The organism is Roseibium denhamense, from assembly GCF_009711415.1.
Taxonomy (GTDB): domain Bacteria; phylum Pseudomonadota; class Alphaproteobacteria; order Rhizobiales; family Stappiaceae; genus Roseibium; species Roseibium denhamense.
This window is the reverse complement of record NZ_SMLZ01000094.1, coordinates 1-48,808: the sequence shown is the minus strand read 5'-3', so window position 1 is coordinate 48,808 and position 48,808 is coordinate 1. Positions and strand designations below refer to the sequence as shown.

Below are 48,808 nucleotides of genomic sequence, written 5' to 3'. Positions count from 1 at the left end.
CAGGCATTTGGTCAGCGCCATGTCGCTGACAGCAGTATTGTTTCGCGAAGGGAAGACCAGCTCGGTGACTTCCAAGTCTGCGTCCTGCCGCAGTCTTTCGAATAGTTCGATCAGATAAGGAGAAAGTGGCACCCGATGCGCGACCTTTGCTTTCATGCGCTGGGCCGGCAGGGTCCAGATGCCTTTTTCCAGATCCAGCTCCGACCATTCCATCAGTCTGACCTCACCGGAGCGGGCCGCCGTCAGGATCAGAATTTCAAGCATGAGCTTGGAGCGTGTCTTTAGGCCAGTGCGCAGGACACCCTTTACGAAAGCCGGCACATCCCGCCAAGGGACAGCGGGCTGGTTGGCAACCCGTTCGCGCTTGCCGGGCTGCTTTGGCAGCAGCTGGCTGACGACACCAACGGGGCTCGCCATGATGTATCCATGTGCGGCGCACCAGTTCATCACGGCATCGCACCGCTGTTTGACACGTGAGGCCGTTTCCGGCTTTTCCAGCCAGATCGGTTTCAGCGCGCCGGCAAAATCCGCGGGCGACAGGTTGGATACCTGGATGCTGCCGATCGACGGAAACACATATTGTTCCAGCGTGTTGATCCACTGGTTGGAGTGTTTTTTATTTCGAAACCCTGCCTTCAGGTCATCGTGAACTTTGCGCGCTGCCTCTGCAAATGTCGGCAAAGACATCTTGCGCTGCTCGGTTTCCAAAAGCCTATCTCGTTCATTCAGTGGGTCCTTGCCGTTCTCCAACAGCCGCCGCGCCTGGATGCCTTTGTCTCGAGCTTCCTTCAGGGGGACGGCCGGATAGCTCCCAAGCCCCATGTCGCGACGCTTGCCGGTTTCAGGCGACACAAACCGGAATACCCACTTTGCCTTGCCGACTGACTTTCCGGGAAAGAGATAGAGCCCTTGAACAGTCCCATCCGAAACCGGCTTTTCGCCGGGTTTGGTTTTCCTGGCTTTAGCATCTGTCAGCAATCGCCTGTCTCCCAGCGCGTCGTGGCCGAAACAATTTAGCCGATCATCCAGACCATCACACGGCGCGATATTTGCTGCCTCATGATGATAGAGATAGAAACGAAAAGGAAACGCGGAAGGTCAATTAGTTGTTGAATTATAATGCTATAACCATAGTGCGTGAAATCGATTGATCGAGATTGAGACTCAAATATAGGCGGACTTCCTTTCCGCCACTTTCCCCTTCAGAAAATCTCAAGAACCGAGCGAAACGGCGGTTTTTTGCCGCGCGGTGGCATGGCCACTGCAAGGGTGGCGCGGACGGCTTGCCACGCCGATCTCCCTTGCAGCTGCTTACCGACATAGAGCGCTGCATGCCGGGCCTTGCCGCGCTGGCTGTCTATCCGGTTTGGCTTTTGTCCCGCTTTTGAAGCGTGAACGTGCGCAGCGTTAGTCTTTTGAGCAGGGCTGCCTTGCGGGCCGGTGCGCGCCGTTCTCTCAGGTGCCCGAATAGGATGGCGTGCGGCGGTCGATCCAGGCGGAAAGTCCTTCATGAATGTCCTGCGTTGCGGCCATGCGCCCGAATTGCTCGCTCTCGATTTCCAGCCCCTCCGCAATTGTCGCATTCAGGCCTCGGGTCACGGCCGTGATGATCCGCGCCGCGGCCAAAGGGGAATGCCGCAAAATGCGCTCCGCAAGGTCGAAGGCGGCGGGCATGAGGTCATCATGCGGCACAACCTTGTTCACAAGCCCCAATTCATAAGCGCGCTTCGGGCCGAATACGTCGCCTGTCAGCAGAAGCTCCAAAGCGCGCTTGCGGCCCGCAAGGCGCGGCAAGCGTTGGGTGCCGCCGAAAGTCGGCGGGATGCCGATGTTGATCTCAGGCTTTGAGAAGGTCGCCTTGTCTGACGCAACAGCAAGGTGCACGGCCTCGGTAATCTCACATCCGCCGCCAAATGCGATCCCATTGACGGCAGCGATGATGGGTTTGGTGTAGGATTCCAGCCTCCGTGTCATGCGCTGACCCCGGCGCACGAACGCCTTCATGGCGGCATCTGGGCCTGCCTTCACGCTTTCGGCGAACTCATGAATATCGCCGCCCGCCGAAAAGGCCCGCTCTCCCGTCCCTGTCAGCACCACGGCACGGAGGGTGTCGTCGTCCTCTATGACATCCAGGAGTTCCATCAGCCGGTCGTTCGCCGCGTAGTTTAGCGCGTTGAGTTTTTCGGGCCGGTTGAGGGTTAGAACCGCAATTGAACCCTGCTTAGTCATCAAAACTGTATCGGTCATGTCTGTACCCTCCGTCATTTCGTTGACGGAAGCCTAGGGTGTCCCTCATAATGATGTAAACTAACTGGTCGGTATACATGACAAAGCAAAACCCGATATCTACCCGTGACAGGATCCTCGATGCTGCAAACAGCCTTTTCTACGGTGAAGGCATCCGTGCGGTCAGTGTCGATGCCATTGCCGAAAAAGCCGGGCTGACGAAACGGACGCTCTACTACCACTTCAAGAGCAAGGACGATCTGATCGAGGCATATTTGGTATCGCGGGACCAGCCAAACCTGGCGGCGTTTCAATGCTGGTTCGAAGAGGCTGAGGGAAGTGCCGCCGACAAAACATTCGCGATTTTCAACCGGGTCGCTGAAAATGCGCGGCACCCCAAATGGAAAGGCTGCGGCTTTCTTCGCACTGTGGCTGAGCTGGCCAATATGCCAGGCCACCCCGCGGTCGCTGTCGGAGCTGCGCACAAGAAGAAGTTTGAAGACTGGCTATCCGACAGATTTGCGGAGGCAGGAATTGAAGAAGCCGTTGATCTTGCCAGACACACGGCTTTGCTCATGGACGGAGCTTTTTCTGCCATGTTGACCCATCGTGATCCAGAATATGCTGAGGCTGCGGGCGAGGCTGCGCATCGCCTCATAACTGACCGCCTCAAGGTCTCTTAAACAGTCTCCGAAAGATCCGGACTGTCTCCCCGCAGATCTTCATAGAGTTCTCAACGCGTTTTTCTAGGCGCGAAGCGGTCCCTTTGCGGGCCCGGCGGCGGTTTGGACCGCCGCCGGAGAAAAGCTTACTCGGCGGCCTGACCGGGCGTGTCGTGGTCGGAAGCGTCGTGGCGTTCCGCCAGCTGCTCGCTTTCCTCGCCCCAGACCTTGTTGACCCGGCGCCCGCGGGCGACGGCCGGGCGGGCGTCGATCTTCTCGGCCCAGGCGACAACGTGCTTGTAGTCTTGAACGGAGAGGAACTCCGCAGCGTCATAAAGCCGTCCCAGGACAAGGCCGCCGTACCAGGGGAAAATCGCCATATCGGCAATAGTGTATTCGCTTCCGGCGATGAAGGGACGTTCCGCCAGGGTCTTGTCCAGAACATCAAGCTGGCGTTTTGTTTCCATGGCAAAGCGGTCAATCGGATACTGGAATTTCTCCGGCGCGTAGGCATAGAAGTGGCCGAAGCCTCCGCCCAGATAGGGAGCAGACCCCATCTGCCAGAACAGCCAGTTGAGCGTTTCAGTCCGGGCCGGGCCTTCTTCTGGCAGGAATACGTCGAATTTTTCCGCCAGATACATGAGGATCGACGCGGATTCAAAGACGCGGGTCGGTGTTTGCGTGCTGTGATCGACCAGCGCGGGGATCTTGGAATTCGGGTTGGCGCCGACGAAGCCGCTGCCGAACTGATCGCCGTCACCGATTTTGATCAGCCAGGCATCATATTCCGCGCCCTGGTGGCCCTGGGCAAGGAGCTCCTCCAGCATGATAGTGACCTTGACGCCATTCGGGGTCGCCAGGGAGTAGAGCTGCAACGGATGCTTTCCGACCGGCAATTCTTTTTCATGGGTCGCGCCGGAGACCGGGCGGTTGATGCTCGCGAACTGGCCGCCGCTCGGCTGTTCCCAGGTCCAGACTTTCGGCGGGGTGTAAGACGTATCACTCATGGAAAAATGCGCTCCAGGCGGTTTGAAATCAAATCATGATCCACAATTACTTGGGAGCCGGGCGGCGCCGAAGTCATCGTAATCTTACGATCAAATAGGATGTGACACCGGACTTGCCTAGGGGTAGAGTACAGGTTTGCGCGCGCAGCTGAACGTCTGAACGCAATTTCCGGTCTTTCGATCAAGCATAGGACGCCCATGTCGGGTTCGAACCAAAACCGTCGCGCAACCAAGCAGCTGTTGCGGGCGGAAAGGCATAGTGATTGCGCATTGCTAGAGCGTTTCTCGATAATATTGAAGCGTTTGACCGCGGCGATTTTACCCTGTGGCTAGGCGGATTGCCCGCCTTGGTGCGGCCCACCACAAGGGGAGGCCAACGATGCCATGGGGCAAAATCGCCTGGCCCATTTCAGCATGAATTTCCAATGCATTCACCCTCTCGGGGGTGAGGAATTGCGGCCCATCGGCGGCGTTGCGCCGCTTGCACGATACACCGCATCGTGCGGCACGACGCGTCTAGCCGAGTGAGCCGGAATTCCTCATCAAATGATCCAATATTATCGAGAACCGCTCTAGCTGTATTAGTCCCTCATCCCGGCATCACCAAAGGAAAAGCCGCCCCCTCGGGAGCGGCTTCGTTTCTACTGATCTAGCGCGTGTCGCATTAATTCGTATTCATCATGTGTCGTCTTTTGCGTTGAAATCATTGATTTCAGAAAGTGAAAGACGACACCGATTAAATGCGATTTGCACTAAACCGATGCGGAGTGAACCGATCAGTCCCGCACCACATAAACGGAACATTTGGAGTGACGGACGACCCGGGCAGCGTTCGGCCCTAGCAGATATTCGCTCAAATGGGGCTGATGCGCGCCGATCACGATGAGATCGGAACCGGCCTTTTTGGCCCCCTCGAGGATCTCCTCGTAGATCGATCCCGTCGCAACCACATGCCGGATTTCGCTGTTGCGGTCCTCGCCCAAGACAGAGGCAACTTTGTCAACCAGCTTTTTCTGGGTTTCCGCGACCAGCTCTCCTTGAAAGTTCTCGTCGAAGTAGGACGCCACCAACGTGATGCCGGCACTTGGAATGACGGTCATCACATCAAGCTGCGCATTGTCCAGCTGCGCAAGTTTGTTGGCAGTTTCCAGCACCTTCTTGTCATGGTCCTGGCTCACATCGACAGCACACAATACCGAACTGGTCATGCCGGAACTCCTTCTTCCTGGCGGGCACTCCGGCCGGCACGGCCGCGTTGAAGAGCATAGATCAGACCCAGCAGCAGGAAGCCCGGGAGGAACATCAGTTCCTTCGGCAGCTGATCCGCCTCGAGTTGAGCCGTCTCGATCACGACCGGCTCATCGGCATAGAAGTCGAAGTTGCTGAGCTGTTCGAAGAACGGCGTGCCGGGGAAGGGTTCGTCGAGCTTCAGGACGCCGCCTTCATCGATTGTTGTCAGGCCTAGCGCGGACAGGCGCTCTTCGCCGCCGCTTTCATCGCCTGTTGTTATCAGGATCGTTGTCTCGGTCGTGTTGCCGGTATCGAAATCCGGGCCTTTCAGATTGACCTTGATCTCGCTTCCAGGGGCAGCGTCGCCGATTGCCGAGACGAAGCCGGCAGGCTGGACAAATTCATAAGGCGGTTGCACCTGGTTCATGAAGAAGTCCGGCCGGAACAGGATGAAGGACACCAGGATGAGCGCAATGCTCTCATAGATGCGGTTATGGGTGATGAAGTACCCCATGGTTCCGGCGGTGAACACAAGGATCGCGATTGTCGAGACAATGAACACCATGATGCCCTGGGCCCAAGTGACGTCGATCAGGAGAAGGTCGGTGTTGAAGATGAACACGAAGGGCAGGGCAATCGTACGCAGGGAATAAAAGAAGGCGGTAAAGCCCGTCTTGATCGCATTGCCGCCCGACACCGCCGCCGCGGCGAAGGACGCAAGTCCCACAGGAGGCGTCACATCCGCCATGATCCCGAAATAGAAGACAAACAGATGGACTGCGATCAGCGGCACGATCAGCCCGGACTGCGCGCCAAGTTCGACAACCACGCCAGCCATCAGCGACGAGACCACAATGTAGTTGGCTGTGGTGGGCAGGCCCATGCCGAGAACCAGTGACAGGATCCCGACGAAGATCAGCATGAACACGAGATTGCCACCGGAGACGAACTCGACGAGATCGGCCATGACCTGACCGATGCCGGTGAGCGTAACCGTGCCCACGATGATGCCAGCGGTTGCAGTCGCAAGGCCGATCCCGATCATGTTGCGGGCGCCGTCAATCATGCCATGTGCAAGATCGTTTACGCCGGCCTTGATTGCCGCCACGGTCTCGCTCTCACCGCGGAAGATTGCTTTCAGCGGCCGCTGAGTCAAAAGGATCGCGATGAGGAGCGCGGTTGCCCAGAAGGCCGACAGGCCCGGCGACTTCTGCTCGATCATCAGGAAGTAGACCAGCACCACTATCGGCAGGAGGTAGTACAGGCCGGACTTGTAGATCTCCGCAATTTCCGGAAGCTGTACGTCTTTGGCGTTCGGATCATCGGGGTGCAGATCGTCTACACTTGCTGCCAGTTTCAAAAGTACAACATAAGCAAGGAAAACCAGCGCCGCGAGGACCCAGCTGGCGCCTTCCGGAACCAAGGCGACAACCCAGCTGATCGGATACTGGATGCCATAACAAAGGGCGGCAAAGCCTGCGAAGAAGAAGAACATCCCCAGGACCGTCCGCAAGGTGGAAACGGTCTTGTGGCCGATGACCGGCATGTTGCGTTTCACGGCTTCCAGGTGAACGATGTAAACCAGCGCGATATAGGAAATCAGGGCCGGCAGGAAGGCGTGTGTAATCACCGCCACATAGGAGATGCCGACATATTCCACCATCAGGAAGGCGGCCGCGCCCATGACGGGGGGCATGATCTGACCGTTTACCGATGAGGCCACCTCGACCGAACCGGCTTGTTCGGAGGTGAAGCCAACCCGCTTCATGAGCGGAATAGTGAAGGTACCGGTGGTGACCACGTTGGCAATGGAGGATCCGGAGATCAGGCCTGTTGCGGCAGACCCCACAACAGCCGCCTTCGCCGGACCGCCCTTGAGGTGGCCAAGCGCGCCGAACGCCATCTTGATGAAGTAGTTGCCGGCACCCGCCTTGTCCAGCAAGGCGCCAAAGAGAACGAAGAGGAAGACGAACTTGGTGGAGACGCCGAGTGCGATACCGAAGACACCCTCAGAGGTAATCCACATATGGCTCATCGCCTTTTGCAGCGACGCGCCTTTCCAGCGGATGACTTCCGGGACCCAGGGGGAGGAACCGAAGAAGACATAGAGCAGGAACACGGTCGCAACGATTGCCATTGCCGGACCGAGGGCGCGCCGGGCTGCCTCGAAAAGCACGATGATCCCGGCAAGCGCAAACCACTTGTCCATATTGTCTGCCAGACCGCCATTGTTGACGATTTTGTCGTAGAAGAAAAAACCGTAAAGGGCGACGAATGCCCCGAAAATAGCAAGTGCCCAATCTTGCAGGGGCACCCGGTGGCGGGGACTGCTGCTAAGAGCAGGGTATGCCATGAACGCGAGGAACATGGCGAAGGCCAAGTGGACTTGGCGGCTGTTATTTATGATGTCGGAAGGCAAGACATAATAGACGACCGGGGAGGCGAGTAGTACCTGGAATGCAGACCAAATCAGAGCTGTGGCCGCGATCAGGAGGCCAACCGATCCGGGAGGGTTCCTCGATCCCGAATCTGACGAGGCGACGAGTTCCTGGAGTTCTGCCTCGCTCAAGCCGCGCCTATCCTGGCGTCCGCCTGCCGGCTGCATTTGATCTGACATAATTTCCCCCTGCGGTCTCTTCCCCGGAATACGGGTTGTCCGCTTCTTTCCCAACAGTCCCGGAATTTTCGGCCACTCCGGAGCCGTCTTACAAGCATTTCAATCGCGCCATCGTCTGCCCAATCATGGCGGTCATGGAGAAAGGACCCGGCTGATCCAGCCGGGCCCTTGAACAGTCAGGTCTTAGTTGATCCAGCCCTGTTCCTTGTAGTACTTCGCAGCGCCGTCATGGAGCGGAGCGGACAGACCGTCTGCAACCATTTCTTCCGGCTGCAGGTTGGCAAATGCCGGGTGCAACTTCTTGAAGGCATCGAAGTTTTCGAAGACGGACTTCACCAGCACGTAGACAGTGTCTTCGGAAACGTCTGCGGAGGTTACGAAGGTCGCGCCGACACCGAAGGTTTGGGTGTCGTTGTCGTTGCCGCGGTACATGCCGCCCGGAATGGTCGCGGTGCGGTAGTAGCTGTTGTCATTGACAAGCGTGTCGACAGCTTCGCCGTCAACGGTCACCAGAACGGAGGAGCAAGCGGTCGTTGCTTCCTGGATGGAGCCGGACGGGTGTCCAACCGTGTAGACCATGGCATCGATCTGGTTGTCGCAAAGCGCTGCGGACTGCTCGGCCGCTTTCAGCTCGGTTGCCTGAGCGAAATCATCCGTGGTCAGGCCTTTGGCTTCCATGAGAACTTCCATGGTGCCGCGCTGACCCGATCCCGGGTTGCCAATGTTCACGCGCTTGCCCTTCAGGTCATCAAAAGATGTGATGCCGGCATCGGCGCGGGCAACAACGGTGAACGGCTCCGGGTGAACGGAGAACACGGCGCGCAGGTTCTCGAACGGACCTTGTTCTTCGAACTTCGAAGTGCCGTTATAGGCGTGATACTGCCAGTCGGACTGGGCAACACCGAATTCCAGTTCGCCGGCGCGAACGGTGTTGATGTTGTAGACGGATCCGCCTGTGGACTCGACCGAGCAACGGATGCCGTGGTCTTTACGTCCCTTGTTCACCAGACGGCAAATCGCACCGCCGGTCGGGTAGTAAACACCAGTCACACCACCGGTGCCGATGGTGATGAATTCCTCGGCGCTGGCTGCGCCGGTGAATGCGATGCTGGTGGCGACAACGGCACCGGCAAGGTTCAGTTTCATCATCATTTGACTTGGCTTCCCTTTATAACGTTTTGCGCCAGACGCTCTTCGGCATCCTAAACGCTTTCAATTTCGTCGAGCAGACGGTTGTGCCTGTCGACATCTTGAATCCGGGCATCCGCCTCGGATCCGGCTCGCGCGACCAACATTCCAGTGATGATTTCAATCAAGACCAATGTGGCCGCATAAGAGGAGAAAAAGTGAGGACTTTCAGTGCGTTGTATGAAATGAAAGTCCGCTGAACGCAAGCCCGGAAATGCGTGGCTGTCAGTAAGGGCAACCACTTTTGCCCCCTTTGCTGCCGCAAGATCCGCTGCCTGAACGGAGCGGTGCGCGTACGGGTGCTTTGAGATGATCAGGACCGTGTCAGCTGACGTTAATCCGGCCAGCGTGCTTCCAAGGGTGGTTCCGTTGCGCCCCGCAACCGTCCATCGGTCGTCGAACCAATTTGCAAGATAGGAGAAATAGTCGGCAAAACCGGCGGATGCCAAAGCGCCAACAAGGACGATCTTCCGGGACTTGGCCAATCTGTCGACAACCGCCTCTAGCATGTGCGGATCGATATCATCTTGAAGGCTTTTGATGTTGTCGATGCAGGCGGACACCTGGCGGGGCAGCAACGGATGATCGGCATCATTGCGAAGGCGCCTGGCCTTGCCTTGAAAATCGCTGGTTTCCTTCCGGCCCAGCTCGGTCCGCGCCTGCTCGCGCAGTTCTTCATAGTCAGAATAGCCGATTGCTCTTGCAAGGCGCGTGTAGCTCGCCGGAGAAACGCCGCTTGTCGATGCGATCGAACGCAGGCTGCGCGTCGCAATTTCCAATGGATTTTCAGCGACAAAGTCTGCGGCCATACGCAAGGTTTCGCTTAAATCAGCGTAGTTGGCCGAGATGGCAGACCGGATCTGGACAGGCGGCTTGATCTCCATGCCGGTACTGTTTCATTCGTTTTTTACATTGTCAATTTCTGAAACAATTGTTTCTCGCTGCCGGGCGCATTTTTCCGAAAGGGAGCAGCAAAGCGCAATCAGATGCGCCGTTTTCGAAAGGACCCCGGCGCCATCGCCACCTGCAATTTGCGGCGGTCACCCCGTGCTCTGGTTCAGCACGCTTTCGCAATAGGTCCTTGCGCTTTGAATGTCGCCGCTGTCGGTCTGGACTTCGACCCGAAGGATCTTGCCGTCGGCTTCGGTCAGGATTGCGAGATTGCACTCCTGGGTCAAAGGTTCGGGATGCTTCTTGGAAGTCATTGTGGTCTTGTTGATGGAAGACCAGTAATAGACCAGTTCTTTCGGATCGCCCTGTGGATAGTTGAGTGGATCCGCGCCCTTGGGGATCGCCTGATAGGCAATGACCTGGTCAGGTGGGCCGTACTTGTTGAAAAAATCGGCTGACGGTTTTCCATCGAAATCGGTGCGGATCCTGGGATTGCCGCCGGACACGCAGGCCGCGGCCAAGGCGGCTGTGCAGGTCACAAGCAATGTCCGGCGGAAACCAATCATCCCAGTCTCAATGCCCTTCGGGCGAATAGTCACGCCCCATCCCGGCGCAGTGGTCAGTTGATCTGCAACTCGAGGGCAGGGTGAAGCCGCTGCAGATTGCGGAGCGATTTAGACTGCCACGGGATTGACTTGGATCCCAGCACCTTTACGCCGATATCAGGCTGTTTTCGAATTTCGATGGTAAACTTTGCCAGCAGATTGATGCCGGAGCTGTTGAGGAACTCAAGGCCTGTCAGATCAAGGATGATCTCCGCCGGTTTGGTCGCCAGAACGTTGTTCATCAACTCAAGGATGGGCGCGTAAGCTTCCGTGCCGGACAGCCGCATTGTGCCTTCGTAATGGATCCTCGCGCCCTCAGACCAAACACGATAATCGTTCGTGCTGATTTCCATGCTTATTTTTCCCCTAGGAATGAGACTGCGGTCAAGCGAATGTCAGAGCTGCGACCGTATGAAGGTGTACTGTTCCATTGGCATGATCGGAGCGAAAACTCCAGCCCAAGCGCGCATCATAATCGTTCATCAACGTCAAAAGCCCGAGGCCCGAACCACCGGAACCTGCATCCGACGCATTGGCTTCGATCCGCTCCAGAAGCAGTTCACCGGGATCCCGGGACAACAACTCCTGCAAGAGCGCCTGAAACTTTTCGGCGGTCTGCGGATCGACCATGTTCGAGATGGTCGATTCAAAGACATTGCGCTCCATCGAGCAGCGTATTTCCACGTTGCCCTTGTGCCGGAACTTGACGGCATTTTCCAAAATCTCGTTGAGGAGGTAGCCTATGCTGTGCCGGGCGTCGACCTGATCCACGCCTTTTTCACAACATTTTGCAAAATATTCGCCAAGAAAATCAGACGTGGTTCCGCAGTGCTGCCAACTCAGTTCCAAAGGCTCAGCGCCCAGATTGATATGCAGTGTTTTTGCCGCTTCACCATTCGACAGGTCTGCGTTTCCGAATGTTTCTGTCATCGGTTACCTATGCTTCATTACGACAAGGGTAATGTCGTCAAACATTTTTTGAGTATCGATGTGCTCTTTCACGTCGCGGATAATAGCTTCGGCAATACCTTTGGCAGGTTTGTCGATATTGGCCTTAGCGCAATCACACATGCGGTCAAATCCATAAAGCTCACCGCCAGGCGTTTCGGCTTCCGTCACCCCGTCCGTGTGAAGGATGAGGATGTCGTTCTTCGAAAATCCGAGATCCAGCGTTTGAACGAATGGGGTGATGTCTGCTTCCAAGCCGACAGGGAACCCGAGATCCACGGTGTCGATCCGCTCCACATCGCCATTTGCCCGTATGATCAGCACTTCCTCATGCTGTCCGGACAAGGTGACCTTGCCGTCTTCGTAATCGACGAAGGCCAGTGTCATGTGCTTGTCGGAGTTGGTCCGCTCGATGTTTTTGTAAAGGGCCCGGTTCAGAACCCCCAGGAACGCGATCGGATCCCGGTCGCCCTTTTCCTGCAAAGCTCGGGCAACGGACTGCACCATGAGCATGAGCACACCGGATTCCAGACCGTGCCCAGTCACGTCACCGATGCCGACCTTGATGCGCCCGCCGTCATGAAGGACATCATAATAGTCCCCGCCAACCTCGTCGGCCGGCTCCATGTAGGCCGCGATTTCGACTTGAGAAATGCCTTCGAGTTCGCTGCGGCGCGGAAGAACCATCTCCTGAATGCGCTTGGCAACATCAAGTTCGGCGCCAAGCCGCAGATTCTCGTCCTTCAGCCGTTGGTTTAGAGCGACAATCTCCTTGTTGGCGGACTCCAGTTTCGCGGTCCGCTCGTCCACCAGCTTCTCGAGATTTTCCGTATGGTAGCTGATCTCTGCGGCCATCCTGTTGAAGGCAAGGCCCACGGCGCCGACTTCATCGCGCGAGGGGATCGCAACACGGACCGAGTAGTCCTTGTTCTCAAGTGCCTGGGCGGCATTCGCCAGCTTGCTGAGACCTGCCGTGATGCGGCCGGAAACGGCGTAAACGGCGATGAAGACGATCACCAGCGCAACCATCAATGCCGCAATCTGCCAATAGACGATCCGTTCGGTCGCTTCGGAGATTTCATTCTGAATCGTTGTCAGCAGGGCGTAGACTTCGTCTTCCGACACCATGAAACCCAGGGTCAGGCGTTCGGATTGAATACCCGTGCCATTCCACAGGTTCATCGGCTCGAGCTGCTTCAAGATAACAAGAAAGCTCTCTTTCCTGTCGCCGTCTTCGATCGTGATGCGGTCGATGATGGTGTCAGTATTCACAGGCATCGCCAGATTGGCGATTGATGAATACTTACTATCCGAGAGGTAGCGATTCACGCCTGTGACGCCTTGACCGGTGGCGTCTTCGGCGACCAGACCGAGTTCTTGTGCCCCGATTTCGCTGGTCGCAATCACATTGCCGCCCGACGAAGTCAGAAATCCGAAGCCGGTATCCGCGATCTGGACGTTTTCGACCAGACTTGCAAACTGGTCGAGTGTGACATCGACCGCAACCATGCCGGCAACATCAGACCGGTCCTCGGTCCATAGGGGCTCAAAGAAACTTACGATAAGCGCACCGGTAATGGCATCGACATAAGGTTCGGTGCCTACAATGTTGCGGTTGACCGGGCGGTTGGAGGGATCCGCAATCCAGGACTGCCAGCCTTCATAAACGCCAGGGAAAAAGAAGTCCCAGAAGTTTGCTTCGTTGTGCCCCGGGTAAAGCTTGTCGAATGTCTGAGCCTGTTCCGTATGCGGCGTTGTCCGCATGATCGGTTTGTCTTTCGGGCCGACGTAATACATCTGCAGCTTGGGCGACCCGGACGTCATCAAGCCAGGTGCGACCAGATTGAAGGTCGAGCTGTTCTCGATTTGCTCCTGGACGTCCGGAAGCGGGTTTCCTTCGTCATCCAGAAGATAACCCCAAATGCTGACGACGCTCGGGCCGGACGGGTTTTGGGACCAGTTGCCATCCGGATTGTACAGCAGGTTATCGCCGAGGTCCTGGTCCTCCTCGACGACGCGCCCGATCTTGCGCTCGGTTTCCGGGTGATCAATCAGCGTCTGCATGGAGGCGCCAAGCGCTTCAACTTCCGAGAAGGTCTGGTCAAGCAACAAGTTGGTGCGTAATGCGGTCGTCTCAATATAGGTTCGCAGGTAGTCTTCCATCGTGCTGGTCAGGCCGGCACTGACTTGTCGCGTGGCATCTTTCGATAGCCTTTGCACGTTCCAGATCGCGATCCCGCCGCCCATCATGAGGTCGAAAACCACTGCCGCGCCAACAACGAGCATGAATTTTGCCCGGAAACTGTGGCGGGAAAACTTGTTGACCGTGGTCTCTTTGCCCTCGGATGTCACAGGGGCAGGCGCTGTTTGATCCATTATTTCGGCTTCCGTGCTGAGGCGACCCAGATTGGCCAGCCAGCATACCCTTTCGGGTGCTTGGCTGCGAAAATATGGTCCTGAAATCCTTGCCGGAAGCGGGCGATGAACTCGGGATTATCCCCGCGCTCGACGGCCATCTGACCGGCATAGACGTTTTCCCATGACTGGATGATATCCGCAAAGTCTTGCGGGTTTCCATCCAGGTTCGTCACCATGAAGCTTTCCATCTTGATGTCGTCGAAACCGGCATCTTGAAGGTAGCGGCGGCTCTTGGGGCCGAACTCGATATCCATGTCGAAATGGGCCCAGAGTTTCGCGACCTCGTTATAGGTCCACTGGATGGTTTCCGAGCGGGGTTCTCCAAGGCAATGGGAGTTTTTCTCGTTCGTGATGTAGACGCGGCCGCCGGGCTTGCAGATCCTAAAAAGCTCTTGAAGGATGTGCTCCGGGTGGTTGAAGACCTGGAGGGAGTGGCGGCAGGTCACGAAATCGAACTGGTTGCTCTCCAGCAGCATTTCCGAGGCATCGCCGAAGACGTATTCGATCCCGCGGACGCCGAATTCGTCGGCAACCTTGCGGGCATAGTCCAGGCTGGATTTGGAGTGGTCCAGGGCCACCAGGCGGCCGGGCTCGAATTCCTTTTGAACAAGCACGGCAAAGTCGCCGATTCCGCAGCAAATATCCGCCATTTGAAGGCCTGGTTGCATACCATGGCGCCGCAGGATCTCGCGCTCGTGATGCCAGGTCAGCTTGGTCTGAGTTCTGAGGATCGGAATGAAGCCGCCTTCTTCGAGGAACGTCTGTCCCGGATAGAACTCGCTGTCATATTCGCTGACGGAGATGTTCTCGTTCGTCGCCTGAAGGGCGGCAAACTTGCGGGTGGACCAGCCGACAACACTCGATGTTGTAATCTGAATGTTGAGGTCCGGGCGGTTCGTGCAGGTATCCGCCAGTTTCTGCGCGATCGCCTGGAAGGCGACATTGTTCATGCGCACCAGACGGCGGACATTCAGATAAAAGCGGCCCTTCACGGTCGATACGGCGTTTTCGAGCGCCGTCATGCAGCCGGTCAGATCGTCAACCCGCTGCGGGCGCAGTGACCCCTGCAGCGAGAATTCCTGGTCGTTCTCGTTGAATTGCCAGGCAAAGGTCTGTGCATTGTCGGACGATATCAAGGTTTCGGTTCCTCAAGAACGAGTTCAGCGGCAAGGCAGAGGCGCTGGGCTTGGTCATCACGGGTCAGGCTCAGGTCCGCCCCGTAGTCGACGCTCAGCTCGAGCAGGCTCAAAGCCATGTCCGGCACATCAGAAGAGAAGAGTTTGTCGAGATAGACGGTTTGTGCGTCCGGCCCGCGGGCAAGGTCCACGGCCCCTTGATAGAAGGACAGCACCCCGTCATCGCTCGGCATGTCGATTTCAATCCGGTCGACGTCGCCCGTCCGGCGGAAGCGGCACACCAGCTGTCCCGTCCGGCCATGCACCCGGAAAGCGGTTTCAAGAAGCTCGTTGAGCGCGGATGAATAGAGATTTGCAAAGAGCAGCGAGTCAGTCCGGTTGTGGCAGACCATGCGGGAGACGTAGCTCGACATCGAATCGCAGTTGGACCAGTCCGACGCAAAGTCTTGCACATCCAGGTCGAGTTCAATCATGTTCCCTGCCGGGTTTGGCGAACTCGGGCTGTATGACGCTTCGGGCATGATTGGCACCTTCGGTTTGGGAGCTTCCGACTTAAAACTCTCTAAGCATAGTTTTCGTAGACGCGCTACATATAGCCCGATGAATTATTATGAATTTCCTGATGCGATCATATATGTCGGTGTACTATAGCGAAATCACGTTGTCATGAATGCCAAAAGCATTGTTATTACAACTGATATTCGGGTCGGTGGCACGTTGGAAATATTGTGTCTCCATGTTTCTGGGGGCTGCGAATGCAGTGCGGCACCCGCCAACTTTGAGGAAATGTTGGAAATGACTGTGCCAACGTCATCAGTTGCCAAGGGCATGGCAGAAGACGCCGGAGCCTTGCAGAACGAGCGCGATCAGCTGAAAGCTGAGCTCGACGCGCTCAAGGCAGAACATGCGGATCTGCAATTGCTTTATGAGGCAACGATTGAACATGGCGAGGCCGTCGAAGATCAGCTTGCGGAAAACAACATCCTCCTGCAACAGACGCAGGAGCGCCTGGAAGCTGAACTCAAGGATGCGGGCAGCTACGTAATGTCGATCCTACCGGCTCCGCGAGCGCAGGGACCGCGTGCGGATTGGCTCCTGGTTCCATCGACGGAACTTGGCGGGGACTCCTTTGGCTACCACGATCTGGATTCCGACCACTTTGCAATCTACCTGATCGACGTCTGCGGTCACGGCGTCGGCGCGGCTCTTTTGTCGGTGTCCATCATCAATGTGCTGAGATCCTGCGCGTTGCCGGACACTGATTTCTCCAATCCGTCCGAAGTCCTGTTCAAGCTGAACAACGCCTTCCCGATGGAACGGCAGAACAACATGTTCTTCACGATCTGGTACGGGGTCTACAAGCGCTCCACCGGCATGTTGGCATATGCCTCAGGCGGACACCCTGCGGCTGTTCTCTTGCGCAAGGGCGAAGACGGCAATGTCCAGACATCCTTCATCGGATCGGACGAGGGTATGGTGATTGGGGCAATAGGCGACATGGTCTTTGAACAGGACGAAGTTCGGATGCAGTCCGGAGACCGGCTTCTGGTCTTGAGCGACGGCACCTATGAAGTTGAGGGTGTCGACAGCGCGGTTCTGACGCTGGAAGGCTTGGCGGAAGAGGCAAGGGCGGCTTCCGGGCCGGTGGCCGGGCACATTTACGATTGGCTGAAGCGGCTCTCCGGGCAGGCGGAACTGCCGGACGACTACACGATGATCGAACTCGCGTTCTAAGCCCCGGCGGACTGCTGATTGCCTTTCTAGGCTGCGCTGTCAGGACCGCTCGATGTCGAGCTCAATTGTGATGGAATTCCCGTTTTCAGTCCGCTCGTGGCGGATGTCGCGGGAAATTTGATGGACGAGGAAAAGACCCAGTCCGCCAACTTTCATGTCGTCAATGTTATCGTTTGTCAGATCCAGGACGGGCGCTTCGCTGATGTCGAAGGTTTGGGCGTTGTCCAGCAGGTGGATCGTAACGCCATCGCGTGCACATTCGATGGTGATCCGGATCTCATCTTTCGTGCGAGATGGGTACCCGTAGGAAACTGTGTTTGAGAACAATTCCTCGATCACCAGGGCAATCGACCGGCGCGTATCGTCAGGCAGGTCACAGGTTTCGGCAGTCTGGTCGATAAACTCGTATATCCGGGAAAGTTCCGACAAGTCATTGGCGACCAGGAGATGTAGCTGCGCCTCCGGCATGGCTGATGCGTCCCGTCAGTCTGTCACTCTGATCATGATCATCCAGCCTTCTGGGGATCTTGCGACACAAGCTCAAGAGCGGCTTCCCGGCTGTCTGCGACGGTCAGGATTTTCAAGAAGCCAGAGATCCGCAGAACTTCGTGCACGGACGGGTTGACGCCGAAAAGGATAAGCTTTCGTCCGCCCGGAGCGATCTGCTTGGTGATGATCAACAGTGACCGCAGCCCGAAGCTGGTCACATAATCAACGCCTGTCATGTCGATCAGAAGGCTGTTGCTGTCGGCACCGGCCGCCTCACGCAAATGGGCCTCGAAGGCTTTCGCGGTCAGGGTCTCCAGTTTTCCGGCGGGGCGGATGATTCGGAAACCGTCCTGGAATTCGTCCTCAATTGTCAGGTGAGGGGTGTCAGCCATCAATTATGCGTCCTTTCAGGCACGTAAATGTATGGTTGCCGCAAGCATTATCCGGACGGGCAAGCGCATGTGGTGCATCTGAGCCGGATGCGGTTTGTGTGCGGAAATACTAGAAACAAAGCGACATATTTCCTGTGAAGTGAGAGTCATTGTAATCTCGGAGACTTGTTGCTGCGATTAGATTCGCATTTCTATACATGTCTCCTTAGTCAAACTCTCCGAATCCGTAGGGCATTTCATATGGCGGAAGACTTACAAATTCCTGAACTCACGGACCCGCGCGCCGAGGCCGGCCGTCACGCGATTGCCGATGGAGACGGACAGGAAGCCTTTCGCGACACGCCTGAGTTCGAGGAACTTGAAGCCGAATTCCGCAAAATGGAAATCGATGGGCCATCCGCAGTCAATTGGAAAATGCTCAATGACGAGACGGTCAAGGTCATTCAGGAAAAGTCGAAAGATCTGGTTCTGGCAACGCGGCTTGTCTACGGGCTGTTTCTGGAGGAGGGGTATCAGGGCCTCGCCATCGGGATCAAAATCCTGGAGGACATGAGCAAGGAGCACTGGGAAACACTGGTACCGCCGGTGCGCCGGGAGCGTGGCCGGGCCGGCGCTTTCGACTGGTGTGCGGAAAAGCTGGGCCCACTGGTGGAGGCCAAGAAGCCCGAAGGGGCGGAGGGGCTTGCCGCTCTTCAAGCGCACGATTACCTGCTGGAACTTGATACGGCGCTGGAACAGAAATTCACGAAATCGTCCGCTGCACTGGGGCCGCTGATCCGGGCCTTGCGTCCGCTTGCCAAGGACGCGCGTGCCGCTCTTGAAGAAGAAGCGCGGAAGAAAGCGGAGGCGGAAGCCGCGGCTTCGGCACCCGATGCTGCGCCGGCGCAAAGCGAACCGGAACCGTCCGCAAATGCACCAGCTTCTTCGGCCCCTGCGCCAGAACCCGCTCAAGCAGCACCAGCGCCGACGCCAACACCGGCAGCCCCGGCCGCACCGGTCGACATTCCTGAGGTGGCGACTGACGGTGATTTGAATTCCGGTTTTCTGTCACTCTTCAACGCAGCCAGCAAACTGGCGACGACCGCCCGGCAAAATGCGCCCGCGGACCCGCGCGGTTATTATTGTGCGCGGTTTGCACTTTGGGGCCGTGTTCTGGCGGCCCCGCCAGCCAATAGTGGCAAGACAAGCCTCCCGGCTCCGCAGAAAAACAGAATTGCGGAACTGCAGGCGCTCAAGGGCGCTGGAAACATGGAGGGCCTGGCAAAGGCCGCTGAGTCCGCCTTCATCTCGTCGCCCTTCTGGCTCGACACCCAGCACATGGTCGCCGAGGCGCTCAAGGGGCTCGGCGATGACTATGCGGCGGCTGCCGCGCTGGTGGAGGGCGAGTTGTCAGGCTTCATCCGGCGCGTGCCAGAGGTGCTCGACCTTGCGTTTAGCGACGGAACGCCGTTCGCGAGCGCGGAGACCAAAGCCTGGATATCGGAAAACCTGTCCGGAAGCGGCGGCGGAGGCGGAGGAGGCAGCGATGCGCTCTTGGGCATTGCCTCGGAAGCAGCCGGTCTGGCCCAGTCCGGTAAGATCGTGGAGGGCTTGCGCGTCCTGAAGACCTATTGCGACACATGCCCGTCTGAGCGGGAGTGGTTCCGGGCGCAGTTGAAACTTGCGGAGCTGTGTCTCCGCTTCGATGTGCTGCACCCGTTGGTCGCGCAATTGTCGAAGTTGCGGTCGATTGCCGAAACGCGCCAGCTCTCCTCGTGGGAACCGGAACTTGTCGTGGAGCTGGCGCGGCTGTCGTGGCAAAGCCTCAATCACAAGAACATCCGTCAGCTTGTTTCTGACGCGGATTTGGTGCCTCTGAAGGCATCAGTAATGGAAACTCTGTCTATTCTCGATCTGACGGCAGCTGCCGAGTTGACGGGCAAGCGTTGAGAGCGCAAGCTGAATCTGCCGTAAAACGCCCGTTATTTTGGTATTTGTGGGCATTTTTTTAATACCTGAGTAGACAGAAATGACATGAAGCGGACTTAAGACCAAAACCGGAGGTCTTGGGGCCAGGACGATGAAGCCGCTGCGGCAAGCGCTGGGGGCGGCAGGCCAAATGAGGAAAAACCATGTCGAAAGAGTCTTCAGTCGCTCCCAAGGAGCGGGTCAATATCAAATACAAGCCTGCGACCGGGGATGCTAAGGAAGAAGTCGAACTTCCGCTGAAGCTGGTCATGCTGGGCGATTACACCATGCGCCCGGATGACACACCTGTCGAAGACCGCGAACTGATCAGCATTAACAAGGACAACTTCAACGAGGTGATGAAAGGTCATGACCTGAAGCTGGACTTGTCTACTGAGAACAAGCTGGTGGACCCGGTTGAAGGCGAAGAAGATCCGAAGCTGGCCGTGTCGCTGAAATTCGATAGCCTTGCCGACTTTTCCCCCGAGGCTGTCGTGCGCCAGACACCGGAGCTCAACAAGCTCCTTGAGCTGCGTGAAGCGCTGGTTGCGCTTAAAGGGCCGCTGGGCAATGTGCCGGCCTTCCGCAAGGCGATCCAGAACGTTCTGGGCGATGACGCTGCGCGGGAAAAGCTGCTGGCCGAACTCACCAACGCAAGCGACAAGCCGGCCGACGGCGAGTAATCGCTGCTGACGGGGACCGCGCGAGCGCGTTCCTCTGCTCGCACCTTTACCGACCACGACAGACTTAGAGACCGCAAACATGGCTGATACTGAAAACCAGCAACAAGGCGCTGCTGCGCAGACCGAAGAGTTGGATGCATCCCTACTGGATCAGATTCTTCAAGAGACAAAGCTCGCGCCGAGCGATGACGGATACGATGTCGCCAAAAAGGGCGTAGCCGCCTTTATCTCCGAACTGCTGAAGCCGACAGACGGCCAAAGCCAGGTCTCCGGCGCCGCCGTTGACATGATGATCACCGAGATTGACCGCAAGCTCTCCGCGCAGGTTGACCAGATCCTTCACCACAAGGACTTCCAGACGCTGGAGTCCGCCTGGAAAAGCCTGAAGTTTACTGTCGATCGCACGGACTTCCGCCAGAACATAAAGTTCGAAATGATGAGCGTTTCGAAAGATGAGCTGCTGGAAGATTTCGAAGACAGCCCTGAAGTGGTCAAGTCGGGCCTCTACAAGCATATCTACACGGCCGAGTACGGCCAGTTCGGTGGTCAGCCGGTTGGTGCCGTTGTCACCAACTATGATTTCGGCCCGGGCCAGCAGGACATCAAACTCGCGCAATATTGTGCAAGCGTTGGCGCCATGTCCCATGCGCCGTTCATTGCGGCGGCTGCGCCGAGCATGTTCGGTGTCGACAGTTTCGAAGAGATCCCGAACCTGAAGGACATGGAGTCCATCTTCGAAGGTCCGAAATACGCCAAGTGGAACTCCTTCCGCGAGTCGGAAGATTCCCGTTATTTCGCCTTGGCCATGCCGCGCTTCATGCTGCGCACCCCATATGGCCCCGAGACAGTTCCGGTCAAAGCCTTCAACTATGAAGAGGAAGCCGGCGGCAAGAGCGACAATTACCTGTGGGGCAATGCCTCCTTCGCATTGGCCACCAAGCTGACCGACAGCTTTGCGAAGTTCCGCTGGTGCCCGAACATCATTGGTCCGCAGTCCGGCGGTGCCGTTGAGGATCTGCCGGTCCATAATTTTGAATCGATGGGTCAGCTTCAGAGCAAGATCCCGACCGAGGTTCTGGTTTCCGACCGCAAGGAATACGAACTGGCCGAACAGGGCTTCATTTCGCTGACCATGCGCAAAGGCTCGGACAATGCGGCCTTCTTCTCCGCAAACTCTGTCCAGAAGCCGAAGTTCTTCGGCAACACGCCGGAAGGCAAAGACGCGGAGCTGAACTACAAGCTCGGCACGCAACTGCCATACATGATGATCATCAACCGCCTAGCACACTACATCAAAGTGCTTCAGCGGGAGAACATCGGCAGCTGGAAGAATCGCGGCGAGCTGGAATCAGAGCTGAACAACTGGATCCGTCAGTACGTTTCCGATCAGGACAATCCGTCTGCAGACGTCAGGTCGCGCCGTCCGCTGCGCAAGGCATCGATCACCGTATCGGATGTCGAGGGCGAACCAGGCTGGTACAGCGTCGGCATGGCGGTGCAGCCGCACTTCAAGTACATGGGCGCAGACTTTACCCTGTCCCTGAAGGGCAAGCTGGACAAAGCCTGATTGAGCTGAACCCCGGCGTTTTGCGCATGCGTTGCGCCGGGTGCCATGATCTGGATAGGGTGCCATTGGTTGGCACCCTGTTCTGTTTCGGAAGGAGGCCGGGTTGGCGATATCGCTTTTGCAGCGCCTTGAGCAAGATGTGACCGAGGGCCAGTACACGTCGCTGGATCAGTTCGAAGCCGCGCTTATGGACAGCATCCTCGAAGATCTCCGCATCCTGCTCAATTCAATGTCGGGATGTTGCGAAACGCGGCCAGACTTCGGTCTTGCCGATTTCAACTCAGTCAATCAAAGTCACAAGGATACGGCTGCCGAGCTGTGCCGCGACATTGAACGGCAGATCCAGATGTTTGAGCCCCGGCTCAGAAATCCCGTTGTCCGTTCCATCGAAGACCCGGATAAACCGTTAGAATTTGTGTTCAACGTCGAAGCAGACCTCGAATATGGCGGCAGGTCTGTCAGAATTCGCTTCGATTCTGTTTTGGACAGCACCGGAAAGGTGCGGCTAACCGCATAACGCTCAGGAGACGCTTCAGGAATGTCCGTCAACTCTTACTATCAGGACGAGTTAAACTACCTGAAGGAGCTTGGAGGGGCTTTTGCCAAGGCGAATCCGCGCCTGTCCAAATACCTGGACGATGATCCCAGCGACCCGGATGTCGAACGGCTCATGGAGGGCTTTGCCTTTCTTGTCGGCCGGTTGCGCCAGCGTCTCGATTCCGAGATGCCCGAAGTCGCGCATTCTCTTCTGAAACTGATCTGGCCGCACTATCTGCGCCCGGTTCCGCCAATCACCACGATCAAGTTCCGGCACGCACCGGATGTGAGCGATCTGTCTATTCACGTTCCCAAGGGGACAACGGTCAAGACAGCTCCGATTGATGGCGAAGCCGTGCCGTTCCGCACCAGCTACGATCTTCACGTCCTGCCGCTCGAGGTTCAGGACGTCGCATTTGAAACGCGCAAGGAAAGCGCGCAGCTGACGGTGTCGATCACCAAGAGTGCAGGCGCCGGTCTGGCGGCCCTGTCTGCCGCGCCGCTCAGTCTTTATCTCGGCGGGCAGGGAGATCCGACAACCGGCCGCCAGCTGTTCTTCTATCTCATGGAACGCCTGCGCTCGGTTCGCCTTCATGTCAAGGGACAGGATCCCATTGTGGCGGACGTGCAGCTTGAGCCGATGGGCTTTGACCGCAGGGAAGCAACCCTGCCATATCCGGAAGGCTCTTTTGACGGCTTCCGGATCATGCAGGAGTATTTCGCCTGCCCTGAGAAGTTCATGTACATCCGGATCCGCGGGCTTGAAAAATATGCAAGGCTGAACGCTGACGGCTTCAAACTGGAGTTCAACTTCAACCGCGGTTTTGCCAACTTGAGCCGCGTGCTTCCGCATCAGATCCAGCTGAACACGACCCCAGCCGTGAACCTTTTCGAGGCGGAAGGCCAAGCGCTTTTGGTATCCCATAACCGGAGCGAATACCCCGTCCGGCCGGTTGGCGGCACGGATTTGCGCAGCGTTCATGAAGTGCTGTCGGTGACGGGTTGGGTCCAGGGCTCGAACCGCCGCATCAACTACCAGCCGTTCGAGAGCTTTGCGCATGACACTTCCGGCGGCGATCAGGAAGGCAAGCTCTATTACCGGTCAACCATCAAGCCCTCTGTTCTCGGGGAGGGGATCGACCACTATGTTTCTTTCGTAACCCGGCTGAATCAGGCGGGCTTGCCGGAAACCGAAACGATTTCGCTCAATCTTCTGTGCTCCAATGGGGTGCATGCTGGAAAGTTCGGTATTGGATCTGTCAGCCAACCCACCTCGGAAACTCCGGCAAAGCTGGTATTTACGAACATCACCCGTATACTGGGCGAAGTACCACCCCCACTCGATGACAAGGTCCTGTGGACCCTGATCGCCAACCTGTCGCGCAACTATGCATCCCTGATCGACGTAGAGGCGCTCAGGACCGTGATCGGTGCTTATGACTTCAGGGCAAATGTCGACCGGCAGGCAGGTCTGCAACGGGATCTGCTTCTGCAAAGTTTCAAGAGTTTCGAGCGCAAGGGTGTTGATATCTTCCGCAATGGTCGTCCCGTGCGGGCCTATGAACTCGTGCTGCGGCTGGCCGAAAGCGCCATGGGCGGTGAGGCGGAGATGTATCTCTTCGGGTGCGTGCTGGACCGCTTCTTGAAGTCCTATGCCAGCATCAACAGTCTTCACCGGCTGTCGATTGTCGGAACGGATGCCAACACGCTTCTGTCATGGCTTCCCAAGGAAGGGAGCGCCGAGCAGCTATGACAGCCCTGACTGCTGAACCGGATGTGACAGAGCTGGAGGTGGCGCAGCAGACGGCGCTGGCCGAACACCTGTCCAACAGTCAGTTCTTTCAGCTTGTCTACCTGATTGGGCTGGTTCATTCCGATATCAGCAAAATGGGCCCGGGCCATGCGCCGGAGGACGAGCCAATCCTGTTCCGCGCAACACGGTCGTTGAGTTTCGGCGCGAGCGATGTATCCGAAATTCAATACGATGCCGCACGGGACAGATTTCAGATCCGGGTGAACTTCATGGGTCTGTACGGACCGGCATCGCCCCTGCCGCCCTACATGACCGAGCGGATTATCGAGAGCGATCAGACGCCGTCGTCGGTTGAAGATTTGTTCGATGTCTTCAACCACCGCCTGATCACGCTGCTCTACCAGATCTGGCAGCGGTCACGGCACTACATCCGGTTCGAGCACGACGGCCTTGACGCTACGTCCAAGTGTTTTCTGGCGCTCTGCGGCTTTCCGATCGAGGACCGGGCTGAAATTGGAACGGTAAAGCGTTCGGCCCTGCTGCCGCATGTTGGCCTCATGTCGCTTTACTCCAATTCGGCAGAAGCGATAGGGTCCGTGTTGTCGAGCTTTTTCAAGGTCCCTTGCGAGATCATCGAGTATGTCACACGGCATGTTCAGATCGGGCCGGAGGCCATGATGGAACTGGGCATCCGGAACACGCTGCTCGGCGGTGATATGGTGCTCGGCGAGGAAGTAACCGATGATCTGGGCAAATTCACAGTGCGGATGGGCACGGCGTCCTTCGAGACCCTCGAACCGTTCATGCCGGGCGGGCCCCGTCACCATGAAATTGCGGAGCTCCTGGCGATGGTCATGCGCGATCCGCTGGAGTGGGATTTGCAATTTGTGTTTGATGAAAACGAGGTACAGTCTGGCCAGATGGGCGGAGCCAGGCTTGGTGTATCGCTCTGGCTCGATGCGGATGACCGGACGAAACTGGAAAATCCTGTAAGGTTAACAGGCCTTCCAATCCTAAACGAACCAGATTATGTCCAAGAAGAGTTGTCATGAATTGGCAGCTGGCGGCCGCCCGCAAACCGAAGGCCGATCCTGAAACTGAAGCCAACTGGTGATGTCATGAGCAGAGAACTGATCCTGACTTGTTCAGCGCTAAACAGCCAGTTCAGGTTTGGCGTGAGCGGCGGTACCTTCGGGCGGTCACAAAAATGCGACTGGGTGCTGCCCGATCCCAATCGCATTCTCTCCTCCATCCACGCCCGCATTGTGCATCAGGCCGGTACGTTTCTGGTGATCGACGAAAGCACAAACGGGACATTTGTTGCAGGCCAAAGCGAACCGATCGGACGCGGCCAGTCCGTTCCGCTGTCCAACGGTACTGTGATCGTCGCCGGGCCGTATGAAATTGCTGCCCAGATTGTCGCCGGACAACCGCAAGTGCAGCAGCCGGCCGGTGCTGCGCCGCAACCGCAACCGGGCATAAGCGCACAGCAGCCTGCTCAGCCAGTCCAGCCAATGCAGCAGGCACCACAACAGCCTGCCGCTCAGGCCGGATATCCGCCTGCAAGCGCCTTCAGTCCCGACAATCAGTTTCTGGCGCCTGGCCAGACCTCCGGCGCGCCGACAAAAAAGAAGCAGTCGCTTGATCCGCTTGACTATCTGGGTGGCGGCCAGCCGTCACAGGCGCCGGTGGCAGGAACGCCTCTGCCCCAGGAGATTATCCCTCAGGATCCAACGCCTTTCGTATCCGCCCCCGCGGTGACGCAAGTGATGCCGCAGCAGACCACCGTTCAGGTTCAGCCTTCACCGGTGGAGGCTGCGCCGGCCGCCGTACCGGCTCAACCCGCCCCGCAAACGCAGCCAGTTGCAGATCCAACCCAACCAGTCGCGCCTGCCGCCTCATCGGTTTCCCCTGTCTCGCCTCAAGCCCCGTCAGCGCCATCGGCGGCGCCAACCCCGCCGCAGCAGGCCGGAATACCGGATGACTTCTGGAATTCGCTTCCGGGCGGCCCAGCCGGTGCGTTGGGGCAGGCGGGTTCACAAGGAGGAGCGGCAGGTCAGCCGCAAACCGGTAGGCCTGTGGCACAGCAAGGCCAGACCCCGGGGCAAGCCGGAGCGGTGCCGGCCGGGCAGAGTGCAATCCCGGATACTTTTGATCTTGGCCTTGGGGCAGGAGCGGCTGCACCGTCTGCACAACCAGCAACAGCGCCCGTTCAGCCTGCCTCCCAGGCTCCCGGACCAATGCCGCCAGCGCCACAACAACCGGCCTCCCCGGCTGCAGCCGTTGGTATGCCGATGGCAGCCGGTTCCATCCCAGTTCCTCGGCCGGGGACGGCAGGCGGGCTCTCGCACTTGGAAGCGCTCAAGTCCAGACGCGATCAGCGGGTGGCGGCCCTTAATGCAAAAGCACAGGGTGCGGACAAAGACGAAGCCCGGCTGGCGGGTGGTCCTGCACAGTCGCCGCCGTTGCCGGCCGCCGCAGGAACGGCGGCACCTGTTTCAAGCCCCTATACGACGGCCCAAGCACCTGCATCGTCGCCGGCGCATGCTGCAGCTGAAACCGGGCCGACACCGCAGCCAGCGCCGCCCACCTCCACTCCTGCCGCAAAGCAACCGGCGCGAATTCCCGCATCAGCGGCGATTACGCCGAAAAGCACCACGCCCTCTGGTGGTGAGGGGGATGCCGAAGATCAGGTCCGGGCCCTTTTGAAAGGGTTGGGGTTCCCCAATGCGGATGCGAGCGAGGCTGACGTGAACCGGCTGATGGAAGATGTGGGCGGCATGGTCCGCGAAATGTCGGTTGGTCTTGTTGCTCTCATGGAGGCGCGCAAGATGGTCAAATCCGAATTCCGCATGGACGAGACCCGGATCGAACCGAAAGAAAACAACCCCTTCAAGTACTTCAAGGTCAGCGAGCTTTTGCTCGATGAAATGCTGCTGACCCGTACAGAAGGGTTTCTGCCGCCGCAGCAGGCCACCCGGAACGCCTTTCAGGATCTGCAAAGCCATACCATGATCACCATGTCGGCGATGCAGCGGGCCATGCGGCTGTTGTTTGAAAGATTATCCCCAGAAGCTTTGACCGATACTGCTGACGGTGACGGGGCTTTGACCTTAAGAAACTTTGGGGGACGCCGCGACAAGTGGGATACCGCCCGCAAGAACTACGAACTAATGCGCAAGGAATTTGAATCTGTCATGCGGCAGACCATCTCCGAAGCGTTTGTGCAGGTGCAGGAAGAGCAGGCCCGGCGCATGTCGAAAGACTACTGGAACAAGAGGAAGAAATGATTTTTACCCGGCGCCATTTCTGTTCTGGTCTGCTGGCTGGTTCAGCCCTCAGCCTCGTTGGGTGCGCAAGGACCGCGAAGCCGACACCGATCAAGGTTGAGCTCCAGGCCGACTCGAATGTGAACCCGAATGAGAATGGCGATCCGTCTCCTGTGGTCGTGCGTGTTTATGAGCTCAAGGAACTGACCGCCTTCAACAACGGCGAGTTCTTCGACTTCGCAGACAATGACAAGAAGCTTCTCGGCGGCGATTTGATCGGCAATACGGAGTATGAAATGACCCCGGGCCAGTCGCTTGACTACAATCGGGATATCTCTAGCGAAGCCAGATATTTGGGTGTGGTTGCCGCGTTCCGGGACATTGAATCCGCCCAGTGGCGGGATTCGATCGAGCTCGTGGCTGAAGAAAAAAACGAGTTCGTCATCTACGTGACAAGTTTGGCTGTGCGTATACAGAAGCTGCGGAACCGTCGGCTTGGCGTCTTTTAGGTTGTTTTCACACAATTTCTTTGGGAATTGAGTTTGCGCAGCTGAATCCTTTCACCGATACTCAGCCGCGCATGCAATTTGATCCAAGTTTCGAATCGGTCAACGAGTTTACCCTAGGGGGATGCATTGAACGCGAGCGGCAAACCGCTATGGCTGGAAGGGATGTTCCTTCGGCCGCAGCATCTTCAGCAGTATGACCGCTGGATAGAAACTTCCCTCGAGCATCGTGTTAAGGATCAGCTGCCCTACAGTTGGGGCGCGCGCCTGATCCAGTTTGACCCTGACGCCTTGCGGATCGGCCAGCTGCAGCTCGCCGAGGCCGATATCATTCTGCCCGACGGGACCGTCTTCAGCACCCAATTGCTTCACAAGATTGCCAACGCACGGCAGATCACTGCCGAACATCAGGGAAAGAAGATCTTCCTGGCCGTTCCGCTGAAAACTGCAGGCGGCCTTGAAGTCAGCGACGATGGCCAGGTCAACTTGCGCTACGGCCGCAACATGTCCGAGGCGCGCAATACGGCGGAAGCCGACCGGCCGCCAGCAAACATTGCCGTTGGCACCTTAACCGCGCGCCTTCTGATCGAGGGTGAAAGCCTGGACGAAACGGCGAGCATACCTATTGCGGAAATCGACAGTGTCGACGCCCAAGGGGCAATTACCTTGTCGGAGACTTTCGTGCCGCCGCTGGTCTATCTGTCCGCGAGCAAGCGGCTGCTCGGCCAGCTGGAGGAAATCCGGAGCCTCTTGCGCAAGCGCGGCGAGATGATGGCCGGGAATGCTGCCGGGCAGGGCAGCAGTTCGCGCGGCGGCATGATCGATCTGATGATGCTGGGCGTAGTCAACCGCTACGAGATCCTGCTGGGGCATCTCATTGCCTCTGGCCGCCTTGCACCCGAGGCCGTCTACCGGGACATGATTTCCCTGATTGGTGAAATCGCCGCCTATGGCACGGACAGCCGCCGTCCGCCCGAAGTACCTGTCTATGATCATCTGGACTTGCGCGCGACCTATTCGGGGCTCGTTGCGGTTCTGCGCGATCTCTTGAGTTTTGTCGCGGAACAGAACGCGGTCAGCATTCCATTGGCGAAGCGCGAGTATGGTATCTGGCTTGGCGAGACGACCGACCGCATGGTGTATCAGGACCGGTCGTTCGTACTGATCGCTTACGCGAATGTCGCGCTTGAGACGCTCCGCTCGCAAATGCCGATCCAGATCAAGATCGGTCCCGTCGAGAAGATCCGCGAACTGGTGAACCTCCAACTTCCCGGTATTGCGATCACGCCGATGTCGGTTGCCCCGCGGCAAATCCCGTTTATCCAGAACGCTGTCTACTTCTCTCTGGATACGGACAACAACGACCTTTGGCCGCAAATGCAGAACACGGCGGCGTTCGCCCTGCATTTGAGCGGCGATTATCCCGGGCTCGGGCTCGAGCTCTGGGCAATTCAGAAAGGCAAATGATCTAGCAGCTGATGAGCAATGACGATCTCGATCAACCGACTGTAGCGCAGCGCCTGTCCCCCAGGGCCCGCACGTCGATGGCTCAAACGGCCGCCGGTTAAGCCGGCGACGAGCCGACGATCGCGTTTGTCAGCCAGACGGAAAACCAGACGTCTCAGTCACCCCAGCCCGGTAGCGGACCATCAGCTGCACCCGGTGCAACGCTTGAAGCCGCAACGTCTATTGTCCGGCTGTTCGACAAGATCCCCGAGCGTGTTCTCGTGCGCGCTGCCGCGCCGTTGATGGTTTTGATTGCGCAGTTGAGAAACTCCATCGACCGCGCCGATGTCCACACCCTGCGACAGGAAGTGGTTGCCGAAATAGACCATTTTGAGCAATACGCCCAAAAAGAAGGGGTCGATGCCGGGGATATCATCGCTGCCCGGTATGTCCTATGTGCCACGGTCGATGAAACCGTGCTTATGACGCCTTGGGGAAGCCGCAGTGAGTGGAGTTCCAACAGCCTGTTGAACCAGTTTCACAACGAGACCTGGGGCGGAGAGAAGTTTTTCAGCATTTTGGACCGAATCAAGGACGATCCGGGCCGTAAAATGCCTTTGCTGGTGCTTTTGCATGCCTGCTTAATGCTCGGCTTCGAGGGCCGCTACCGTGTGCTTGAGGGCGGGCGGGACCAGCTGGATGATCTGAGGAATGAGCTGTCCCGCATCATCAAACGGAACACCCGGATCAAGCCGGACCAGCCGCTCTCAGAAGTGACCGAAGGCGTAAAGGGCGGGCGCAAGGTCAGCTCCCTTCCGCCGATGTGGCTGATCGGTATCTGTGCAGCGGCCGTGTTGTTTATCGTATGGGCCTATTCTGATTTCATGCTGGAAGGAGAACTCGTGCCTCCTTTGAGCGACATTGAATCGCTCGAAGTCAGCTAGAGGGGCCGCGAATGTTCAGAACCTACTTCGCCAGCCTGCTCCGACCGGCCAGCCTTCTTATCCTGCTGTTTTTGATCCTGATTTCTGTCGCCCTCTACTTCTTCGGCGGCATTGTTACCGTGGCCGGCATCACGCCATTTGCCAACATGGAACCGCGCATCCTCGCAATCGTGGTTCTGTTCGTTCTGTTTTTCCTGATAACGTTCTTGCGCCATTTCCTCGCAAGGCGGGCAAATGCAAAACTGATCAACTCGATGCTCGCGAACGACGAGCTGGTCTCCATGGGACCGGACATGTCTGCGGACGAGGTCGAGCTGATCCGCGAACGGTTCGAGGCTGCACTCAAGAAGCTGCGTGACAATCCGCTAGATGGAAAGCGCAACCGGAATTTCCTGTTCGAGCTGCCCTGGTACATCATCATCGGCCCGCCGGGCACCGGTAAAACCACGATCCTGCGCAATTCCGGGCTTGAATTTCCGCTCGCCGAAAATGGCCAGGAAGCCCTTCAAGGGGTTGGTGGAACCCGGAATTGCGACTGGTGGATCTCCAACGAAGCCGTCATGATCGACACGGCCGGCCGCTACACCACTCAAGATGTAAATAAGGGTGTTGATGCAGCAGCTTGGAGCGGGTTCCTGGAACTTCTGCTCAAGTTCCGCCGCCGGCGTCCGATCAACGGCATTCTCCTTGCGATAAGCATCGAGGACGTTGCTTTGGCCGATGAAGATGCCCGGTCGCGCCAGGCCGAGATCCTGCGCCAGCGTCTTCGCGAGCTTCACCGCACGTTCGGCATGCGCCTGCCGGTTTACATCATGTTCACCAAGTGTGACCTGATCGCAGGCTTTGACGAGTATTTCGACGGTATCAAGGAACGGGACCGGGAACAGGTCTGGGGTGTCACGCTGCCTTATGATCAGCAGCAAATGACTTTTGGCCCGGCCTTCGAGCAGGGCTTTACGGATCTGGTTGCCCGCCTCGAAAAGCAGTTGCCCGAACGGCTGTCCGAAGAACGCAACAATGGCCGCCGCTGCCGGATCTACGGATTTCCGCATGAATTTGGTACCTTGTCGACGGTGCTTCGAAGCTTCGTCTCGGAAGTGTTCCGGTCTAGCCGTTACGAAGCCCAGCCTCTGCTGCGCGGTGTCTACTTCACGTCTGGGACCCAAGAAGGCACGCCCTTCGACCGGTTGCTCGGGGCGATGGGCAATAGCTTCCAGCTGGCTCCCGCACACCAAATGCCGCTGAGCGGGCAGGGAAAAGCGTATTTCATCAAAAATCTGCTCTCGAACATCGTGTTCCGTGAGCAGGATCTTGTTGGCGTCAACACGCGCCTCGAACGCCGTCTGGCGGCCATATACGCGGGCAGCATGGCGGCAATCGTGGCAGTTGTTGTCGGTCTGTCTGCTTATTGGTTGGCCGGTCTCTACCATGCGGATGAAACGGCGGATGAAGTCGAGGAACTGGCAAACCGCCTGCGGGTGATGCGCCAGGATGCCGACCGGGACCGGTCACTGATCAGCATCTTGCCGACACTGAATGCTGCTAAGGCAATGCGGGATGAGATCAAAGAAGAAGAGAACTGGCTGACTGTCATGCCGTTCTCGATTGAATCCCAGTCCAAGCTCTATCCGGCGGCGGAAAAAACCTACGAATCCTACCTGAGGGAATATCTGCTGCCGTCGATCACCTCCCGGCTGGAAGCGCAGATACAGTTGGTGTCGAACGCGGCAAACAGCAATTCCACGCTGCTGCGGGATCAGCTTGAAACTTACCTCATGCTGACAACGGGCCAGAACTATAATGCCAGCAAGGTTCAGTCGGCTTTCCGTGCGCAGAATGAGGCCGCCTTTATCCTAAATCCGGAAAACCGGGGCGCCATGCAGGAGCATATGAACAACCTCCTGCAGTTGCTTCCGATCCAGGCCGCCGTCGATCAACCGATCGTGCAGGAGGCGAGGGACCGGATCCAGCAGGTGCCGCAAGCAAGCTCGATCTACAATCGCATGGTGACGGATTCGGCGCAGCGGTACCGGGTTGCACCGGTCAATCTGACCACATCGCTCGGTTCAGGGGCGCTTTACATCGACAGCGCCACCTCGCAAGGGCGCAGCTTGATCCCCGGTTTTTACACGAAGAACGGGTTCTACAACTTCTTCCTGGCGCGCTTGCCGGAATATATCCGCTCCTCTACCGGCTCGGACTGGGTGCTTGGCAATCAGGTCAGCGACACCACCTACAACCGGCTGGCCAAGGAAATCGTGCGGATGTACACGCAGGATTACATCCGGACCTGGCGGGAAGGGATCAGCTACATCCGGGTGGTCGATATCGGCTCGCTCGGCCGTGCACAGATCGTTCTGCAGGACCTGTCCAGCCCGCAGTCACCTCTGACGAATGTCCTGAGCATCTTGCGAGAGAATACGCAATTGCCGCTTCCAGGCAGTGACACGCAAAGCCAGGCCGCCGGAGCTGCGGCCAACGCAGCACCAGCGGCAGCCGGAGGTATCGTGGCGTCTGCGAGCGAAGCGGCGCAAAAAGCAGCTGTTCAAACGGCCTTTGGGGATGCGCCCTGGCCCGGAATTGCCATCGAAGATGCATTCCGGCCGCTCAACAATCTGACCGATCCGACGGCTGGTCAGCAATCTCTGGACCGGGTGCAGCAGCTCTTCGGAGATCTTTACGGCAACGTTGCCGGGGTGGTGACCGCACCAGACCCGAACAAGGCGGCCTTTGACTTCGTCAAGGGGCGGGCACAAACACCGACAAACGATTCTTTCACAACCCTGCGCTCTGAGGCCGCGATCAAGCCGGAGCCCGTGCGGTCCATGGTGCTGTCCATCGTCAACCGGACATGGGATCTGTTGAACAAGTCCGCCTATCTTTATTTGAATGGCCGCTGGAAAGATGAGGTCGTCCCTGCCTGCAACAGCATCATTGCCGGCCGGTACCCGTTTGATCCGGGAGCCAAGGAAGATGTTGCCCTTCAGGACTTTACCGACCTGCTCGGCCCGTCCGGCGTGATTGACGCCTATTTCAACAACTATCTGAAACCATTCGTCTTGATCCGCGGCCGTCAGTACACCGAAGTCCAGACCCAGGGGGCAGGACTTGGGCTATCTGCGGAAGCCTTGAACCAGATCAGCACGGCGCAAACCATCAAGGATGCCTTCTTTGCCAAGGGCGGCAGCAGCCCAGAGGCGAAGTTCACCATCCGTCCGTCTTTCCTGGACCCAAAGGCGCTCCGCTCGACCTTGAAAATTGACGACGAGACCATGATTTACCGCCATGGTCCTGTGCGCTCCAAGGATTTCTCATGGCCGAGCCAAGCCGATGCCAGTGTCGCTCAATTGTCGATCACGCTGCTCGACAACTCCAAGGATACGGTCCAGCAGGAAGGCACTTGGGCCATCTTCAGGCTGCTTAGCGAATCCGGGCTGTCCCGCGTGACTGGTCAGGACCGGTTCGTGTTCTCCATAACCAAAGACGTGAAAATCGAGCCTAAGCCGCAGGTGCCGCCGGCACCGGCGCCAAACCGGGATACTCAAGGTGAGGTGGAGAAGATTACCGGCAGCTTTGCGCTGATTGCCGGGAGTGTCGTCAATCCGTTCAATCTTGGGCTCTACTCCTCCTTCCGCTGCCCGGCGTCCCTTTAAGGGACTGGGTGCTTGGAAGCAGTTTCAGACCGCGGGGGCATTCGGCCATGACCATATGCGGCTATTTTGGGAAGCGCCCGATTGAGCGCGACTTCGTCTATGACGGGCTGCCCGCCAGGGTGACCGATGCCTGGGCCGGTGCGGTCAGCAGCTGGCTGACCGGCTGCCGCGACTTTGACCCGCAGACCTGGCACGGGGCCTATTACAGCGCCCCGGTTTGGCGCTTTGCGATCCCCAAGGGACATCTCAGCGACAGGGCCTGGCTGGGCATGCTGGCAGCTTCGGCGGACGAAATGGGGCGCGCCTTTCCGCTTGTGATCCTGATGGATGCGGACTGTCCGGCGTTTTCCAACGACGTTTTGTTTCATGTCGATGAGGTCATGGACCGGCTGGAACTGTCACTTTTGGCCTTCGTTGCCGGTGAAACCACGCGGCGGGAGTTTCAGAACAGGATTGTTGCTGCCGCCGCCTCCATCAGGGCGGCACTGCAGGAAGACATCCCACAGATATCGGTGACATTCCCGGATCTTGCCAAGGACGAGACGGCGCTGTGCATGCCTTGGGCCCATTTGATCGCGCCCAACGAACATCCGGAAGAGGTTCTGATCTACAAGGAGGCTCATGGTGAAAAGGGCCCCGGGCAACCGGGATTCTGGTGGCATGAAGGCTCCCCGGACCGGGTCAGCGAGTATTGTGTGTTCTCACGGATGCCGGCCGCACCTGCGGCCATCGGCATGTTCATGGGCCAATGGCAGAGCTTTGGCTGGAAAAGCAGGGAAAACGGATAAACACCCTAGTGCTGTGGCTGTGCATCACTGCTAGGTTGGACTTCCGATTTACGTTTCAACGACCCCTGCATGAACAAGATTGAATCCGCCCGCTGCAGTTTTTCCTGTGAGGCTGTGAGCCGGCAGGGGCCACGGCATATCCGCAATGAGGACGCATTCCTGGTCGCTCTAGATACTGGCCTGTTTGCCGTTGCCGATGGCATGGGCGGTCATCGCGACGGCCATCTGGCCAGCCGGTCCTTTGTGGACGAGCTGAAGACCCTGAAGCTTGATGGCGCAGCGGACATTGAAGAAAAACTTCAGCGCATCGATGCAGCCTTTCACCGGGTCAACGAACGCCTGTTCGGGTCCTATCTGGCGGATCCCGAAAGCGATATCTCCGGCTGCACCGGCCTGACACTGACGCTTCACGAAAACTATGCCGGTTGCCTTTGGGTGGGCGATAGCCGCCTTTATCTCTTGCGCCGTGGCCATCTGTTTCTTGTTTCCGAAGACCACTCCGATACCGCCGGGCGCCTGACCAGGGCGCTTGGGGCTGCGGAGGACATGGATGTGGAACGCCGCATCATCCGGACCGAACCCGGTGACACGTTTGTTTTGTGCACCGACGGGTTGTTCAAGGGAGCGGATGAGGAACTGATCGCCAACACGCTGGCAGAAGGCAGCGAGGGGGCTGCGGACCGGTTGTTGGCAAGAGCCATTGCAGGCGGTACATCAGACGACATCACACTGGTTGTAGCATGGGTCGATTTCCATGAGTGATGACAGTTCGGATCTGGGATATAGCCTGGCGGTCAAGACCTGCCGCTGGGAGGACACTCCGGCGCTGCAGCCCGGACAAGTGCTCAAGGACCGCTACCTTTTGATCAAGGAAATCGGTGTCGGCGGCCAATCCAAGGTCTACAAGGCGCGGGATCTGGTTGCGTATCGCGCAGGCCTCGACAATGTCGATGTGGCCCTGAAACTGATCTGGGACAACACCGATGTGCAGAAGGACTTTGTGAGTCTCGTCCACCGTGAAGCAAGACGGTTGAGGGACCTGGCGCACCCGAACATTGTGCGTGTGTATGACATGGACCAGACCGGCGCGCTCCATTTCATGGTGATGGAACTGTTGTCCGGGAACCCGCTTTCAAAAGTCCTGAAGCAGAAGGATCAGCGCCAGCTGGAAATGCAACATGTTCAGCGCATCGTCCATGATGTTGGAAGTGCGCTGGCCTATTCCCATTCAAAGGGCATTGTGCATTCCGACCTGAAACCAGGGAACATCTTTATCAATGATGATGGCTCCATCACATTGATAGACTTCAATATTTCCGCGCCGATCGCGCCGCATATGCGCGAAAAGGAAGAGAGCACGCTCAAGATCCTGGTGCGCCTTGGAGCCGTCACACCGGCATATGCATCCCCGCAGCAATTGCAGGGAGCAGATACATGCGAGGCGGACGACGTGTTCTCCTTTGCCCTTCTCATCTACCTGTGTCTGGCCGGTCACCGGCCCTTCGGGCCGAAAAACGCGCTGGAGGCCATGGAAGCTGGAGTGCGGCCCAAGCGGATCGAGCACGTGTCTTCGGCGCAGTGGAAGGTTCTGTCGCAGGCCCTGGCTTTCGAGGATGAAGAGCGTACGGCGTCAATCGCCGAATTCGTGGCCGGCTTTCAGCTCGCGAGCAAGCAGACTACAACGGGCTGGCTGCGGTCACACCTCAGCTGGACCTAAACCGCCGGATATAAGGTATTTCAGGTTTCTTTAGCGACCGATCCGGAAGCCGAAGGGCTTGGTGATGCCGGGCACACCTGCAACGGTTGCGTCAATGTCCAGAACGTTGTCGCCGTCCTCATCCGTATCGGCGGTCACCTGGAAACGGACCCGGTCCATAAGGCCATCTGACAAGAGGTTCAGCTGGTCTTGCAGCCGGGCAACCGTTCCGGACATGTCCGCAGCATCCGGGGGAGCTTCTGAAAAGGCGACCTGAAGCAAGGTGTTCAACCGGCCCAAAGACAAGGCGTGGGTCAGATTGGCCCGTCCGTCCTGCGCATCATCAGAAACAGACCGGGCAACACGTGCGCTGCCGAAATAGACACTGGTCCGGTTGGCCTGTCCCTGAAGCGCATTGATCCCCGCACTGGCAAGCGACTCGGCTGCATCCGGTGTGACATGGGCCAAAACGCTGTCTGCGAACACCCTGCCTTTCGCGTTCCGCTCTGTCGTTTCCAGATCGTCTATTTCAAGCCGCTCGCCTTGGGGAAGGCTCGGCCAGCCGTCGGCGGCTTGCCCGCGCAAAAGGGCAAGGAGAGCGATCCAGGCGGACGGCATATAGGCTGCCGGCTGATCCTCAGCCGCGGCCGTCGTGACGCCATCATTCCAGAAAAGGCCAAGGCTACCCGCCGGTTCTGATTGCCGCAAACTGGAAAAGTGTTCGAAGCCGGTCCCCTCCAGCAGCGTATGCGGTGTGTCGAGCAGGCCAAGGTCCGTTGCAGGCAGGCCGGCGAAGTCCGGAAAAAGGCCGGCAAACACGCAAGAGGCGTGCTCGGCGGCCAAGGCCGCGTACCGTTTGAGGTCTTGGGCCCCCGCCTTTTGCAGAGCCTGACGATTGGCACAAAGAAGAATATCGAACGCAGCCGTTGCAAGGAGGCTGCCATTACCCTCCAAAAGACTGGCCGCTTCTTCTGCTGGCATATCCGTATCGACTTGCACCAGAAACAGCCGGATGGAGGTCTCTCGCGGCAATTCATTCAGGAGCGTTTTCAAGGACAACCAGTTTTCCAGAACCAGGGATAGCCGCTTGTCTTTCAGGAACAGGAGGCTCTGGGCGGTCAGTGCTGCTTCGGCTTCCGGTGTGCCGGAAGCGGCGGACACCCCATCATCCTGCGCTTTTTGGGATGGGGTGCCGGATGTGGTTTGTGACAGGAACGCTTCCACTGCCTGCTTCGCAAGATCCTGCGTTTGCGGGCTATCGGGGCTCTTTTTGGGAGCGTCAACCATTGAAAAGAGAGCATCTAACCCGTCATCTTCACCCGTTCCGCCATCTGCCGGGCTGGCCATGGGCGTCTGCGGTGAAGCTGTGTTTGGGGCATGATCGCCGGATGACGATTGCGCTTGCGAGGTAGAAGCCGCTGCCCCGGTTCTTGAAATCAGGCCGGCGATCTTGTCGAAGCGCTGGCCGGCATCTCTCAAGCCCTGCGCGCCACCGGCTGCCAGAGCGGTCTTGATATCTGAAGTGAACTGAAACTGTTTGACCAGATTTGCCGGCTTGAAATCACGCGGACGCGTAAATGACAGCTCCTCGGACAGGACGGCCGGAAGACTGCCAAGCAGATTCTCCGCCTCGACGGTGAGGGTGGGGGAAAACTGTTCCAGGAGCTCTGCCATGTCCTTGCCGGTGATTTCCGCGCTGGTCCCTTGCTTTGCGGCAAAGTCACCGAAAATCAGAACACGGAATGCAGGCGGCGGCGTGCGTGCGCCCGGGCGCTGAGACCCGTCGCCAAGTCCAACCGAAAAGGATTTGATACCTGAGGTTTTGTCATCGTCCTGGTCGGTCATGACGGTTCTTGCCCTATCGGATATTGACGACGGTCGGTGTGGCTTCGATCGCCAGGAAGGCCAGCGTCTTGCTGTCAATCACGACCCGGCCTTCCACATTGTAACCCGAGCTTTTATCGGCTGCTTGGCCGGTCACCGAAAACTCGACCGTTTCACGGCCATTGATCTTGCCCGACCCCACGGGAATGATTGTGAGGTTGAGGGTAAGTTTTTGCCCATCGCTCATCAATTCGGTGGTTTGGCCAAGCGCCGTCACGGAAGATTTTCCGTCCAGATACACCTTCGGAGAGCGGTTGCGCAGATAATCATAGAGGCAGGCCTGAAGGGCAATCGGCTCTTGGGTGGCGGGGCGCCAGGAGGTCATTGCGTGGTCTCGCTCGGCTGTGGAAGGGTGTCTAGAATGGAAGATCCGGTTGATTGGATCAATGCATGCAGCTCGGGCATGGTTTCCGCCCAATGCGCAGCGCGTGGTGCGGTGATGCCTTTAAGTGTTGGATACCACAAGCATCCATCTCCGGTGTGATACCAGTACCAGGGCTCTGAGTAGGTGTTCAGCACGATCCCGGGTTTTCCAGACGCCCCCGCAGCATGGAGCACAAGCGTGTCCGGACCGATCACCATGTCAAGGCAGCTGATCAGGGCTGCCAGGTCCGGCATGGACTGAAGATGGCGCCCGGCATCGATCACGCCGGCATGTCCGGAGAGCTGCTGGCGGCTGTGATCCCAATTGGTTGCGATCAATGTTCCGGGGAAACCGCTGACGGCCGGCATGAGTGTGTCAAGGGTCAGCCCGGGCGTTGCCTCGTTCCAGGCGATGCCGATCCAAGGACGCGGGAACTCTGACAGGGCAGACTGCCACTTTTCGTTATAGTTCGGCTGACTGTGCAAATAGGGAAGACCGCTGGCCGGTTTCCCGCGGACGGCTTCAGGAAGCTTAAGGATTTGAGAGACGGGCAGGGAATAAGGATAGCCGTCCGGAGGGCTCGCGCCTCCCGGTGCATCATTTGCAATATAGGTGGTGTAGCCGAACATTCTGGCGAGTTGGGAAAGGGACCCTGGGCCGGCCAGAGGCGTCTCCCTGCCATTCCCGATGGTGCCGAAGAACCGGGCCATCACCATGAATTCAAGGTTTGTAAGCCCCGGATCCAGGAGGAGAACCGCCTGGGAGGAGCGGGCCTTGATCGCCTCGGGATTGTCGCGTTCCGCTTCCGGCAGTTTCAGCGTCTCGTAAAAAACCGGAGCAACAGTGTCCGCGGCCTCATCAATGCGCCCGGTCGACAGATAGGCATCCCTCAGGATGCTCTGAAGCCGTGCCCGGACAGGGTCGGCCAGCCGTGCGGCACTGGGTTTCAGGGGCTCCAACAGGGCAATTGCCTTTTCCGGCTCGCCTGCCAGGCGATAAGCCGCGCCGAGGGTCAGGGTCGCTTCCATCCGGTCCTTGGCTGCCTTGGCCACCGGTGCGAATTCCTTGAGCGCCTGTGCAGCATTGCCCCGGTCAGCCATGATCTTGATGTAGACAAGCCAGATCGGCATCAGTTCCGGGAACATGGCTTTGGCCCGGCTGGCAACGCGCAAGGCATCGGAGTGTTGTCCAAGAGCCGATGCGTTGTTTGCGATTGCGAGCATGTATTCCGGGTGATTGGGTTCTGCCAGATGCGCTTTTTCCAGAAAAGGCGTCGCTTTTCCGTGATCCCCGAGTGCCGTCAGGATCTGACCGACAAAAGCGTTCAACCTTGCATCGTCCGGCAACAGGGTCAGAGCATCTTGCGCAATCGCGAGCGCAGGGGGAAACAGGCCATAGGCAAAGTAGAGCTTTGCGATCGCCTGAAGCACGTCCGCATCGCCACGGTTGCGCTGGAGAACGCCATTGAGCAGAAGCTCGGCTTCCTCCAGTTGTCCGCGCGTTGCAAGGAACTCGGCTTTCAAAAGAACGGATTGTGAGTGGGCAGGATCCAGGGCAAGCGCGCGCTCGGCCAATTGCTCGCCTTCTTCCGCCTTGTTGCTCAAAATGAGTGCCTTGGCCGCGAGCGACAGAAAATCCGGGTCCTGTGTTGCCTGTCCGGACGCGCGGGACAAGATGGCCTGTGCCCCTTCAAGATCACCGGATTCCAGGCGGGCCTTCAGCAGGCCAGAGAGCGCCTCCGGATGACCCGGAGAAATGTCCAATATGCTTTCAAACAGCAGCGCCGCGTTGTCATGCCGTCCGGCATTGGCATGGTCTTTGGCAGCTTTCAAACGGTCATCGACCAGAAGCATGGTTTTGTCCGGTTCTAGGGTTTGGTCGAGAGTTAGCCAACGCTGACACGTTTCGCGTCAAGGCGAACGTCTTCCTGCGCCGTAATCATGGAGATATCGCTGTTCTGGGTCGCAACGCTGTCAATGTTTTGCACCAAAATGCCGGCTTTCAACGTTTCGGTTTCCTTGACAGCACTGGTCCGCGTCTGGGCGGTCGTGGAAATGCTGCGCGCATTGACCAGCTTGTCGACAATGGTCTCGAATGACTTCGTAAAGTTGCTGATCAGTTGCTTGCCGGTCTGGGTCACGTTTTCCGCCAGAACTGCGAAATGGCGCGCATTCAAATTCACCTCAGGTGCTTGCACAGCGAGCTTCCTGGATGCCTTAAGCGTTACGTTCTGAGCCCCTGCAACTCCAATTTCGGCAGCGACCTCGTTATGCCGTGTCAGCACAGACAAGATATAGGCAGTGTCGTCTTGCTGAAACACCAACACAGTATCCCCGATTGCCGGTGCGAGCAGACATCCCGCGGCTTGGTCCGCGTGGATTTGGGCGCCGCCCTGAAGCGTGACCATTGCTTCTTGTTCGGTGATCAGCGCGGTTACAGTGCCTGTTTCCAGCCCGGCAGCTGCTGCAGCGTAAGCTGTTTCAGCGGATTGCGCTTCTCGGGCAGTTGTTTTTTGTTTTTGGGTCATGTGCCTGTTCTTTATGGTTGAACGCGTCAGATCTGGGCTGTGCTTGCGATCTTGGCCTCCCAAGCTGCGATCATTGCTTTCACATTGACGTTTTTGCAATCGGCTTGGATCTGCTCGGCCGTGACCATTCCGGTCCCGGCTTTGACGGGCGTGGATTCGGCTTTCACAGCAGTCGTCTTCGCTTCAACGGCCTTGCCCTTGAATGAGGCCTTCATGAAACTGAATTTGCCATCTTTGATCTCGGTCTTGAAGGCAAGGATATCAATCTTCGCGATGCCAATGTCGGTCTTGAGGGCGTAGAGCGTGATTTTCGAAATCGGTTCTATGTTCAAAGACACGGCCAAGGTGAAAATGAACTCTCCGGCGAACTTGATGCTCAACGCACCGCCATAAAAGAACTTGTGGTTTTCCGCGTGATGAATCGACGTGGTTTTTTCGTGAACCTCTTTGTACTGCTCAGCATGGTAGATATCGTACTTATTGGCTTCGTAGTATTTTCTGGAAACACTGGTCACCTTCTCGTACTGTTCGCCATTGACCGTCTTCGTATCTTTAAAGACGGTGGTCTCCAGATCCCCATTCCCATCAGCCGCGATCAGGTAGATATTTTGCGCAGCGCTGTTTGAATCCGTACCCGATTCGATTGTAACCGAGCCTTCATCCGACTGGACATGGATGTTGCCCGCCGTGTTGAGATACATTTTCTCGCCACCGCGGACCAATATCCGGCCGTCACAGGCCATCAGGATGCCCTTACCGCCACCGGCTGCGTTGGTATAAATCGCGGCGGCGCTCTCATCCTCTATATGCTGTGCCGGATAGTAGGCGGAATAGATATCGGAGCCTGCATTATAGGCAGTCTCTTCCACATCCGAATACTCGCCGAGCCGGAGGAGAGTTCCCAGACCGCTGTCGTCGGTCGAAGACGATGCGCTGCCTGCAGACGCTGGCACGTAGAAGTACGTGTATGTCGTCTGATAGTGCGTCCCAGTGTCGTCCTGAACAAGCGCGTCCTCATCGGTGAGCGTTTTCAGAACGTCAATTTCAGTCTGCAGGTCATCAAGAGTAACGCTGGACATTCCCTAGTCCTCCTCGGATCAAGCTAAGGTCAGGCCGACCCGTCGCTGATTTGCATAATAATACCTGATGCGGTCCGCGTCCGGTGAGCAACATTCTGATTGGTTGCCGTAACAGGATTCACTTGCTCGCCGTTCGAAACGGCACCCAAAATAACCGGCCTGTCAGGGTCACCGTGAAGGAACCCCAGCAGGACCTCTGTTCCGATCAGAAGCGTAGAGTGTGAGCCATAGCCATCTCCGCCGCCATATGGCTCCATTTTCCGGACCACATAGCTTGCCTTGCCCTTCGACAAGCCGCTTTCCTCGTCCAGGATCCGCACCCGGTAGCGGCCAGCCTTGTCGAGTTCGGCACGCTTTCCTTCGGTTTCCCCGTCAATCACGGCAGAAAGATACCCAGGAATGCTCGGCTTTGGCGTTACGAGCAACGGCCGGAAACCACCGTCAAACGGCACGCAAACAAACTCGTTTTTATATGGCTCCGGACTCATGTCGCTGGAACTGAAGCCCAAAGGCGTTGTGTTGGTACAGCTGTGGGTGACTTCCGTGATGATGTAAAGGCCGTCCAAATCGCTAATCGGGTGATCCGTCAGCTGGAAGAAAAGGCCGGGCCGCATTTGCGGAATGTTGCTGGTCCCACGGTACTGCTGGCGGGTATTCTCGACCAGTTCCGCGCGGCGCTTGGCGATAAAATTGCCTTCCGAAACGGTTGCGTAATGCTCGCCGTAGCGGGTGGTGACACCCTGGCCGGGAAAGCTCGTATCCTGCGACACGCCCAGGTCCACCTTCGGTGTTTCCTCGTTGTATTCGCGAAGGGCCACCGAACCGCTCTGGGTGATGAAGGACTGGTTGAAGGACCAGATACCGAAATCGCCGGTCCCCAGAACTTGTTCACGGCTGCGATAGGGCAGTTTTTCGCTAATTTTGCTACCGGACAACTTCGTGAAGTGTTCCTTCCGGTCGCCGAAAATCAGTTTCTCCTTGTCCGACGAATGATCGAACGAGAAGAAAATCCCGAAGCGCTCGCACATCCGGCACAGGAAGTTCAGGTCGTCTTCCCGGTATTGCATGACGAAGTGCAGCTTTGGATAGTCACCGGCAGACGGCAGCATGTCGAACTGGATCTGGCGCGGAACCCGCTTCGAAGAGGTCGTGGAGTTCTTCTTGTTCGCATCGCTCAATTCGCTTTGCACGATATCGACGACGGTCACATCCTTGTCGGTTCCGTATACCTGGTTTTGTGCGCTGTGACGCAGCATGGCCAGTTCCGGTTCCAAGACGAAACGATAGCAAAACTGACGGTTTGGTGTGGGGTCACGTGTTTCAGCCCCGCCAATGACACCGACGACCTGGAGCTTCTCCTGGTCCATTTCCAGCGTGAGGGTCGCCGTCTTGCCCATCATGTCGGGCAGCTTGAGCGGATCCTTCGTCACAGTGTCGACCGTGAACCGATATCCGGCGTTCAATGCTTCCGTACCTTTGACGCGCTCCACATAAACATCGCTGCGGGACATGCCCGGGAGCGTGATGTTCATATGGGCTTGTTTGCCTTCATTGCTCATCGTCACGTCTCCTTCTTGTCAGCTCTTATGACAGGCTGAGCATTCGTATTTGTGAAGGCACCAACGTGGTGCCAACTGAATTGGGGGACACGCCATTTTGGAGTGTCGGGTCAAGCAGTGCGCGGGTTGCGGGCATGCACTGAAGAAAGAGTTTAACCGATCCTTTGACGTTCCGGCTGTTCGAGCACACCATGCCTGACGCAACACCGGGTCCTGGGCCGCTGACCGTGACCGGAGCCAGGTTCGCCATGTTATGGGCTGGCATGCACATCAAGAGTGTACGGAAACAGGTTGGAATTTCCGTGGACCGGTAGCCCATGGAAAACAGCGGAATCGGCACCGGACCGGCAGGGGTTGTCTGCAGGTAAATGTCCGGCACCGAGAAATCCATGCCGGGAATCGGTCCTTGAGAGTTTACAAAGCACATCAGATACGTCCCCCGTTTTGTTGTCCGTCGCCGTCGAGGGCGACTTTATCGGGTTGATACAATTCGGCGATCGCCCGGTCCGCATCGGTGCCGATGCGGTTTCCTGTCGTTCCGAGCATGACGGTTTGATCTGTTTTTGCCGCATGAAACTTGGTGTTCGAAAAAGCGCTGGCCGACAGCGAGGCCCCGGAAAGATCCGCATGGGACATATCCGCCTGCCGCATGTCGCATTGCTCAAACAGGACGGCCCGGCAATCGGCTTCCTGGAAAACGGCCGAGAACATTTGCGAGTTGTTAAACCGGGCGCCTGACAAGCTTGCTCCGGCAAAGTTTGACAGGGGAAACTTGCTGCCGCTCATGTCGACACCGTCCAGCTTGCTCTTGGTGAAACTGGTCGTGTTGGCCGACACACCGCGCAGCGTGGCGCCTTCAAAGTCGCATTCCGCAAAGACGGATGCGTTCAGATTCGCGCCGTCGAGATTGGTTCCCTTGAATTGCGCCTTGTGGAAGGTGCAGTGCTGCCAGGATTGTCCGGACAGATCCAGGCCTGACAGGTTGGCGTCAGCAAAGACGGCGATGTCGATATAGGTTCCGGTGATGTTGACCGGCCGCAGGTCTGCGTCGGTCAACATGAAGTTGGACAGAACCGCATTCGCAAAGCTCGCCCCCTCCAGTGTGGTGTCGAGCAGGGCGGCGCGGAAGAAGGTCGCGCCGGAAAAGTCCGTCCCGTCCATCTCCGGCTTTGCGAAGGAGACCTGGTCGAAGCCGCTGCCGCTCAGTTTTGCATTTTTTATCGTTCCGGCCGCAAACTGGACCCGTTCCACCGGGGTGTTTTCCAGAACGGCTCCATCGAGGTTGCAGCTGACGAATTGAGTGTTGGTGAGGGTGCTGTCATTGAATACAGCACCTTTCATATCGCAGGAGACAAATTGCGCATTCGTCAAGATGGATCCGCTAAAGTCGCATCCGCTCAAATCGCACTCGATAAAACGGATCTCCTTGAGATTCATGTTCTTGAAGGACATACCGGCGGCAATCCGCAGCATGACCGGTTGCTCATGCGCGTGAAATGCCACGATATCGTCGAACGTGATCGGCTTTCGGTCTGGCATCTTAGGCATGGGTCGGTTGCTCCATCATGGTCATGCCAAGGTTGGCGCCGGAAAAGTCACAGCTGGCGAGTTTTGCTTCCAGCAAGTTGGCCGCATAAAGGTTGGCCGAGCGCATGGAACAGCGCCTCAGGTCCGCACCTGTCAGAGCTGCGCCGAAAAGGTTGGCGCCGAAGAAGTCGCTCCCGGCGAAGTTGGACCTGCCAAACAGGCTGTTATGGAACGAGGCCAGTCTGAAGTCGTTCACTTCCATGTCGCATGTGTTGAAGAAGCAGCTGTTGCACTTTGCCCGCAGGAAGCAGCATTCCGACATTTTCGCGGTGTTGAAAGAACACTCGGTTGCCCGCAAGCTGTCGAACCGGGATTGCGTGAGGTCACAAGCCCCCATGAAACCAACCGACAGCCAGTCCCCTTCCACGAAAGACGAGCCGGCAGCGGGCACTTCCATGAAACCGATCCGTTCAAGCCGGCTTCCATCCATACACACGCCGTCCATGGGCAGTGTCACGAACATCGTTCTGATGATACTTGCCTGCGCGGCCGACAGACCTTTGGCAGATCCCATCAGGAACTGGCAGTCACTCATGTTTGTCTGGTCAAGTTTCAACGCATCGAGTGTGCACTCGATAAACCGGACCTGACCCAAGTCTGCGCCGCTGGCGTCCGTTCCCGTCCAATCAGCGTGGATGACGAGAAGCTCGTGCATTTTCGCGCGGACCAACCGGGCCTGCTTCATTGTGGTTTTGCTGAAGTTTGCCTTGGCCAGATTGGTATCCGTGAAATCCACCTCATCCAGCACGGACCCGGCAAACACGGCACCGGACAGGTTTGAGCCTTTGAAGGTGGCACCGGTCAGATCGGTCTGCTCGAAGAATGTGTCCGTCAGGTCCATGCCGCTGAAATCTGCACCGCGCAGATCAGCTCCGGCAAGATCGGCGCCCTTGAAATCGTAGCGCTCATCCAGTTTTTGCAGAACGAAACTGCCGAGCCGCGCGGGGACATCTGCGGGCAAGGCTTCGAGCGGGAACAGCGGGGCTGGCGATTGCTGGCGCGAAGTGACCATGCTTTCGGCGATTGTTTCATCGGCCTCATCAAGCTTTTCCTTCGCGCCCTCTACCGAGGAGACCGCCAATTCGCCCGGAGACTTGCCTTCGATGTCAGGCTGGCCTTCCGGCTTGATGTCCTGAACCCGCTTCATCAGGTCCTGGATCCGCTCCTGTGCCGAGCCATCCTTGGGAAGGATAGGCGAGTCGATCTTATCCAGCGCCTCGCTCAAGATCTTGGAGGGATCGTTCGCCGGGTCCAAAAACCCTTCCGTACCGTCCTCCGGGAACAGCTGAACCAGGGGCGCATCAGGCCCTTCCGCCTGAGGGGCCGGCTTGGGCGATTCCAGATCACCAATCATCTTGGCGAATGTGTCATCGATGGCATCGGACGGCGTTGACAACTGGCTGTCCAGGTTGTCCAGCGGCGACAAATCCATTTCATTCATGGCTTTGCGGGCATCGGACAGAATGCTTCCCTCCGGCATGCGCATGGCACGCGCAACCGCCTTCTTGTACTGGGCCTCGATTTCTTCCGGATCGATTTCCTCCTCTTCGTCGAAGAGACCGTCCAGAACATCGTCCAGCGCCTTGGCAGCATCGTTGCCGCTCTTGAATTCCTCGGGCAGGTCCAGATCGGAGCGTTCGCGCAGCGCGGTCAGTTGCCCGGTCGCTTCACTCAAGCCTTTCTCCAGATCCGGATCGAGCTCAATGTCTGGGAATTTTGCCATGAGCTCATCGTCCACGATGGGCTTTTTCGCATGTGGCGGCAGCAGTTTAGGCGGCGTTGCGGCCACGATGGCACGCCGCTGCAATTCCGCCTTGACCATCTCCCGGTCGCGTTTTTCCCAAACCGCCGTCTCGACCGCTTTCACATCGTCCAACAGTTCGGCAAGATCCAGATCGCCGTTCTCGATTTCTTCCTGTGTTGGGTGTGCGACCAAGGGAATGTCGTCAATGATGTCGCTATTGGGAGGCGGTATCAGATCACCCGGCAGCCCTTGATCTTCGAGCATCTTTTGGGCAGCCCAATTCTGATTGTCCATGAAACGCGCGCGATCCGCGGCAGCCTTCTCCAGCTTCGCCTGGCGTTTGGCACTGCGAACGGCCTGATCGACTTCCGGCAGCAGCTGCCAGTCGGCTAGCGCATATTTGTGCGCGTCATCCTTTGAGGTGCGTTTCTTGAAGACGTCTACATAGTAATCGGCCGGACGGCGCGGCGACTCCAGATCCTCGATTGCCACCATCAGGTTCGTGATGTCCTCGGCAAACCGGTCCTTACCCCGGATCAGGCCCCGGAACGCCATGGTGGCTTTCTCGACGTTCGGAAACAGCGTGATCGTGTCGCACCGCATGGTGGTCTCAACCAGATCATTGCTTCCATCAAGCTTGTAGAAACACCGTGCCATCAGGCGCGGGACTTCTCCGCCCGTCGACCCCGTTCCGCGTGACATGCCGGTGATGGCAAATGTCTCACCACCTTCAAAGAAAGCGTCGAAACGCTGTTCTTCCGGCATTTCGCAGTGATACAGGGGATTGAAGTCATCCGGTTTGACTGGCGATACATGGTCGATCCAGTGCTGATCATAAGTGCCGAGGTACCTCAGCCGTGCCGCATCGTCGGCGGGCAGGGGGCCGAAATGGGCTGGCATGGGCAGATCATCGACCGATTTGATCAGGTTACGGGGATCTTCGACATTGGGCAGCGGTGCATCGTAGCCGGCCTCGGCCATCTGGCGCGCGCCGAAACCCTTGCCCCGTTGATTGGGAGCATAGCCCTGGCCGCCAAAGGCCTGAACGTCGCCAATGGGCATCTGCATGAACGGCTCGGCCCGGGTCATCTGAATACCCTGGTCGGTCAGGCGCCAGTAGCGGTTGCCAAAAACAGCAAGTTGTTTTTGAAAGGAGCCGAAGCGGACGCTCACCTTCATGCCTTCAACGGGGGTGTCGGCGGGCGACAGGGCGCTGCCCGCAATCATCAGTTCCGCGCGCGGTTTCAATTGACCCTTGTCGAACACGGCACCATTCGGCATCTGGTCGGTCACCATCGGCCACAGTGCCTGTTCGGTCAGGAGGCGGCCTGGTTCGGCAAAGTCGAACAGGACAAATGCCGAGACGGTTGTCAGGGCTCCGCCTTTAACCGCCTCCGTCTGGTGCGCTACCGAGATCCGCGATGGTTTAATGATCGCTGGCAAGTGTCTTCTCCGTCTCCGTTTGCCGATATCCGGGAGCTTCCGCTCCTGCCGTTCTGAGTGTTCGTTTTCAGATGCTGCCGGCCGGGACCTTCTAGGAAGCATATGACAGCGGGATATCAACTATAAAGCGTTTACCAGCCTAAGGTGATGGACGTGTCACCAAGGGTCAATTGCATTTTATCTGCACACCGTAAAACCGGTTTGGTTAACGCAAATTCGAAAAGTCCTTTAGAATCAATGCGCAATTGTTTCCGGCCAATTTCTCCCAACTCCCTTTGATCTGGAATTA

The 48,808-nt window shown here is 57.6% G+C and carries 40 protein-coding genes; 16 read left to right on the top strand and 24 right to left on the bottom strand.

Features of this window, described 5'->3' with window-relative positions; genetic code table 11:
• Together E1180_RS05080 and E1180_RS05075 are read right to left on the bottom strand one after the other, a co-directional pair.
• The coding region (locus tag E1180_RS05080) for a tyrosine-type recombinase/integrase (RefSeq protein WP_244313966.1) at nt 1–978 on the bottom strand (978 nt) is incomplete at its 3' end.
• Nucleotides 979–1,455: 477 nt separating this feature from the next.
• Nucleotides 1,456–2,247 carry a crotonase/enoyl-CoA hydratase family protein gene (locus E1180_RS05075; RefSeq protein WP_155190014.1) on the bottom strand — a complete coding sequence of 264 codons (792 nt, stop codon included), beginning with the start codon at nt 2,245–2,247 and terminating at the stop codon, nt 1,456–1,458.
• 77 nt (nt 2,248–2,324) lie between these two features.
• Here E1180_RS05075 and E1180_RS05070 point away from each other — a divergent pair, with 77 nt between their 5' ends.
• Entirely contained in the window at nt 2,325–2,909 is a 585-nt protein-coding gene (locus E1180_RS05070; RefSeq protein WP_155190012.1) for a TetR/AcrR family transcriptional regulator, read from the top strand.
• 125 nt (nt 2,910–3,034) lie between these two features.
• Here E1180_RS05070 and yghU read toward each other — a convergent pair whose 3' ends face one another.
• The 11 genes from yghU to E1180_RS05015 form a co-directional block, all read right to left on the bottom strand.
• Entirely contained in the window at nt 3,035–3,895 is an 861-nt protein-coding gene (gene yghU, locus E1180_RS05065) for a glutathione-dependent disulfide-bond oxidoreductase (RefSeq protein ID WP_155190011.1), read from the bottom strand.
• 776 nt (nt 3,896–4,671) lie between these two features.
• Nucleotides 4,672–5,103 (bottom strand): universal stress protein, encoded by a 432-nt coding sequence (locus E1180_RS05060; RefSeq protein ID WP_155190009.1) that lies wholly within the window; start codon nt 5,101–5,103, stop codon nt 4,672–4,674.
• Nucleotides 5,100–7,742 (bottom strand): TRAP transporter permease, encoded by a 2,643-nt coding sequence (locus E1180_RS05055; protein WP_155190008.1) that lies wholly within the window; start codon nt 7,740–7,742, stop codon nt 5,100–5,102. The genes E1180_RS05060 and E1180_RS05055 overlap by 4 nt, the downstream gene beginning before the upstream one ends.
• Before the next feature lie 183 nt (nt 7,743–7,925).
• Entirely contained in the window at nt 7,926–8,894 is a 969-nt protein-coding gene (locus E1180_RS05050; RefSeq protein ID WP_196220535.1) for a TAXI family TRAP transporter solute-binding subunit, read from the bottom strand.
• Nucleotides 8,895–8,944: 50 nt separating this feature from the next.
• A complete protein-coding gene (locus tag E1180_RS05045; RefSeq protein WP_155190006.1) occupies nt 8,945–9,814 on the bottom strand; it encodes a MurR/RpiR family transcriptional regulator in 870 nt (289 codons plus the stop codon).
• A 156-nt stretch (nt 9,815–9,970) separates the two neighbouring features.
• Nucleotides 9,971–10,420, bottom strand: a complete 450-nt coding sequence (locus tag E1180_RS05040; RefSeq protein WP_155190005.1) for a hypothetical protein — start codon at nt 10,418–10,420, stop codon at nt 9,971–9,973.
• 20 nt (nt 10,421–10,440) lie between these two features.
• Nucleotides 10,441–10,779 (bottom strand): slr1659 superfamily regulator, encoded by a 339-nt coding sequence (locus E1180_RS05035; RefSeq protein WP_155190003.1) that lies wholly within the window; start codon nt 10,777–10,779, stop codon nt 10,441–10,443.
• A 31-nt stretch (nt 10,780–10,810) separates the two neighbouring features.
• On the bottom strand, nt 10,811–11,356 hold the full coding sequence (locus tag E1180_RS05030; RefSeq protein ID WP_155190002.1) for a slr1658 superfamily regulator: 546 nt from the start codon (nt 11,354–11,356) through the stop codon (nt 10,811–10,813).
• Between the two features lie 3 nt (nt 11,357–11,359).
• Nucleotides 11,360–13,750 carry a SpoIIE family protein phosphatase gene (locus E1180_RS05025; protein WP_155190000.1) on the bottom strand — a complete coding sequence of 797 codons (2,391 nt, stop codon included), beginning with the start codon at nt 13,748–13,750 and terminating at the stop codon, nt 11,360–11,362.
• Nucleotides 13,750–14,928, bottom strand: coding sequence for a class I SAM-dependent methyltransferase (locus tag E1180_RS05020; protein ID WP_155189998.1), 1,179 nt, complete (start codon nt 14,926–14,928; stop codon nt 13,750–13,752). Before E1180_RS05020 ends, E1180_RS05025 begins: the two co-directional genes overlap by 1 nt.
• Nucleotides 14,925–15,449: a ubiquinone biosynthesis methyltransferase UbiE gene (locus tag E1180_RS05015; RefSeq protein WP_208996943.1), complete on the bottom strand. Its 525-nt coding sequence runs from the start codon at nt 15,447–15,449 to the stop codon at nt 14,925–14,927. The genes E1180_RS05020 and E1180_RS05015 overlap by 4 nt, the downstream gene beginning before the upstream one ends.
• A 274-nt stretch (nt 15,450–15,723) precedes the next feature.
• Here E1180_RS05015 and E1180_RS05010 point away from each other — a divergent pair, with 274 nt between their 5' ends.
• Entirely contained in the window at nt 15,724–16,662 is a 939-nt protein-coding gene (locus tag E1180_RS05010) for a PP2C family protein-serine/threonine phosphatase (protein WP_196220534.1), read from the top strand.
• Nucleotides 16,663–16,701: 39 nt separating this feature from the next.
• Here E1180_RS05010 and E1180_RS05005 read toward each other — a convergent pair whose 3' ends face one another.
• Together E1180_RS05005 and E1180_RS05000 are read right to left on the bottom strand one after the other, a co-directional pair.
• Nucleotides 16,702–17,130 (bottom strand): ATP-binding protein, encoded by a 429-nt coding sequence (locus tag E1180_RS05005; protein ID WP_155189992.1) that lies wholly within the window; start codon nt 17,128–17,130, stop codon nt 16,702–16,704.
• A gap of 38 nt (nt 17,131–17,168) precedes the next feature.
• Nucleotides 17,169–17,543, bottom strand: a complete 375-nt coding sequence (locus tag E1180_RS05000) for an STAS domain-containing protein (RefSeq protein ID WP_155189991.1) — start codon at nt 17,541–17,543, stop codon at nt 17,169–17,171.
• A gap of 240 nt (nt 17,544–17,783) precedes the next feature.
• On the opposite strand from E1180_RS05000, the gene tssA reads away from it, so the two are divergent.
• From tssA to E1180_RS04930, 14 genes are all read left to right on the top strand, one after another.
• Nucleotides 17,784–19,472, top strand: coding sequence for a type VI secretion system protein TssA (gene tssA / locus E1180_RS04995; protein ID WP_155189989.1), 1,689 nt, complete (start codon nt 17,784–17,786; stop codon nt 19,470–19,472).
• A 182-nt stretch (nt 19,473–19,654) separates the two neighbouring features.
• The gene (tssB, locus tag E1180_RS04990; RefSeq protein WP_155189987.1) at nt 19,655–20,173 is read left to right on the top strand and encodes a type VI secretion system contractile sheath small subunit; all 519 of its coding nucleotides are present in this window, start codon (nt 19,655–19,657) and stop codon (nt 20,171–20,173) included.
• Between the two features lie 79 nt (nt 20,174–20,252).
• Nucleotides 20,253–21,740, top strand: coding sequence for a type VI secretion system contractile sheath large subunit (gene tssC / locus E1180_RS04985; RefSeq protein ID WP_155189985.1), 1,488 nt, complete (start codon nt 20,253–20,255; stop codon nt 21,738–21,740).
• Between the two features lie 103 nt (nt 21,741–21,843).
• Nucleotides 21,844–22,257: a type VI secretion system baseplate subunit TssE gene (gene tssE / locus E1180_RS04980; RefSeq protein WP_196220533.1), complete on the top strand. Its 414-nt coding sequence runs from the start codon at nt 21,844–21,846 to the stop codon at nt 22,255–22,257.
• A 21-nt stretch (nt 22,258–22,278) separates the two neighbouring features.
• Nucleotides 22,279–24,030: a type VI secretion system baseplate subunit TssF gene (tssF, locus tag E1180_RS04975; RefSeq protein ID WP_155189981.1), complete on the top strand. Its 1,752-nt coding sequence runs from the start codon at nt 22,279–22,281 to the stop codon at nt 24,028–24,030.
• Nucleotides 24,027–25,082, top strand: a complete 1,056-nt coding sequence (gene tssG / locus E1180_RS04970) for a type VI secretion system baseplate subunit TssG (protein WP_196220532.1) — start codon at nt 24,027–24,029, stop codon at nt 25,080–25,082. The genes tssF and tssG overlap by 4 nt, the downstream gene beginning before the upstream one ends.
• Nucleotides 25,083–25,148: 66 nt before the next feature.
• Nucleotides 25,149–27,320 (top strand): type VI secretion system-associated FHA domain protein TagH, encoded by a 2,172-nt coding sequence (gene tagH, locus E1180_RS22605; protein WP_155189978.1) that lies wholly within the window; start codon nt 25,149–25,151, stop codon nt 27,318–27,320.
• Nucleotides 27,317–27,808, top strand: a complete 492-nt coding sequence (tssJ, locus tag E1180_RS04960) for a type VI secretion system lipoprotein TssJ (protein WP_155189977.1) — start codon at nt 27,317–27,319, stop codon at nt 27,806–27,808. The genes tagH and tssJ overlap by 4 nt, the downstream gene beginning before the upstream one ends.
• A gap of 126 nt (nt 27,809–27,934) precedes the next feature.
• A complete protein-coding gene (tssK, locus tag E1180_RS04955) occupies nt 27,935–29,272 on the top strand; it encodes a type VI secretion system baseplate subunit TssK (protein ID WP_155189976.1) in 1,338 nt (445 codons plus the stop codon).
• A 260-nt stretch (nt 29,273–29,532) separates the two neighbouring features.
• Nucleotides 29,533–30,195: a type IVB secretion system protein IcmH/DotU gene (icmH, locus tag E1180_RS04950; RefSeq protein ID WP_155189975.1), complete on the top strand. Its 663-nt coding sequence runs from the start codon at nt 29,533–29,535 to the stop codon at nt 30,193–30,195.
• 11 nt (nt 30,196–30,206) lie between these two features.
• Nucleotides 30,207–33,848 carry a type VI secretion system membrane subunit TssM gene (gene tssM, locus E1180_RS04945; protein ID WP_155189974.1) on the top strand — a complete coding sequence of 1,214 codons (3,642 nt, stop codon included), beginning with the start codon at nt 30,207–30,209 and terminating at the stop codon, nt 33,846–33,848.
• 47 nt (nt 33,849–33,895) lie between these two features.
• A complete protein-coding gene (gene tagF / locus E1180_RS04940; RefSeq protein WP_155189973.1) occupies nt 33,896–34,636 on the top strand; it encodes a type VI secretion system-associated protein TagF in 741 nt (246 codons plus the stop codon).
• A 69-nt stretch (nt 34,637–34,705) separates the two neighbouring features.
• Nucleotides 34,706–35,398 (top strand): PP2C family protein-serine/threonine phosphatase, encoded by a 693-nt coding sequence (locus tag E1180_RS04935; protein ID WP_155189972.1) that lies wholly within the window; start codon nt 34,706–34,708, stop codon nt 35,396–35,398.
• Nucleotides 35,391–36,353 carry a serine/threonine-protein kinase gene (locus E1180_RS04930; protein ID WP_155189971.1) on the top strand — a complete coding sequence of 321 codons (963 nt, stop codon included), beginning with the start codon at nt 35,391–35,393 and terminating at the stop codon, nt 36,351–36,353. Before E1180_RS04935 ends, E1180_RS04930 begins: the two co-directional genes overlap by 8 nt.
• Before the next feature lie 30 nt (nt 36,354–36,383).
• Here E1180_RS04930 and E1180_RS04925 read toward each other — a convergent pair whose 3' ends face one another.
• From E1180_RS04925 to E1180_RS04885, 9 genes are read right to left on the bottom strand one after another with little or no spacing between them, the layout of a single operon-like run.
• Entirely contained in the window at nt 36,384–38,177 is a 1,794-nt protein-coding gene (locus E1180_RS04925) for a type VI secretion system contractile sheath small subunit (RefSeq protein ID WP_155189970.1), read from the bottom strand.
• 13 nt (nt 38,178–38,190) lie between these two features.
• Nucleotides 38,191–38,541, bottom strand: coding sequence for a hypothetical protein (locus E1180_RS04920; protein ID WP_155189969.1), 351 nt, complete (start codon nt 38,539–38,541; stop codon nt 38,191–38,193).
• Entirely contained in the window at nt 38,538–40,433 is a 1,896-nt protein-coding gene (locus tag E1180_RS04915) for a tetratricopeptide repeat protein (protein WP_155189968.1), read from the bottom strand. Before E1180_RS04915 ends, E1180_RS04920 begins: the two co-directional genes overlap by 4 nt.
• Nucleotides 40,434–40,465: 32 nt before the next feature.
• A complete protein-coding gene (locus E1180_RS04910; RefSeq protein WP_155189967.1) occupies nt 40,466–41,107 on the bottom strand; it encodes a DUF3540 domain-containing protein in 642 nt (213 codons plus the stop codon).
• Between the two features lie 26 nt (nt 41,108–41,133).
• Nucleotides 41,134–42,186 (bottom strand): hypothetical protein, encoded by a 1,053-nt coding sequence (locus E1180_RS04905; RefSeq protein ID WP_155189966.1) that lies wholly within the window; start codon nt 42,184–42,186, stop codon nt 41,134–41,136.
• Between the two features lie 29 nt (nt 42,187–42,215).
• The gene (locus tag E1180_RS04900) at nt 42,216–43,745 is read right to left on the bottom strand and encodes a type VI secretion system Vgr family protein (protein WP_155189965.1); all 1,530 of its coding nucleotides are present in this window, start codon (nt 43,743–43,745) and stop codon (nt 42,216–42,218) included.
• 25 nt (nt 43,746–43,770) lie between these two features.
• On the bottom strand, nt 43,771–44,136 hold the full coding sequence (locus tag E1180_RS22735; protein ID WP_425280899.1) for a PAAR-like domain-containing protein: 366 nt from the start codon (nt 44,134–44,136) through the stop codon (nt 43,771–43,773).
• Nucleotides 44,137–44,171: 35 nt separating this feature from the next.
• A complete protein-coding gene (locus E1180_RS04890; protein WP_155189963.1) occupies nt 44,172–45,293 on the bottom strand; it encodes a pentapeptide repeat-containing protein in 1,122 nt (373 codons plus the stop codon).
• Nucleotides 45,286–48,519: a DUF2169 family type VI secretion system accessory protein gene (locus E1180_RS04885; RefSeq protein ID WP_196220530.1), complete on the bottom strand. Its 3,234-nt coding sequence runs from the start codon at nt 48,517–48,519 to the stop codon at nt 45,286–45,288. The genes E1180_RS04890 and E1180_RS04885 overlap by 8 nt, the downstream gene beginning before the upstream one ends.
• Between the last annotated feature and the right edge of the window lie 289 nt (nt 48,520–48,808).

What these genes read in the sequence shown, in the direction of transcription:
- E1180_RS05045 (WP_155190006.1), bottom strand. Translation starts at nt 9,814, where the DNA reads ATGGAGATCAAGCCGCCTGTCCAGATCCGGTCTGCCATCTCGGCCAAC.
- E1180_RS04910 (WP_155189967.1), bottom strand. Translation starts at nt 41,107, where the DNA reads ATGACCCAAAAACAAAAAACAACTGCCCGAGAAGCGCAATCCGCTGAA.
- E1180_RS05000 (WP_155189991.1), bottom strand. Translation starts at nt 17,543, where the DNA reads ATGGCTGACACCCCTCACCTGACAATTGAGGACGAATTCCAGGACGGT.
- E1180_RS22735 (WP_425280899.1), bottom strand. Translation starts at nt 44,136, where the DNA reads ATGGATTTCTCGGTGCCGGACATTTACCTGCAGACAACCCCTGCCGGT.
- tssG (WP_196220532.1), top strand. Translation starts at nt 24,027, where the DNA reads ATGACAGCCCTGACTGCTGAACCGGATGTGACAGAGCTGGAGGTGGCG.
- E1180_RS05005 (WP_155189992.1), bottom strand. Translation starts at nt 17,130, where the DNA reads ATGCCGGAGGCGCAGCTACATCTCCTGGTCGCCAATGACTTGTCGGAA.
- E1180_RS04900 (WP_155189965.1), bottom strand. Translation starts at nt 43,745, where the DNA reads ATGAGCAATGAAGGCAAACAAGCCCATATGAACATCACGCTCCCGGGC.
- yghU (WP_155190011.1), bottom strand. Translation starts at nt 3,895, where the DNA reads ATGAGTGATACGTCTTACACCCCGCCGAAAGTCTGGACCTGGGAACAG.
- E1180_RS05050 (WP_196220535.1), bottom strand. Translation starts at nt 8,894, where the DNA reads ATGATGATGAAACTGAACCTTGCCGGTGCCGTTGTCGCCACCAGCATC.
- E1180_RS04930 (WP_155189971.1), top strand. Translation starts at nt 35,391, where the DNA reads ATGAGTGATGACAGTTCGGATCTGGGATATAGCCTGGCGGTCAAGACC.
- tssC (WP_155189985.1), top strand. Translation starts at nt 20,253, where the DNA reads ATGGCTGATACTGAAAACCAGCAACAAGGCGCTGCTGCGCAGACCGAA.
- tssA (WP_155189989.1), top strand. Translation starts at nt 17,784, where the DNA reads ATGGCGGAAGACTTACAAATTCCTGAACTCACGGACCCGCGCGCCGAG.
- E1180_RS05025 (WP_155190000.1), bottom strand. Translation starts at nt 13,750, where the DNA reads ATGGATCAAACAGCGCCTGCCCCTGTGACATCCGAGGGCAAAGAGACC.
- E1180_RS04935 (WP_155189972.1), top strand. Translation starts at nt 34,706, where the DNA reads ATGAACAAGATTGAATCCGCCCGCTGCAGTTTTTCCTGTGAGGCTGTG.
- E1180_RS05030 (WP_155190002.1), bottom strand. Translation starts at nt 11,356, where the DNA reads ATGACAGAAACATTCGGAAACGCAGACCTGTCGAATGGTGAAGCGGCA.
- E1180_RS04915 (WP_155189968.1), bottom strand. Translation starts at nt 40,433, where the DNA reads ATGCTTCTGGTCGATGACCGTTTGAAAGCTGCCAAAGACCATGCCAAT.
- E1180_RS05035 (WP_155190003.1), bottom strand. Translation starts at nt 10,779, where the DNA reads ATGGAAATCAGCACGAACGATTATCGTGTTTGGTCTGAGGGCGCGAGG.
- E1180_RS05010 (WP_196220534.1), top strand. Translation starts at nt 15,724, where the DNA reads ATGACTGTGCCAACGTCATCAGTTGCCAAGGGCATGGCAGAAGACGCC.
- E1180_RS05055 (WP_155190008.1), bottom strand. Translation starts at nt 7,742, where the DNA reads ATGTCAGATCAAATGCAGCCGGCAGGCGGACGCCAGGATAGGCGCGGC.
- E1180_RS05060 (WP_155190009.1), bottom strand. Translation starts at nt 5,103, where the DNA reads ATGACCAGTTCGGTATTGTGTGCTGTCGATGTGAGCCAGGACCATGAC.
- tssF (WP_155189981.1), top strand. Translation starts at nt 22,279, where the DNA reads ATGTCCGTCAACTCTTACTATCAGGACGAGTTAAACTACCTGAAGGAG.
- E1180_RS05070 (WP_155190012.1), top strand. Translation starts at nt 2,325, where the DNA reads ATGACAAAGCAAAACCCGATATCTACCCGTGACAGGATCCTCGATGCT.
- E1180_RS04890 (WP_155189963.1), bottom strand. Translation starts at nt 45,293, where the DNA reads ATGCCTAAGATGCCAGACCGAAAGCCGATCACGTTCGACGATATCGTG.
- E1180_RS05075 (WP_155190014.1), bottom strand. Translation starts at nt 2,247, where the DNA reads ATGACCGATACAGTTTTGATGACTAAGCAGGGTTCAATTGCGGTTCTA.
- tagH (WP_155189978.1), top strand. Translation starts at nt 25,149, where the DNA reads ATGAGCAGAGAACTGATCCTGACTTGTTCAGCGCTAAACAGCCAGTTC.
- tssB (WP_155189987.1), top strand. Translation starts at nt 19,655, where the DNA reads ATGTCGAAAGAGTCTTCAGTCGCTCCCAAGGAGCGGGTCAATATCAAA.
- E1180_RS05015 (WP_208996943.1), bottom strand. Translation starts at nt 15,449, where the DNA reads ATGCCCGAAGCGTCATACAGCCCGAGTTCGCCAAACCCGGCAGGGAAC.
- E1180_RS04920 (WP_155189969.1), bottom strand. Translation starts at nt 38,541, where the DNA reads ATGACCTCCTGGCGCCCCGCCACCCAAGAGCCGATTGCCCTTCAGGCC.
- E1180_RS04905 (WP_155189966.1), bottom strand. Translation starts at nt 42,186, where the DNA reads ATGTCCAGCGTTACTCTTGATGACCTGCAGACTGAAATTGACGTTCTG.
- E1180_RS04925 (WP_155189970.1), bottom strand. Translation starts at nt 38,177, where the DNA reads ATGACCGACCAGGACGATGACAAAACCTCAGGTATCAAATCCTTTTCG.
- tssM (WP_155189974.1), top strand. Translation starts at nt 30,207, where the DNA reads ATGTTCAGAACCTACTTCGCCAGCCTGCTCCGACCGGCCAGCCTTCTT.
- tagF (WP_155189973.1), top strand. Translation starts at nt 33,896, where the DNA reads ATGACCATATGCGGCTATTTTGGGAAGCGCCCGATTGAGCGCGACTTC.
- tssJ (WP_155189977.1), top strand. Translation starts at nt 27,317, where the DNA reads ATGATTTTTACCCGGCGCCATTTCTGTTCTGGTCTGCTGGCTGGTTCA.